This window comes from Corynebacterium sp. CCUG 61414, assembly GCF_024453945.1.
In the GTDB taxonomy this organism is placed as follows: Bacteria; Actinomycetota; Actinomycetes; order Mycobacteriales; family Mycobacteriaceae; genus Corynebacterium; species Corynebacterium pseudogenitalium.
Map to the genome: position 1 here is coordinate 1 of NZ_JAGPYU010000014.1, position 56,101 is coordinate 56,101.

The window sequence follows — 56,101 nt, forward strand, 5'->3', positions numbered from 1 at the left end:
CCCAACCCCTGAAAAAGCACACATTTTGTCACTTAAGTCGACACGCCGAGAAAAGCACACATTTTGTCGCTTAACCCTAAAACCCCCGGGAACCATAGACATTTAACTATGGTCCGGATCCGGGGGACTACATTGGCTAGCCTATAGCAATGACGTTTCCTACACAACTGCCTTCGACAAATGCAGCCTTGCTTTGGGGTTCTCTCCCGCCCGCTCGTTTAGCCAGTTTTCTTAGCGAATCGCCGAACGGCAACATAGACGAAGCCCTCGAGCTCTACATATGGAACATCAAGCTATCTACTGCATTTCTAGCGGATATTGCCATTTTGGAAGTTGCACTACGGGAATCGATCAATAAAGCGGCAGCTGCAAAATGGGGCAGCCACTGGTACCTCGATATCCCGTTGGATGAACGGTCAGAGCAGAATCTTGCGGTGGCTTGGTCGCAACTTTCCAGGAGGGTACGTGAGCGTCCAAACGATGGTGATGTTCCCGGGCGTCTTTTCGCTAACTGTACATTTGGTTTTTGGACGAACCTCTTTGACAAAGGAGGACATACAGGCAAGTCTCCCAGACGGGTCCGCGTCAATTACGAGCACAACTGGGAAGCCGCCCTACGTCATGCTTTCCCTGAAGGAAGAAACGTAGCAAGACAGCAACATGCTGGTTTCACCAGAGATTGGGTGCACGGGATTTGCAAGCGAGTCAATAGCATTCGAAACCGTGTAGCCCACCATGAACCGCTCATCAGAGGTTTCCCGATGCCTGGACAGCCTCACCGTATGACCTGCACGGAGGCACACGAGGAGACCCTGAAGCTTGCCAGGATGCTTGACCCGAAGTTGGCCGCCTGGCTAGCAGAAAACAGCGATGTTCCCAGGCTAATCGCTGCACGCCCCTGCACCACGTAATAGCACCGCGAACCCCCGTTCGAACACCGCCCGCGCAATGTCGGGGCTGCATGCTTCAATAAATCAACAAGTGATAGTTGATGCGAAAGGTGCAGGTCATGGCCATTTCGATGCCGCAGGACTTCGAGCATGCGCTTACGTTGATGTACAACGGCGAAAGCGTTGTGATCGATGGCGCGCCCGGCACCGGCAAATCCACGCTGCTGCGCACGTTCATGGAAGCGAATGACGCGCTACCGGATAACCTGCGCAAACGGGTGCTGCCCGTCGCGCTGCTGGAACCCGCGGCGAGCGGCATCAGCGGGCTGACGATCGACTCTGCATTCAACTTCGATCCCTTCATGACGCTCGGCGATGTCCTGCCGGGCGGTTCCTGGGACATCAACGATGCCAAGCTGCTGCTCAGCTTGGCTGAGACATTAATTATCGACGACGCCCACAACCTCAACACCGAGCTCCTGTTGATGATGAGCGTCGCCCTGCAGCGCGTGCGAAAGAACAACGAACCGTTTGGGGGCGTGCAACTCATCGCTGCGGGAGAATTGGCTGGGCCCGACTCACCGCTGGAGATGATGCTGGAGGAGGCAAGGCAGGATCCCGAGCGTTACGTGTTCCTCTCCTTTGACGGTGTCAGTTTTAATGTGAGCTACCACGTGGTTCGCGTTCACGCGGTGGTTGTGGAGCGTGGCCAGGTCGTTGCGGACTTTGGCACGTGGCTCAACCCGATGTCTGACTTGGGGCAGTTCGGCCTCGACAACGAGGTTCCTCCGGGTGGGGTTGCTATCGCGCCGCAGCTCGAGGACTTTTGGCCGCTGCTGCTACGGCAGGCTGCAGGTGGCATTGTCGTCGGCGATCGCCTGGAGATGGCCCAGGACGCCGGCCGCTACCAGGCACGAGGCCTCGACATGGAACTCGGCGACGGTATCGACGCCGAGGCACTCGACATCATCATTGAGGGCAGCGACGTCATCGAACGCGCGCACTCCATGGCGCTCGATTTCCTCTCGGGGGACGTCGAGATCCCCTACGTGCGGCCGGTACCCGACGCATCCGATACACAAGAAGGCACACTCTTCCAGCCGTTTTGGGCGCCCGCCGCTCCTCTCAAGCTCGATCAAACTCGCGCGACCGACTCCGATAACGCATGGGCAGCCTTCTCCGGCTCCGGCGTGGAAGTCAGCGACCAACGCATGCTCCAGCAGACTGCCCTGCGGCTTTCTTCCTGGGGGATGTCTCGCGGCGTTTGGACGAAGCGGGCCGAAGAGGAGGTGCGCAAACGCGCCATCATGACAGGGCTGACGCAGGTGTCCCTCCCGGAGGGCAAAGAGCAAAACATCGACATTGCTGCGCTGCTCTCCCCAGGCATGAGGGTGGTGTTTACGGGCTGCCGCGAAGCCATCAGCTTCTACGACGGCGAAGAGCAGCTCATCTCCGCCTGCGATTCGTGCGGGCTCATCTTCGAAGACAGCGTCTCTGCAACCACGTGCGATGTCCTCGTAGCGTGGGACCCGGCATCCATGTCGCGCAAGGCAAGAACCGCCCGGGAGCTGGGCATCCCGATCGTCTCGTTCGCCGATTTTGAGGACTGGTATAGGTACTACACGGGTTCGCCCTACGAGACCTTCCTCGCCGACATCCTCGAGGAAGGCCACCAGGTGGCGTTCCGTGGGTCGATCGTCATCAACGGGATCCACATCACCGACGGTGCACGCATGGCGCTCCTGTGCGACGAGCTCGGCCTCGTGTACAGCCCGGAAATCCCCATCTCACTTTGCGACGCCCTCATCACTGACGACCTGACCGCCAGCCAGTACGGCATACCACTCATCCCAGTGGATGCATTCGGCGCGTGGGTGAACAGGGAGTTCGCATCCAAGGGCCAGTTCTTCACCGAAGACTTCTTCATCCCCGTCGAAATCTCCGGTCTGTATGGCCCGGACGAGCTGCTTTCCAAGATCGACGAGAGCAAAGCTTGACCCTGACGTAACGTCAGACTGCACAATGGCTGCCATGACCAACAACGAAGCGCTGTACACAGTCGGCGAAGTAGCCAACGCATTCGGGATCACGGTGCGCACCCTGCACCACTGGGAGCAGGCCGGCCTCGTCGAACCTGTGTATCGCAGCTGGTCAAACTACAGGCTGTACACGCCAGATGACCTGGAGCGCATCCAGCACATCCTGGTCTACCGGACCACTGGCATGAAACTGTCTGAAATCAAAGAAGTACTCTCCCACCCCACCTCGAACCGGGAGCACCTGCGCAGGCAACACGAACGCCTGCTTGAGGAGCGTTCGCGGATCGATGGGATGGTGGTGGCCGTCGAAAAGTTATTGGAGCAAGCAATGAATAACCACAAACCAACCCTTGAAGAAGTCGGCGAGATCCTCGGCGACCCGAACTACACCGAACACCAAGCCGAGGCGCAAGAGGCCTACGGCGACACGCCCGGCTGGGCGCAGTACCAGGGTCGCACCGGCAACTGGGGCGCGAGCGACTGGGAGGACAGCAAGCAGCGTTTCGACGCCATCGATACCAAACTCGCCGACGCTGTTCGCCGCGACGTGCCCACCGACAGCGCGGAAGCCGCCGAACTCGTCGAGGAACACCGGAAGGTGATCGGGCAGTTCTTCGACGTCACCCCGGAGATGCAGTTCCAGATCTCGCGCGGCTACATCGCCGATGAACGCTTCAAGCGCTACTACGAAGAACGCCAACCCGGCCTGGCGCAGTGGCTCGCCGACGCCATCGCGCACGCCACCGGCCACAGCACAGAGAGCAAGTCCTAGCCGGGCCTAGCGCAGCAGGCGTTTCCCCAGCCGCAGCGCAAGCGCCATCGCGTCCGCGACCGGCTTGCCGCCACCAGCGCCGACCCCGCCGAGCGGCACGTAACGCTGCGCCGCCACGGTACGCGCCTCGGTGTACTTCAGCAGGCCTTCGTCGCCATGGCGTCGCCCCACGCCTGACTGTTTCCACCCGCCCATCGGCGCGTCCATCGATGCCCACGCGGCCGCGTACCCCTCATTAATGTTCACGGTCCCGGCGTGCACGTGCGCCGCGACCACGCGCGCCTCGTCCTCCGCGCCCCAAATCGAGGCGTTGAGCCCGTAGTCGGTGTCATTCATCTTCTCGACGCCCACCTCCGGCCCATCCACCACCTCCACGTAGACGACCGGCCCGAACACTTCCTTGCGGTACAGATCGGCGTCCTCCGGGACGTCCACGAGGATGGTCGGTGCGTAGAACGTATCCCCGAGCTGGGGTAACGCCTCCCCACCAGCCAGGACGGTGGCGCCTTTGTCCACGGCGTCGTGGACAAAGGCGTCGACACGCGAGCGGTGCTCCGCCGAAATCAGCGAGCCAACATCGTCACCCCACCCGTGCCCAATGCGCAGGCGTTTCGTCAGCGCCACAAACTGTTCAAGGAACACTTCTGCCACGGCGCGGTCCACGTAGATCCGCTCCACGGAAATGCACAGCTGACCGGTATTGCTGAAGCACGCGTCAGCGGCGCCACGTGCCGCCGTCTCGGGGTCCGCGCTGGCTAAAACCAGCAGTGGGTTCTTCCCGCCCAGCTCAGCGGAAAACCCAATCAGACGCTCCCCGGCCTGCGCGGCAAGCTTCCTGCCGGTGGCGGTGGACCCTGTGAACATGAGGAAATCGCACCGCTTCACGATCTCCTGCCCCACCGTCCGCCCGCTTCCCTCCACAACCTGGAACAGGTCGGCTGGCAGCCCAGCCTGCACCAGCAGCTGGTGGGCGCGCTGCGCGGTGCGCGGGGTTTGCGTATCCGGCTTCAGCACCACCGCGTTGCCCGCGATCAGTGCCGCCACCGCATCCGACACCGCCAACGAGAGCGGGTAGTTCCACGGCGCAATCACCCCCACCACACCCTTCGGCGCCCGGTGCACCTCGGTCCGTGTCGCCACCGGCATAGCGCCCCGCACTCGGGCTGGCGTCAGCAGCGCCTTCGCGCGGTACGAGTAGTGGCGGGCGGTAATCGCAACATCCATGACCTCGTCGAACGCGTTGTGTTTCGCCTTACCTGTCTCCTGCTGGATCAGGTCCACCAATTCGTCGCGGTGGGCAAGGATCAGGTCGTGGTAGCGCAGGAAGATGCGGCTGCGCTGGCGAAGAGGTGTCGTCGCCCAGGCGCGCTGTGCCGCGCGTGCAGTGTCGAAAGCGTGCTGTACTGACATGCAGCCCAGGTTAGCGTCGCCGTGCCGCCATGCGGCTGAACTTTTCCACCCGGCGCGAATCCCCATAGATCTGCACCTGCTCGCCAGCCTCCAAAGCCATGTGCCCGAGGACGGGCTGCCAGCGGTCCTCCCGGCGCACGGCAATCACCTTCACGCCGTGGCTCTGCCACAACGCCTGCTCGTCGAGCGGGCCCGCCACGTGCGTCGGCACCACCGTGTGCACAATCGCCGTGCCCGAGGACAACTCCACATAGTCGAGGTTCGCGCCACGCACCAGGTGCGCCACACGCCGCCCCATCGCCTCCTCCGGGTGCACCGCATGCGGCACACCAATCTGGTCCAGGATGCGCCCGTGTGCATTGCCGGAAGACTTCGCCCACAAATTCTCGACGCCCACATCCACCAACAACGAACACGTCAAAATCGACGCCTCCACGTGCGCCCCGCCGATCGCCACGACGACGCCGTCGAACTCCGAAATGCCCAACTCTTCAATCGTGGCCACGTCCGTGCAGTCCGCCTGCACCACCTTCGACAGCAGCCCGTTGTTGCGTTTCACGGCGGACTCTTCCAGATCGATGCCGACGACGGTGGCGTCGTCAAACATGAGCTCCCGGCCCACCGCCGAGCCAAACCTCCCGAGCCCAAGCACCGCGTACGTGGGCGTTGCAAACTTAACCAATGATCGGCCTTTCATAAGGAAGCAAAATTTTCGACGCCGGCTCCGCAAACGCGAACGCCGTCGCCACAGTAATCGGACCCAACCTGCCAACAATCATCATAAAAATAATGACCAACAACGAAGGCGCATCCAGATGAGGCGTAATACCCGTGGACAACCCCACCGTGCCAAACGCCGACAGCACCTCAAACAACACCTCCGACAGGTGAAACGGCGTCAGTGCCAACAACGCGAACGTCGCCGCCACCACCAGCGCGCCGCTGAGCATCACCACCGTGATCGCCTGGTGCACCACCTCCACCGGGACACCTTTGCCCAGCATGACCGGCTGCGTGCGACCCCGCACCACCGCCGACACCGCCGACACCAACACCAACACCGTCGTGATCTTCACGCCACCCGCCGTGCCAGCCGGGCCCGCCCCCACAAACATGAACAGGTCCATCGCAAACAGCGTCGGCTCGTGCATCCCGCCAATATCGACAGAGTTGAACCCGCTCGTGCGGGTCTGCACCGCCTGAAACAGCCCCGCCAACACCGCATCCGACGCCGGCAACCCACCCAGCGTGCGCGGGTTGTTCAACTCCATGGCGAGGATGGTGGCCGTCGAAAAGCAAAGAAGGAAGAGCGTACCGGCAACCACCATGCGCGTATTCAACGTCCAGCGGTGCAGGTGAAACACGTCCCGCCGAAACTGAAACAGCACCGGAAACCCCAAACCACCAATAATGATCGCCGCCATGATAGGCACGCAGACCCACCAATCCCCCACGAAGCCGGTCATGTTGTCCGAATAAAGCGCGAACCCCGCATTGTTAAACGCCGACACCGCATGAAACACCCCATGCCCCAACGCGCGCGGCAATGGGTAGCCCAACGCCACGAACCGCGCCGTCAACGCCAGCGCGACCAGCGCCTCCACCACGATGCTCACCAGCAGGACCCGCCTCAACAGCGGCGCGATCCCGCCCACCGCCGTACGACGCTCCACCGCCGAAATCACATTCGCACTCAAATTCGCTTTGCGGACCACCGCCTGACCCAGAATCGTCGCGAAGCTCATCACCCCGAACCCGCCAACCTGGATCAACACGGCAATGACCACCTTGCCGAACGTAGTCCAATACGTCGCCGTATCCACAATGGCTAGGCCGGTTACACACAGCGCGGACGTCGCCGTAAACAACGCCGGCAACAGCGGCAACCCACCCGGATTCACAGTGGAAGCCGGAAGCATCAGCAACACGGTGCCCACGAACAGGGCTACCAGGAAGCCGAACAAGATCACCGCCGCGCTATTGAGCTGGCGGTGCCGAATGTCAGCAGGCACCAGCGGAACATTACGCCAGCGGGGTGCGGGTGGCAAGGGTTTTCTTGTCCCTGAGTGGCTGTGGAGTGGGCGCCAGTGCCAAATCTGACATCGTTTGTTGTCTAGCACATTTTTTGCCAGCAACTTTGAAGCAATAGACCTTATTCGATTGCGTCTTTTGGCACTCGAACCGACCTGCCTGACACCAAATTCCCTCGCGCAGAACAGGCGACCTGGGCTTTGCGAACCCACGACGCCAAAATGCAGGAATGTGGTGCACACCGTCCCACGAGAGAACTAACGCTCGGCCAGCTCGGCCTCGATCCACGCCTTGCGGGCCTGGCGCTGCTCCTTCCAATGTGCAAGCGCCTGGACGGCCTCAATGCGCTGCTTCTTGAACACCAGCATGGACAGCGGGAACGCCACGATGAGGGCCAGCAGGGCCGACATGATCAGCGGGACGGGCGCCCCAACCGCGACGGCTAGCAGCTGGATCACCACGGTGAGGACGATGAAGAGGAGGAGCCGGTACAACCCGTAGATGGCGGCGGCTTTGTTTGCGCGACGCTTCGCGCTCGGGTCAACTTCGGGTGCTTCACTCATGGGGGCCATGGGGACTTAGCCTAACGCAAAGGTGGACCAGTATGTTAGAGGGCATGGGAAGGCTTCTACTCATCGCTCTGATCATTCTGGCTGTGTACTTGATGTGGCGCGCGTTCGGCCCGGGGTCGAATGCACGGTATGGAGGGTACGGGGTGCAGCAGCAGGAACAGCCACCGGTTATTAAGGGGCCGGATGATGATGAGGAGTTCCTGTGGGAGATCGAGAAGAATAGGTTTAAAGAACGCCGGGCCCGCGAGGAGGCGGAGCGCCGGCGTCGTGAAGAGGAGGAGCGTCGGAGGAAGCGCGGCGAAGACTAGCTGCGCGTTGCTTCCTCGGCGAGGACCTCGGGCAGCTTCTCTGCCCAGGCCAGGGAGTCGCGGACGCCCTGCTCGATGGTGAGTTCTGGGGACCAGCCGAGTACCTCGCGCGCCTTGTCGATGCGCGGTGCGCAACCGGCGACGTCGCCCTCGCGTGGTGGTGCGGTGGTGACCTCCATGTCGGAGCCGCTGGCGGACTTGAACGCCTCCGCGAGCTCGAAGACGGTGGTGCCGGTGCCGGTGCCTAGGTTGATGACCTCGTATGGGGCGAGGTCGGCCTTGAGGGCAGCGACGTGGGCGCGGGCCAGGTCCCAAACGTGGACGTAGTCGCGCAGGCCGGAGCCGTCGCGGGTTGGCCAGTCGACGCCGGTGACCGTGAACGCCTCACCCCTCTGGTGGGCGGTGATCATCTTGCCCAGCGCGTGGGACGGCAGCGGGTTCTGCAGGCCGGTGCGCAGCTGTGGGTCGGCGCCGATCGGGTTGAAGTAGCGCAGGGCCACAGCCTGGATCTGGCCGGCGGCAGCGGCGTCAGCCATGACGCGCTCCAGCATCCACTTCGACGCGGCGTACGGGCTGGTTGGCGCCACAACGGAGGACTCGTTGACGGTGAAGTCCTCGTCCGCCTGGTACATTGCGGCGGTCGAGCTGAGCATGACGCGCTTGACGCCGCGGTCGCGAAGGACCTGCAGCATCTTGGTTGCGCGGCCGACGTTGACGTCGTAGTACTCGAGCGGCTGCGCGACGGACTCCGGCACGATGATCTTGGCCGCGCAGTGGATGACGGCTTCGATGTCGGGGTGGTCGTCGAAAATTTTGTTGAGCAGCTCGGTGTCGGCGATGTCGCCCTCGTAGTGGTCGAAGCGCTCTGCGAAGACGCGCAGGCCAGTGGAGTAGTCATCCAAGATGACCGGGGTGATGCCTGCGTCGGAGCAGCACGATGCAATTGTGGAGCCGATGTAGCCGGCCCCTCCTGTAATCAGTGTTTTCATTAGTTCAATCCTGCGTACGAGTGAAGTCCAGCAATGACAGTATTTACATAGGTCATGTTAAAGATGGTCATGGCCAAGGCAAAAACGTTGATCCACGCGGCCTTCGAGTTCTTCCAGCCGGCGGTGGCGCGCGCGTGGAGGTAGGCGGCGTACAGAATCCACGTGATCATGGACACGGTTTCCTTCGCGTCCCAGCCCCACGGGCGACCCCAGGCGACCTCAGCCCAGATCGCGCCAAACACAATGCCGATTCCGAACAGCGGCAGCGTAATAATCGCCGTCTTGTAGGTGATCTGGTCGAGCGTCTTCGCGCTCGGCAGTGGCTTCGCAATCGCGCCGAAAAACCCATGCTCCTCGCCGCGCGGCTGCCACATGCGCAGCAAGTACAGCAGCGCAAAGATGCCCGACACAATACCTATCGACGCCCCCACCGACACCGACGAAACGTGCACCGGCAGCCAGTAGGACTGCAGCGCCGGCACCACCGGCGCCACGTGCATGTGGAACACCGTGGAGTTCAAGAACATCGCGATCGCCATCGGGGCGAGCAGCCACGGCCAGATGGTGTGCCAGTTCTTGCGCTGCACCACGATCGCGGCTGCGACCATCACGACGGCCGTCATGGCCAGGATGTACTCGTACAGGTTGCCGAGCGGGAAGCGCTTCGCCGCCAGCCCGCGCGTAATGAAGGACGCCACGTGCAGCACGATGCCGAACCAGATCAGCGCCTGCGTCATGTTCGCCCACTTGCGAGCGCCGGCGACGCGGCGGTCGTACTCTGCCTGGTCGAAGGAGTCGGAGGGGGCGTCGATAAGCTCGGAGCCGCCCCCGGCCCCCACGGCGACTTTTTGATCCATGCGGGCGCGCTCGCGGCGCATGTCGAGCACGCCGAACATGCGCCCGTAGTAGATACAGGACATGATCAGCGCAGCCAGGTACAGGATGAACGCGGTGCGGAACGTGAGGTCTGAAAGGTCCGCCATCGTGGAATCGACAAGCATGGGGAACAATCTACCGCGTCATCGCAGGTTAGCCAAGGTCATCAACCTCGAAGGAGGGGTTCTCCTCCTCCGAAACGCCCAGGATTTCCTCCACGATTTCGTCGAACTCGGCGCCCCACCCGGCGCGGTCCGTGCGCGCCAGGCCGGCGAGCTCCACGTGAGTGCCGGTGGCCGTCGGGGTCAGGCGGATCCACAGGCGGCGGCGCTTGATGGTCAGCGAGCCGGCCAGCGCGGCCAGCATGAGCACCGAGGTGGCCAGCATCCAGCCCTGGGTCGGGTCGTGGGAGATTTGGTAGTTGGCGTACTCGGCTGCGCCATCGAAGCGCACGCGGATGCCGCCCTCAAGGGTGGTTTCCTCCCCCGGCACCAGGTTGACGCGCTCCACCTTCTGCAGGCGCCCCTCGGCGATCAGGTTCTGGTCCAGCACGAAGATGTTCTGCGGGCGGCCGGTGTCCAGGCCGGCGTCGCCGACGTAGATGTCTACTGCCATCGCCGGGTCCTGCATCGCAGGGAAGCCGGACTGCAGCATGTCGCCGTTCACGCCGGTCCACTGGGCGGTGGGCGCGAAGTTGCCCTCGATGGCGATCTGGTGCTCGCGGCGCTCGGTGAGGTCCGGGTACATGCCGGCCGGCGGGTCGAAGCGCATCACGCCGGCGGACAGGAAGTTCTGCACGTCCGTGGGCCTAAACTGCACCATCTGGGTGCGCGACTCCCCGTTCGGCCAGGTGATGGTCACCTGGGGGGCAAAGCCGTGCCCCTGCAGGTAGACGCGGTTGCCGTCCACGCGCAGCGGGTGGTTGACCTGCAGCGTGAAGTCCTGCCACTGCTCGCGCGGGGCGGCCACGTCCGGGGTGTAGGCCACGTCCGACCAGAACCCGTTCGCCTGTCCAGTGTTGAGGTACTCGGCGCGGAAGTTCTTCGACTCGATGCAGAACGGGTGCAGGCCAGTGCCGTCGAAAAGCGGGCCGGCGCGGAAGACGTCGAAGTTCGCAGGCGACGTATTACAGAACTGGCGCGGCTGCTCCACAGGCACCGCGTACTGCGACTCGGACTCGGTCACCATGATGACCTGGCCCTCGTAGAAGACCATGCGGCCCGCCGCGAACGCCACAATCATGCCCACCAGCCCGATGTGGAACAGCAGGTTCATCAGCTCGCGGGAGTAGCCGCGCTCCGCCGAGATGGAGAACACCCCGGCGCGGTCCTCCTCCGGCTGGTAGGAAGCCACGTGCCACTTGCGCAGCACTGCGCGCGCCTTCGCCTCCAGCTCTTCCTTCGGCGTATCGACGTCCCCTTCCGCATGCAGCGGCATCCTGGACAGGTACTTCGGTGCCCGGGTCGGCGTGGCCCGGTACGCGCGCCAGTGGTCAATCGAGCGCGGGATGATGCACCCGACCAGCGACACCATCAGCAGCGTGACGATGGCGACGAACCAGGTGGAATCGAAGACGTCGAAAAGCTGCAGCTTGTCGTAGATGGGCCCCATGGTTGGGTTGGCGCGCAGGTAGTCGTCTACCAGCGTCGCGGAGACCGTGCGCTGTGGCAACAGCGCGCCCGGTATGGAGGCGAGCGAAAGTAAGAACAGGAGCAGCAGCGCGGTGCGCATACTGGTCAGCCAGTGCCACGACCTGCGTAGCCACGTCCATGCAGTGCTCATTTAAATCACCGTTGCTCCATATCCGAAGACGAGCTGGCGCGTCCAGCCGATAAACACGTTCCAGGCCCCGGTCAGCAGCAGCAGGCCGACGATGACCATCGCTACCCCGCCGATCACCTGGATGGTGCGCGAGTGCTTTCGCAGCACCTCGATGCTACGCACCGCTTTCGCCGAGCCAAGCGCCACCAGCAAGAACGGCAGCCCCAGCCCGAGGCAGTACGCGATGACCAGCAGCACGCCGCGCGCCGCGGTCATGCCCGCCGTCCCCACAGAAACGGACACGATGGCGGCGAGCGTCGGCCCCAAACACGGGGTCCACCCGAGCGCGAACACCCCGCCGAGCAGCGGCGCGCCCAGCAGCGTGGTCCACTTCTTCGGTCGCAGCCGCGTGTCGTTTTGCAGCGCGGGCACCCAACCGGCGAACACCAGGCCCATCACAATCGTGACCACCCCACCCGCGCGCATGAGGGTCTCCGCGTTGAGCGCCACCGCGCTCACCGCGCCGAAGACGGTCACGGTGGCCAGCAGGAACACCACGGTGAACCCGAGGATGAACAGGCCCGCCGCGCCGGCGACGGCCCAGCGGCGCCGCGTCACAGATACCCCGTGCTCATCCACGTTGAGCTCCCCGCCCACGATGCCCGTCAGGTACGACATGTAGCCCGGCACCAGCGGCACCACGCACGGCGAGGCGAAGGACGCCAACCCGGCCAGCGCAGCCGCCAGCATTCCCAGCAGCAGCGGGCCTTGGGAAACCAGCTCCGATAACGCCTCCCCCACTTAGGCCTCCGCCTCCTGGTGCAGCGTATTCGCCAGGTCGATGATCTCCTGGGCGGTGACCTCCCGCAGGAACACCGCCGCCGGGCGGTGCTGGGTGTCCAGCACGATCGTCGTTGGGATCACGGAGCTGGGCACGCCGCCCAAGAACGCGGCGGTCTTAAACGGCGGGTCGTAAATGGATGGGTAGGTCACCCCGTTGTCCTTCATGAAGTCGCGCGCGATGTCCGCGTTGTGGTCCCGCACGTTAATACCGAGGACGGTGCCGAAGCCCTCGATGGACTCCTGCACCTCCTGGAGGTCGTCGACCTCCGCACGGCACGGCGCGCACCACTGGCCCCACGCGTTGAGCACCACGACCTCGCCGTCGAAGTCGCTGAGCGAAATCTCGCTGCCCGGCTCCATCAGGGACTCGCCGGAAAAGTCCGGCAGCGGCTTACGCTCCTCCTGCGGGTAGAACAGCTCCACCTGCCCGCCCGGCGAGTGGAACGCGAAGGACCCGCCGTTGTCGCTGGCGCTCGAGCACCCGCTCAGCAGCACGGCTGCGGCAACGAATGGGACAAGGCTGCGGCGCACGGTCATAGGGTCCTTCCAGGTTAGATCGCGGATGCGGGGGTTGAGTATGACCAGTCAACAACAACGTCATCATCGAACACAAGTGACGTCACACTGGCCAGCTCGCAGCGACGGCTCGCGTGCGCGAAGGGCTTGCCCTGCACGTAGCGCTGCACCGTCACGATCGGCAGCTGGTGGCTCACCAGCACGGCCTCGTGGCCCTCGGCGCGCTGGCGGGCGTCCTCAATCGCGACGTCCATGCGGGCGAAGATGTCCTCGTAGGACTCGCCCCAGCTCGGCTCCCAGGGCTTGAGCATGTGGCGCCACCGGATCGGGTTCCACAGCTGGGAGCGCCACCCCTTGGTGCGCAGCCCCTCAAAGGTGTTGCCGGCCTCCAGGATCTCCTCCCGGGTATCAATCTCCAGGCCAGTGACCTCCGCAATCGGCTGCGCGGTCTCCTGCGCGCGCAGCAGCGGGCTGGCCGCCAGGTAGGTAACATCGCGGCCCTCGAAAAACTTCGAGGTCGCAGCGGCCATCGAGTAGCCGCGGGAGCTCAAGTGGTAGCCCGGCAGGCGCCCGTAGAGGATCTTCTTCGGGTTGAACACTTCACCGTGGCGCACCAGGTGGACAACAGTTCGCGTCATTTACTGGCCCTCCGGGGTCGCGGCGGCCGCGGCCTTCGCAGCCGGGACGAGCGCGGCCTCGATGGTGGCGAAGTCGTCGTCAGTCAGCGCCGTGGAGACGAACCAGGTCTCGAACGGGCTCGGGGACGCGTGCACGCCGTGGTCCAGCAGCGCGTGGAAGAACGGCGCGTAGCGGAACGTCTCCGCCGCCTTCATGTCGTCGAAGTTGTGGCCCTCGCCCTCCGCGAAGCGCACCGACAGCATCGTCGACGCGCGCTGGATGTGGTGCGCCACGCCCTCACGCGTCAGCGCCGAGCTGACCAGATCTTCCAGCCTGTCCGCGTTGCGGTGCAGCACCGGGTAAATATCCTCGCTGGCCAGGCGCAACGACGCCATGCCCGCAGCCATCGCCACCGGGTTTCCGGACAGGGTTCCTGCCTGGTACACCGGCCCGTTCGGCGCAAGCTTCTCCATTACTTCTCGACGCCCACCAAAGGCCGCCGCCGGCAACCCACCAGAGATGACCTTGCCGAAGGTCGTCAGGTCACCCGCAACACCGTCGACCCCGTACCAGCCGGAGTAGGAGGTGCGGAAGCCCGTCATCACCTCATCCAGGATGAGCAGGGCACCATTGGCGTGGCAGACCTCCTTCAGCTTCGCGTTGAAGTTGTCCTGCGGCGCCACCGTGCCCATATTGCCGGCGGCCGCCTCCGCGATCACGGCGGCAATCTGGCCCTCGTTTTCCGCGAACGCGCGCTTCACAGCCTCAATGTCGTTGTACGGCACCACGATCGTGTCCGCCGCCTGCGCGCCGGTGACCCCCGGGGAATCCGGCAACGAGAACGTCGCGATCCCAGAGCCTGCCGACGCCAACAGGGCGTCCACATGGCCGTGGTAGCAGCCATCAAACTTAATAATCTTCGGGCGCTGCGTATACCCGCGCGCCAGGCGCACCGCCGACATCGTCGCCTCAGTACCCGAGTTGACCATGCGCACCTCCTCCACGGACGTACGCTGCGTAATCATCTCCGCGATCTCCACCTCGGCCTCCGTCGGCGCGCCGAAGCTCAACCCGTTCACCAACGCCTTCTCGACGGCCTCCAGGATCGCCGGGTGCGCATTCCCGTGGATCATCGGACCCCACGAATCCACCAGGTCGACGTAGGAGTTGCCGTCGACATCTACAAGCGTGCTGCCGAACGCCTTCTCAATAAAGCGCGTCTGCCCACCCACCGAGCCAAACGCGCGCACCGGCGAGTTCACCCCGCCCGGCGTGACCCGCTGAGCGCGCGCAAACAACTCAGCAGAACGAGCAGTATTTTCTGAAGTCAGGTTCGTCTTCGTCATAGTTGCCTATCCTAGGCGATATGAAGATTGCATTTTTAGGCCTCGGCCGTATGGGTACCGAATTAGCACTCAAGCTTGTCAGTGACCACGACCTTGTGGTCTGGAACCGCACCGCAGCGAAAACCGCCCCGCTCGTCGAGCGCGGCGCCACCGCCGCCGACACCCCTGCAGACGCCGTGAAAGGCTCCGACCTCGTAATCACCTCCCTGTTCGGCCCCGACACCGTCCGCGACATCGTCATCGAACCCGGCCTCATCCCCGACGGCGTCACCTGGGCCGACGCCACCACCATCTCCCCCGCCGACGCCGACTCCTTCGCCGCCGCCGTCCCCACCCTCGTCCACACCCCCGTAGTCGGCTCGCTCATCCCGGCGCGCGCCGGCAAGCTCGGCGTCTACGTCGGCGGCGCCACCGAGCAGCGCCGCAAGGAAGTCGCTGACGTCGTCGCGCCGTGGGCCGCCGCGAACCCGGAGCGCCTCAAGGTCGTCGACACTGCCGCCCAGGCCGCGACAGGCAAGCTCATCGCCAACCTCGCGTTGGCCGTCACCATGCAGGGGTTCAAGGAGGCACTGCATATCGGCAACGCCCAAGGACTTGACGACGCCACCATCGTCGACATGCTCGGCTCCACTGGCCTCGAGTTCATCGTGAACATGAAGTCCCCATTCCTGCTCGGGGAGCGCGACACCAACCCCGGCGACTTCTCCACCGACGCCATCGAGAAGGACGCGCGTTTGATGCTCGCCACCGCCGAAGCTGCCGGCAAGGAGCTGCCGGCCGTGGCAGCCGCGGTTGCCTCCCTGCAGGAGCAGCAGAAGAAGGGCCACGGGGACGAGGACTTCTCCTCAGTGGTGGTGTACCGCTAATGTTCTGGGGAGCGAGTGCCAAAGGACGCAATTCTTGTTCGGGGAGGACGAAAAAGCCCAGGTCGTGAAAAGGGGGTTGCGTCCTTTGGCACTGGCACGGTTGAGAGGGCACCAAATTCCTGGATTTTCGCGCGGCGATTTGGAAAAGCCCAGGTCGAGCAAACTGCGTGAGGGAATTTGGTGCGCGCACCCGCCTACGCTTTCTTCGCCTGCCTCCTAAACGCGCCGAACATGATCACCACGATCAGGCCGATGGCGATCCAGTTGGCCACCTTCGCGTACTGCTCCAGCACGTACACCACGGGCTCCCCGATCCACCATCCGAGGGCGAAGTACCCAAGTGACCACAGGGTTTTCGAGATGAAGTCCAGCACCATGAACTTCCACAGCGGCATGCCGGTCATGCCCATCAGGACGAAGACGACGAAGGCGATGGGAAGTGGGATCGGTACGTAGGCGAGGAAGATTCCCAGCCAGCCGAGTTTGAGGGCCCACTTTTCCACGCGTTCGATGTTGCGGGCGCTGCGCTTGGAGTTCTGCGCCTGCACGTCAAGGATTCCGCGCCCCCACAGTTTGCCGGCCCACCAATAGATCCAGTCGAACTTGATGGCCATCAGCGTGCCGATGAGCAGGTAGCCCAGCCAGTGCTGCACCTCGCCGACGGCGGCGAGCGCGCCCGTCGACGCCGCTCCAATCCGGGAACCGGTAATGGCCAGCATGATGGGCGGGTGCAGCCCAAGCAGCCAGGCGCGAAGTGGGATCATCGCAAGGCCGAAGAGGCCTACGAAGCCGAACCAGCCAAGGCACCAGTAGTCGGCCTTGGTTGGTTTGCTGTTCCAGGGCATGCCTGGTTGTTCCCACCATTCTGGTTCGGGTGTGGTCTGCTCCTCACTTTGCATAAGCAGAGAGTGTACCTAGCTAGAACATATTTAAGATTCCCGGGTTGGTGGCCACCACGATTCCGATGAGTGCCAGCAGCCCGAGTACCACACCGGCGATGATGCCGCCGGTGGAGGAGCCTTCCTTGTCGGCGCCGGTCAGTGCGTCGCAGTTGGCTTTGACGGGTTGGTATTCGGCTTCGGCGCGTTCGGTGGCTGCGCGGGCCTCGGCTGCGGCTGCCTTGGCGGTCGCAGCGGCAGCAGCCGCATCCTCCTGCGTCTGCTTCGCAGCCTTCAGCGCTTCCTCGGCGGCGGCCTGTCGGGCAGGCTGCGCCTCCTTGGCGGCGGAAAGCTCCTGCTCACGCTTTGCCACGAGCTCCTCCGCGGCCTGCAGCGCGCGTGCGGCTTCCAGGGTCCGCTCCGCCTTGTCGACGTCCTCTTCGCGCTCCTCGAGCGTTTGACGCTTGGTGGCGTCGCCAAACTCGATGGCGTGCTTGAGGCCGTCGTAGTAGGTGTTGAAGCGCTCGGTGTACTCGTCGACGGTGAACAGTGGAGTGCCCTGCTTCATCCAATGGGTGGCGAAGGTCTGCGCGTGGGCAATACGCCACGGGTACCCCTGGTACCGGAAGGCTTTGGTGTTCACAGCGAAGCCGGTGGCGCGCATGTCCGGGTTGACGATCGCCATGTAGTGGCCAGCGCCCGCCTCGAATGGTTTCTCGCCCTTCTCGAGTGCCTCGAAGTACGCGACGCGCTCCTCGTGGAACCAGCCCTTGAACGGGTTGTCGTAGTTCCAGGACAGGTTGTCCCAGCCGTTCTTCGAGTGCCCGCGCGGCAGCTGGTGCGACCAGTTCACGTTTACCTGGGCCTGCGCCATCAGGAAGTCGGAGACGGGCAGGGCGGGCTGGCCGTCGCTTTCGCGGAGCTCGTTGGCCTCGGGCAGCCAGCCAATGGCTGCCTTCATGTTGTCCAGGTGGGTGGCGTCGTCGGCCTCACCGATGTGGGTGTCGTCCGCGATGCGGTAGCCCGTCTGCCCAGCCACCGGGTCTTCTTCTTTGAAGCGGAAGTCGGTGTTCAGTTCGGCGACGGCGTCGGTTGCGCCCATGGCTTCGAAGAAGCCGAGGGAGCCGCGGTCGAACTGCTGTTGCGCCTCGGCCTTGCTGGCTTCGAGGGCGGCGGCTGCTTCGGCGGCCCGCGCCTTCGCGTCCTCGAGCGCCTGCTGTGCAGATTCCGCCGTCACGCCGGCGGGCACTGCGGACTGTTTCGCGGTGCGGTCGGTGGTGGCGTCGTCAAGAAGGCGTTGGGCGGCGGCGACCATGCCCTTTGCTGCCTTGAGTTCTTCCTGGGCGGCGGCGACGTCGCGCTGCGCCGCATCGAGCGTCTGCTGTGTGGCGCGCTCGCGGTCCTGCGCATCGCGCTGCTTCGCGGTGGCGTCCTTGACCGCGTCGACAAGCGCCACGCAGCGAGCCTCCGTGAGCTGGGCGGTGTCCTCCGCCATGGCCTGCGGGGCCACCAACATGGCCGCTGAGCAGGTGGTAACGAGCATGAGTCCGAGCTGCTTCTTCATACCGGCAGATTAGCAGGAAACTTTCGTAATTTTCCCAAATAAAAGCCAGAATTGTTCTAAGGTTTTGCCCATGAAAACAGCACTGACCCGCACGCAGCGCCTCGATAGGCTGCCGGTTACCCCGAAACACAAGAAGCTCCTCGTCGGATCGGGGGTGGGGTGGGCGCTCGACGCGATGGACGTCGGGCTGGTTTCCTTCGTCATCGCGGCGCTGGCCATGCACTGGGATCTGGAGAAAACCACCACGAGCTGGATCGCGTCCGTGGGGTTCATCGGGATGGCGGTCGGCGCCTCCCTCGGTGGGCTGCTCGCGGACAAGCTGGGGCGCCGCCAGGTCTTCGCCCTCACTCTGCTGGTCTACGGCGTGGCAACGGGCGCCTCGGCGCTTGCCGGGTCGGTTGCTGTCCTGCTCGTGTTCCGTTTCCTCACCGGCCTTGGCCTCGGCGCGGAGTTGCCCGTCGCGTCCACGCTGGTCAGCGAGTTCGCGCCGCTGAAGGTGCGCGGGCGGATGGTGGTCTGGCTCGAGGCGTTTTGGGCGGCGGGCTGGATTCTGGCGGCGGTCATCGGCACGTTCGTCGTCGCCGAGGGCGAAAACGGCTGGCGTTGGGGGCTTGCGCTCGGCGCCGTGCCTGCGCTCTACGCACTGTACGTGCGCATGCAGCTGCCGGAATCGGTCCGCTTCCTGGAGTCGCGCGGCCGCGACGAGGAAGCAGAGGCAGTGGTCCGCAGCTTCGAGGAGCAAGTCCCACCCGAACTACTTATCGACGCCCCCATCGCCACCACCGCCGATCCCGAAGCAAGTTCCGGCCATCACATCTGGGGCCCCGAACTGCGCGCCCGCACCGCCGCCTTCTGGACCGTCTGGTTCTGCGTCTCCCTCGCCTACTACGGCGCGTTCACCTGGATCCCTTCCCTGCTTGTGGACCAAGGCTTCAGCCTCGTGCGCTCCTTCAGCTTCACGCTGATCATCACGCTGGCCCAGCTGCCCGGATACGCCCTGGCAGGCTGGCTCATCGAGGTCTGGGGGCGCCGCACCACCCTCGCCGTCTTCCTGGCCGGGTCGGCGGTGTCGGCTGGGCTCTACGGGTTCGCCACCGCGCCCTGGCAGATCATCGCCGCAGGCTGCCTGCTCTCCCTGTTCAACCTGGGCGCGTGGGGTGCCCTCTACGCCATCGGTCCTGAGCTCTACCCCACCCAGATCCGCGCGACCGGCACGGGCGCCGCTGCGGCCTTCGGGCGCGTCGGTTCGATCCTGGCGCCGCTGATCGTCCCGCCAGTCCTGGCCTTCGGCGGCCACGCCAGCGTGTTCGTGGTCTTCGCGGTGGCGTTCACCGTGGCAGCCGCGGCTGCGTTCGTCCTGCCGGAGCAGAAGGGCAAAGTGCTCGTCTAGAGGAGATCCTGCGCCGCCTGACGCGCGTTGCCGATCACGGCCGGGACCCCAACCCCGGCAACCCAGGCGCCGGTCACACCAACGCCGTCGATACCGGCGAGGGCGTCCTGGACCTTGGCCACGGTGGCCAGGTGGGTGGCGTCGTAACGCGGAAGGCCACCGAGCCAGCGCTGCACGAAAATCTCCTCGACGCCGGCGGCGCGGCCGTCGAAGCCGGTGATGGTTTGTAAGTCGTCGAGCGCCCAGTCCACGAGGTCATCCTCGCTGGCAGTCAGGGCGATGTTATCGCCGTAGCGGCCGAAGCTGGCGCGTACAAGGGCGCCGCCGCGCTCGGCGAGGTGCGGCCACTTACGCGACGAAAGCGTGAACGCCTTGGCGTGCACGTCCTTCGCATCGGTGCTGACCAGCACGCCGGAGTTCTCCGGCAGGCCCTCGTCGGTGGCGAAGCGCAGGCCCACCACGGCGGAGTTCGCCAACTCGACGGAGCGAAGCGCTTCGGAGGCCTCGGGGGCGATGTCGCGAAGCAGCAGCGCGGTCGTCGGCGCCGGGGTGGCCAACAGCACGCGGTCGTAGACGGTGTCCTCGCCACCCTTGAGGCGGAACCCCTCGCCCTCGCGGCTGATGGACGGGATGAACGCGTCAACGTAGATGTTTGCGCCGGACTGCTCCGCGAGTGCCTCGTAGAGTTCCTGGTAGCCCTCGCGGAAGGACGCGAAAATGGGTGCCGGTTTCGAAGGCTTCGAGGCATCAGAAGACCCAGCCGCGGCAACGGCCTTCTTCCGGGCCGCCTCCAAGTTGGCGACCGCCGTGGAAAGGTGCACGGGGCCGTCGGCGGCCAGGCGGTCGAACTCGGCGGCGAGCTGCGGCACGGTGGCGCGAACGCCCAGGTCGTCGGCGGTGCAGGAGTACACCCCGCCAAGCAGGGAGGAGACGATGTTGTCCACGACGTCGTCGCCGTAGCGCTCGCGGACCAGGGCGCCGACGCTCATGTCGCCACCGATGGTCCACTCGAAGCCTTCGCGCTGCGCCTCGGTGTCGATGCGCCGCGCGGTCTCCTCACTGACCAGGTGCGCGACCGGCTCGGAGGTGGAAGGGATGCCCATCGTGCCACCAGCCGGCATGGCGCGGGTCTCACCGTCGACGTAGAGCAGGGAGCGCATCCCCGACGGGGAGACCAGCGAGTCCTGCAGACCCAGCTCCTCGACGAGCTGCTTCGCTTCCGGGCGGCGCGCGATGAAGGCTTCGGCCCCCATATCGGTGGGGCCGCCGTCGAACGCAACGGTGTACAGCTTGCCGCCGATGCGGTCGTTGCCCTCGTAGACGTCGACGGTGTGGCCGGAGTTGCGCAGCTCAAACGCTGCGGTCAGCCCGGCAAGCCCTGCACCGACAATGGCGATATTCAATGGGGATCTCCTTCGTTATGCTTCGTGGATCATTGCGACAGCGTCGGTGATGGCGCCTGCATCGGTGGTCGGCAAGACGCCGTGCCCGAGGTTGAAGATGTGGCCGGTGGCGGTGCCTGCGTCGATAGCTCGGGCGGCCTCCGCCTTGATGCGGCGCACTTCCTCCTGCACCACGGCGGGGCCAGCGAAGAGCATCGCCGGGTCGAGGTTGCCCTGCAGCACGCGCGGGGACGCGAAGCGCTTCGCGGCGACGTCGAGCGGCACGCGCCAGTCGACGCCCATCACCTCGGAACCCGCCTCCGACATCGCGCCGAGCAGCTCACCCGTGGCCACACCGAAGTGGATGCGCGGGATCACACCCTCGACCTCCTTCAGGATCTCGGCGGAGTACGGCAGGACGTGCTCGCGGTAGTCGGCCTCGGTGAGGAAGCCTGCCCAGGAGTCGAAGAGCTGCATGGCGTCGATGCCGGCGTCGACCTGCGTGCGCAGGAACGCGCTGATGGTCGGCACGAGGCGGCGCATCAGGGCGTGCCACGTGTCCGGGTCGCCGTGCATCATGGCCTTCGTCTTCTCGTGGTTCTTGCTCGGCCCGCCCTCGATGAGGTAGCTGGCCAGCGTAAACGGCGCGCCGACAAAGCCGATCAGGGCCTGGGTGTCGGTGAGCTCGTCGAGAATCATCTCGATGCCCTTGGCCACTTCCTCAACGTTGTGGTCCAGCACCGGCAAATTATCGACGTCCTCTTTCGTCGTAATCGCCTTCTCCATCACTGGGCCGCGGCCCGGCACGATCTCCACGCCGATACCCGCCGCTTTCAGCGGCACGACGATATCGGAAAAGAGAATCGCCGCATCCATGTCGTGGCGGCGCACCGGCTGCATCGTGATCTCGGCGAGGAGCTCCGGTATGAAGCAGGAGTCCAGCATGGAGATGCCTTCACGGACTTTGCGGTATTCCGGCAGCGAGCGCCCGGCCTGGCGCATGAACCACACCGGGGTGCGTGAGGGCGTGCGGCCGTTGGCGGCCTCAATGAACGGGGCAGAAGAAAGGTCGCGTCTGGTCATAGTCTCCCACCCTACCGCCGTTGCGGTTTAGGTGGGAAAATGATTTGCCCGCGAGGAGTGCGCCTCAATCACGAGCGAGCTGCCGAGCATGAGCAGCGTGGCCCCCACCGGGGGCAGCACGCCGATCGCGGCAAGCACGATCGCGGTGGAGTTGTACGCCCAGGCGAAGATCATGTTGTAGTCGATGATGTGGCACACGCGGCGCGCGTGCGCGATGAGCTGCGGGACGGCGGAGACGTCGTCGCGGATCAGCACGGCGTTGCAGGCGCGGGCGATGGTGGAGGACTGGGCGTCGATAATGTCGTCGGTGGCGTAGAGCAGGCCGACGTCCGCCACCTTGATAGTGGGAAGCGCGGTGGCGTCGCCGATCATGGCAACCGTGGCGCCCTTCGTGTGGATGGCGCGAACCGCCCCCGGCTTGTCCGGCGCGGTAATGCCGGCGAGCACGTTGGACATACCCAAAAAGTCGGCAAAGCGGCGGGCCACCGGGTAGGTATCGCGGGTGAGCATCACCGTCTCTACGCCCATCTGTTCCAGGCGGTTGATGGCCTCGTGGGCGTCGTCCTTCGCGGGGTCGTAGAGGGTGATCACGCCGCGGTCCTTGCCGCGCCAGCGCACCACTACAGGGGTGCCTCCGGCGGTCGCGGCCATCGCGAGGCGGCCGTGCAGCTGGGACAGGTTCGTGGGGCGCCACAGGCAGGCGTCGAAGGACTCGGTGCGGTCCTCGTCCTCGTCGCCGTAGGTCAAGGTGAGGCGGCCGCGGAACTCGCCGCCGGGCGTGATTTCCTCGTTGCTCATCTCGATCCACGACGGCACATCGGCGCTCTTCGTGCGCCCATCGCGCGCCTCACGCGCCGCCTTCACCATCGCGCGTGCCGACGGGTGGTTGGACTCCACCGACAGCGCACCCGCCACGCGCATCACCATCTCCGGGCTTTCGCCGCGCTCGGCGGTGACGGTCTCCACCGTCATCTGCGGCTTGACAAGGGTGCCCACGCGGTTGAACACGGCCGTGTCCGTCGACTCCAACGCGCGGAAGGTTTCGCCGTCGCGGATCAGGATGCCGTTTCGCACCGCCGACTCAATGCCGAGGCGGATCGCCAGCGAAGGCGAAATCGCCAGCGCCACCGGCGCCACCACCACCAAGATGGCCAACGCCGTGGAAAAGCCAGCATTGTAGTTGCCGGTCAGCAGCACCCACAGCCCAAAATCTAAGATAGCCAGCGCATAGGCCGCCGGGATGAGCAGGCCCGCCGCGCGCGTGGACATCAACGTGGCCTCGTTCTGGTGACGCAGCACCGCGTCCACCCAGCGCTCCACCGCGCCCAGGCGGGTGGTGTGTCCGACGCGCTCCACGCGCATCTTGATCTTGCCGCTGCGCAGCACCGACCCGGCGCGCACCGTTGAGCCGACTTTCACCTCGGAAGGCTCGCGGGCGTCGATAATCTGCGGGTTCAACACGCCAGAGCCGCCGACCACCTCGCCGTCGGCAGGGATGATCTCGCCCGCGTGGACGTAGACGTCATCCCCCTTGTTCAGCTCGACTGCCGGGAAGTCTTCCTCCGTCACGTTGCCCGCCCGCGAACGACGCACCACCTTGTACACCGCGTCCGGATCAGGGTTGCGGGCCTGCAAATCCTCCATGAGGCGGGGGCGAGCGCGCATGGTGAAGTAGCGTCCCACCAGCAACAACGTGGTCACGGCGCAGGAGACCTCGAAGAAGATCTCAACGTCGTGGCCCATCTGGTGCGGCACCCAGCCACTACTGGTAGTCCAGCCGATCTGCCCGGCGGACGTCAGCACCACCGCGACCAGCGACCACAGCCAAGCGGCCAAAATCGCGATCGAGCTCGCGCCGTCCAGCGCGGAAATCCCGCGGCGCACGCCACCGAGCATCGCGCGGTGGAACGGGAACGCGCACCACAGTGCGACCGGGGTGGACAACGCCAACGAACACCACTGCCAGCCCGGAAACTGGAACTGCGGCACGTACGCCATCAGGACGACCGGGATGCTCAGCACAATAGCGATCCACATGCGAAGCGGCGTGACCAAGTCGCGGGCGGTAAACAGCACGTCCTGGCCACGCATCATGCCGCGGCGCCGTCGGGCAGTGCGCACGAACCCGCTCGCGCGCGCCGTGCGCAGGGAGCGCTGCTCGTGTTCCTTCATCCGGCGCATCCGGCCGGACATGCCGCGCGTGCCGCGCCGCGGCAGCGTGTGATCCACCACCGAATGCCCCTGGGCGCGGCGGCGCAGCGTCGAATCCGTCAGCTGCACCTCCACCCCGAAGCGCTGCATCACCTCGGCGATCGTGTGCGGTGCCGTGGTGTCCGGCGCGGTCACCCACGCCATCTTCGTCGGGTACACCAGGCGCGCCTGCACGCCCGGCAGCTCCTCGAGGGCTTCCTCGATGTCGCGCAGCTGCGCGCCGTCCTCCAGGCCCTCGAGCTCGAACGCGTAGGAAGCGTGGGGGCGCAACGGGTTGCCGTTGCTGTCCTCGGAGTGGCGCGAGTCCGGGTCGAACCCGGCGTCCTTGGCCGCCAGGCGGGCGTCGTCAATTGAGCGCGTCACATTATCAGCCATGCGCCGTTACTCCACTTCTTCCCTACTGCTGCTACTGCTCAGCCGGACGCAGATAGTCCTGCGATTCCTTCCGGGAAGCATAGAACAGCCCCAATGCTCCCGCCACACCGACCACGATCTGCACCGCACCGTCGACGGCGAACAGCGCAACCGGCACTTTAGTCGCAGCGGGCGTCATCAAGAAGAGCGTGAGCACGCGCACCGCGAAGAAGACCGAGAAGACCTGCAGCACCCGCGTGGCGTTGAGCATCCACTTTCCGCGGCGCTGCACTGAGCGCAGCGCCAGGCAAAACACCACGATGATGCCCAGCTGCAGCAACGCCAGCAGCACAACCGTGGCGTACATGCTCGCCTGCATCATGTTCTCCGGCAGCGCCTCCGACTGGTTCTTCGCGGCCTGCTTCGCCGCCTCGCGCAGCGCAGCCGGGTCGAGCACCGTCACCACCACGGCGAGGATCTGGTGCAGGAGCTCACCGAGGATCATCACTGCCCACGCGCCGAGGAGATAGCGCACCGCCTCGGGCTGTTGCTGCGTCGGCTCGTCCTTCCGGTGTCTCGGTGGCAGGGCCGGGGCCTGCGCCGCGGGAGGTGTGTTAGCCATGAAGCTCCTTCAGCGCACGCGCGCCCTCGATTGCGTAGTACGTCAAAATCTGGTCCGCGCCAGCACGCTTGATAGAGGTCAGCGACTCCATCATGGTCGCCTCGAAATCGATCCAACCGTTTTGACCAGCGGCCACCATCATCGCGTACTCGCCCGAAACCTGGTACGCCGCCACCGGCACCGGCGACATGTCCGCCACGCGGCTGAGCACATCCAGGTACGGCAGCGCAGGCTTGACCATGACGAAGTCCGCGCCTTCCTCAATATCGAGCTCGGTCTCGAGCAGGGACTCGCGCACGTTCGCCGGGTCCTGCTGGTACGTGCGGCGGTCGCCCTTCAGGGAGGAGCCGACCGCGTCGCGGAACGGCCCGAAGAACTTCGACGCGTACTTCGCCGAGTACGCCATGATGGCCACGTCCTGGTAGCCCTCGGCGTCGAGCCCCTCGCGGATCACGCCGATCTGCCCGTCCATCATCCCCGACGGGCTCACGATGTGCGCGCCCGCGGCGGCCTGCGCCAGCGCCATATCGCGGTAGAGATCCAAGGTGGCATCGTTATCCACCACCTGGTTGCCATACTTATCGACGCCCACTACGCCACAGTGCCCGTGGTCCGTGAACTCATCCAGGCAGGTGTCTGCCATAATCAGCAGATCCTCGCCGAACTCCTCGCGCAGTGCGCGCACGTTCCGGTTCAGGATGCCCTCCGGGTCCCACGCGACGGAACCCGTGGCGTCCTTATCCTCATCGAGCGGCACGCCGAAGAGGTCCACACAGCGGATCCCCTCCTCGAGTGCCTCGTGGCAGATCGCCTTCAGGGTGTCCGTGGTGTGCTGGTACACGCCCGGCATGGAGGCAATCTCTCGGCGTTCGGTGATGCCATCAGCCACGAACAACGGCAAAATAAAATCGGCCGGAGCCAGTCGCGTCTCCGCGGTGAGCTGCCGAATCGCAGGATTCTGGCGGAGGCGACGTGGACGGCGTGGAAGATGATATGTAGTCATGTGCTACATCATAACGCCGGTTTCCGACGCGCCCTCCGCTTCTTCCGCGGCGGCGGCAGCTCCCCAGCTGCCCGCAGGGCGGCGACGTGCTCGGCTAGCGCGTCCACCAGCGACGGCACGTCCGCAACCTCTGGTACGACGTCGACACGCAGCCCCTGCTCGCGCGCAGCCTCAGCGGCCATCGGGCCGATGCACGCGATGATCGTGCGCTGGTGCGGCTTACCCGCGATGCCAACCAGGTTGCGCACCGTCGAGCCGGACGTGAAGCAGACTGCGTCAAACCCGCCGGTCTTGATCATGTCGCGCACCTCAGGAGCTGGCGGGGCCGCGCGCACCGTGCGGTAGGCCACGACGTCCTCGACGTCCCAGCCCTTCTCAATCAGGCCATCCACCAGCACGTTCGTACCGATGTCCGCCCGTGGCAGCAGCACCCGCGAGACCGGGTCGATGTCCTCGACGTACTCGGGGAACACCTCCACCAGGCCAGCGGCGTTCTGTTTCGTGCGGTGCGGCAGCAGCTCCGGGCTCATCCCTAGCGCGCGCAGCGCCTCCGCCGTCTTGCGGCCGACCGCCGCCAGGTGCACACCCGCGAACGCGCGGGCGTCCAAGCCAAGCTGCTCGAACTTCTTCCACACCGCGTGCACCGCGTTCGTCGAGGTGAACACCACCCACTGGTAGCGGCCCTCGACGATGCCCTTAATCGCGCGGTCCATCTGCGCCGGGTTGCGCGGCGGCTCCAGAGAAATCGTCGGCACCGACTGCGGGATCGCCCCGTACGACGCCAGGCGGCTGCTCATCGCCTCCGCCTGCTCCTTCGCACGCGGCACCAGCACACGCCACCCGTACAAAGGACGGTTTTCCCACCACGAAAACTTCGATCGATCATCATTCACAGTACCGAGCGTCACCACCAAAGAACCAGGCAGATCCGCCGTCACCGAGTCCATGGTTGCCAGGGTCTCCAGGGTCGCATCGACCGTGCGCTGCAGCCGCGTCGTTCCGTTGGCCGTGACGCTGCACGCCAGCTCACCCGGGAACCCGCGCTGCATCAACTGCGACGCCATCTCCGGCAGCTGCTCGCGCACCGCCTGCAACACCAACGGCTGTGGCGCCTGCGACAACTGGTCCCAGTCCACCGGCCCGTTCGCCAGATCTGCTTCCGTATACGTTGAACCAAGCGCGATACCCGCAAAGGACGGCACCGTCGACGGCAGCGACATCCCCGGCACAATCTGGAACTCCAGGCCGGCGGCCGCCACCGCGGCGATCTCCTCCCGCACCGCATCGCGCGTCAGCGGGTTCCCGCTGACCAGACGGATCACATCCCCGTCACCGTCATCCCCCTTGCGGATCACCTCGGCCGCCGCCTGCAGCGCCGAGCGCAACCGCGCAACAATATCGTCCGCGCCAAGCGGCACCTCTTCAACCTCAGCCGCGGTCGGGTCCGCGGGCCTCGGCGGGCGGCGCCGCGCCCCCGAGGCCTTCGCCTCCGCACACATCGCCTCGTACTGCGCCTCAGCAGCGTCGATCTTCTCCTGCGGCACCGCGCACGCTGCGGCAAGAACATTTCGGACACCCTCAAGAACATCCGGTTCCACCAACGCGATAGAATTGCGTTCCATCACCTGGCGAGCGCGAATCGTCAGCAAATCGGGATTGCCAGGTCCGGCACCGACGAAGATCACCTTCCCCGGCTGGGGCGTGATTGAGGGCAGTGTCATCAAAATGGTCTTTTCTGGTCTTGTATAAGGCGTAAAGAAGTGTCCCGGCGTACAGCGAGTCCCAAAGGGACCCCTATACACCGAGACGATTGGACGTATGGTAGTTACACCTTAATTTGCATACGCCGTGTTTCAAAACCTGTTTCAAAACCAGTCTGAAAACTTACTGCATAATTTCTGCCGCCCCGCGCCCAATCAGCGCCTGCGCAAGCTGTGTTCCCAGCTCACGGGCGTCCTTACCAGAAGCCTCCTCAATCAGCTGCTTGGAGCCATCCAGGGCGAATACCCCCGCCCGCAAGGTAATGGTGCCGTCAGCGATGGTCGCGTGCGCCGCAACCGGGGCCGTGCAGCCTGCCTCCAAAGTCGCCAGCACCTGACGCTCCGCCGCCGCGCACGCAAAAGAATCCGCGTCCAACAGCTTGTCCAGGCCCTCACGCAGCGCGGTGTCGTCGACGCGGCACTCCACCGCCAGCGCACCCTGCGCCGGGGCGGGCATGAACACCTCAGCATCGAAGACTTGGGTGGCGCGGTCCGCGAACCCGCCACGGACCAAGCCTGCGTACGCCAGGACAATCGCGTCCATCTCGCCGCTTTCCACCCGGCCCATGCGCGTCTCAATGTTGCCTCGCAGCGGGAGGATCTCCAGGTCAGGGCGCAGCGCGCGCAGCTGGGAAACACGGCGCGGCGCCGAGGTGCCCACCTTCGCGCCCTTCGGCAGCGTGTCCAGCGTCAGGCCGTCGCGGGCGATGAGTGCCTCGCGGTGGTCTTCGCGCTCCGGAACGATCAGGTAGGTGCGGGGCTCTGGGGCCGTCGGCAAGTCCTTGAAGGAGTGCACGGCGACGTCCACCTCGCCGTCGAAGAGGGCGTCGCGAAGCGCAGACGTGAACACGCCGACGCCGATGCGTTCCACCGGCGCGTGGGAAACATCCCCGGCAGTTTTCACAATGTGCAGCTCAGACGGGTAACCGTGCGCGATCAGGGCATCACGCATGTGACCCGCCTGCGTCGTGGCCAAGTGCGAACCCCGCGTACCAATTCTCAGCATGTAAATTACGACTCCTTCAACTTCAATTCGTCGGGGCTTGGCAACCGGTCCATCGTGGCAGCGGCAGACACCGGACGCACCCCAAACAGCTCCGCAACAGCGGTCTCCAGATTAACCAAATCTGAACGCGCCGCCAGCTCCTTCATCTTCACCGTCGGCGTATGCAGCAACTTATCAACCACACGCTTCACCGAACGAGCAACCTGCTCAAAATCCTGCTCATCCATGTCCGGCAGGCGCTTGCGCAACCGCGCCAGCTCCTCCTGCGAAATCTCCGACCCAACCCGGCGCAGCTGCGCCACCGCCGGCCCCACATCACGCATCCGCTGCTCGGAGCTAAACGCCTGCACCTCCTCGGCCACGATCGCCTCCGCGGCCTGCAGCGCCTTCGAGTCCTCCGAGTCCGCGTTGTGCAGCTGCTCGTGCAGGTACTCGATGTTGATCAAGTGCACGCCTTCGTGTTCCAGCACCGAATTGTCAATATCGCGCGGCAGCGACAAATCAATCAGCATCGTCGGCCCCGAGATGTCCTCGCCCGAAATGGTGAACCCATCCGACGCCGTCGCCGACACCGTAATATCCACACGCCCCAACGCCCCCGCGCGCGCATTAAAGTCCACGACCTCCGCAGCCACCCCGGCCTCCCGGGCATGCTCCGCCAACCGCTCCGCGCGCGAGCGAGTGCGGTTCGCAATAATCAACTTATCGACGCCCCTCTTGCCCAAATGCGTCGCCGCCAGCGAGCTCATCGCACCAGCCCCCAACACCAGCGCAGTCTGGCCCTCCAGCGTGTCTACCCCCATCGTCTCCATCGCCGTATCCAGCGCGAAGGTCACCATCGAGCCGCCCGCATCATCAATCGACGTCTCCGTGTGCACACGCTTGCCCGTATGCAACGCCGACTGCGCCAACGAATGCAACGCCGGGCCCACCGTGCCCTGCTCCGCCGCGTGCGTATACGCGGTACGCACCTGCCCGATGATCTGCTGCTCCCCCACCACCATGGAGTCCAGGCCGGACGCGACCGTCAACAAGTGCTCCGCAGCCGCGTCCGAATACCGCACGTACAGGTAGCCGCGCAGCTCCGCCTCACTCACCCCGGAGACCTCCGCCAGCACCGCCAACACATCCTGCACACCCGCATGGAACGCGTTAGCAACCGTGTACACCTCCAGCCGGTTACACGTCGAAATGATCATCGCCTCAGACAACGACGGGCGCTCCACCAGCGCCGACGCCGCCGAATGCTGCACCGCATCATCCATACTCAAGCGTTCCAACAACGCAACGGGCGCCGAGCGGTGCGACATCCCTACAACGAGAACACTCACTCAATCCCTCCAGTCAGCCGTGAATCAAACCAAAGGATAGCGCGTCACTCTGACAGCGCCTCGGCCAGGTCCGCGTTATCCACTTCCCAACACGCGAACTCGTCCCCATCAATCACCACAACCGGGACACGATCCCCGAACTCGGCGTTGAGCGACGGAGAGGCGTCGACATCTACAAGCGTGAGCTGCGCACCGCACTGCTCGACCACCGGGGCGATCTGCGCAGCCACCCGCTCGCACGACCCGCAGGTCGCGCGCACCATCAGTTCAACCTGTTTCATCTCTCCGCCAATCTTGTTTACGATACAAGCTATCACGTCTGCCACACGGTGAAAGGCTCGCTGGCAATGTCCGACCACAAAGAACTCCTGGCCCAATGGTCACTCACCCAAGGCAACCTTCGCCGCTTCCTCGAAGAAGTTGCCCTCCCACCTCTCGACGCCGAATCCCAGCGCACCGCTGGTAACGCCGCCGCAGCCGCCGCCATCGAAGAAACCTTCGGCATCAGCATCGAAGAATTCGCCACCGGCGTCGACTCCGTCGGCGGCGCCTTCAAAACCGCCGGCCGGGAGAAAATCACCCAGCCCGACCCCGACGTCCCCCAAGACACCGAGGCGGCCGCGTTCTTCGACATCGACAACACCCTCATCCAGGGCTCCTCGCTCATCCTGCTAGCCAAAGGTCTGGCCAAGCAGCGCTTCATCACACTCCGCGAGCTCCTGCCCGCGCTGACCAAGCAAATCCGCTACCGCGTCTCCGGCGCCGAAAGCGCCAAAGACATCGCCAAAGGCCGCGAGCAGGCCCTCCAAGTAGTCAAGGGCAAGAACGTTTCGCAGCTCAAAGAGCTCTGCGCCGAAATCGTCGACCGCCAAATGCTCGACAAGACCTACCAATCAACTATCGACGCCGCGTCCCGCCACATCGCCCAAGGCCAACAAGTCTGGCTGGTCTCCGCCACCCCGGTCCAAATCGGCCAGGCGCTCGCGGAACGCCTCGGCTTCACCGGTGCCCTCGGCACCGTCGCCGAAGAGGAAGACGGCAAGTTCACCGGCCGCCTCGTCGGCGACATCCTCCACGGCCCCGGCAAGCAACACGCCGTCGCCGCACTGGCTGCCATCCAGAAGCTCGACCTGGCAAAGTGCACCGCCTACTCCGACAGCATCAACGACCTGCCGATGCTGTCCATGGTCGGCAACCCCGTCGCCATCAACCCTGACCGTGCGCTGCGCCGCTACGCGACCGGCCAAGGCTGGACCATCGAGGACTACCGCTCCCTACGCCGGTACATGCTCCCGGCCCTCGGCGCTCTGGCGGGCGGCGCGCTCGCTGCCGGTGTCGCGGCTGGCGTGGTGGCGCTGCGTCGACGGTAGTTTTTTGGTGCGGGCATCACCGCTCAAGCCACTCAGAACGCAGCAACCCGTGGCGGGAACACGCCGCTGACCACGCCATCGGCGAAATCTTCACCACCATCCGCCGCTGGCACAGCGGGCAAATACGTGGCGCGTCGTAGGGGCGGGCCGGGTCGAGGGGCCAGGCGATGTCGCCGGAAAGGATGGCGTCGGCAAGATCGGTGTTGTCCGGAATGCGCATCAGAGTGACTTGATCGTGTCGTAAAGGATGCCGTGGCCGGAGTTCACCTTCTGGCCGACGGGTGTAATGCCCAGGTTGATGCGCGGCCGGGAGCTCCCGTCGAGGACGCGGTCCACGGCGTCGCGGTCCTTCTCTATCGGACGGCCAAACGTGGTCAGGTAATTACCGCCGATGATGGCGTTCGCGCCGCCCATCAGGCCGGCTTCGGTGCCGTCGTCGCCAAGGGCGAGCTCGGTGCCACCGGCGAAGCGCAACTGGGTTGTGGGCATAGCCAAGCGGAACGCGGCGACGGCCCGAAGCGCCTCCCCCTGCGGGACGAGTGGCCGGTCGGCGAACGGGGTGCCGGGACGTGGGTCGAGGAAGTTCATAGGCACCTCGTGAGGCTGGATCTCGGCAAGCTGCGTGGCGAATTCGGCACGCTGCTCGATCGTCTCCCCCAGACCAATGATCCCGCCACAGCAGGTCTCCATCCCCTCAGCGAGCACGTGCTCGAGAGTGTCTTTGCGCTCCTGCCAGGTGTGGGTGGTGACCACGTTCGGGAAGAAGGATTCGGCGGTTTCGAAGTTGTGGTTATAGCGGGACACGCCCATCTGCGCGAGTTGGCGCGCCTGTTCACGGGTCAGAATGCCAAGCGAGGCAGAAATAGAGATGTCCACCTCCTCCCGAATGGCAGTCACCGCCGCCGCGACCTGGTCCAGCAGGTCCTGCGTCGGGCCTTTCACGGCGGCGACAATACAAAACTCGGAGGCGCCCATTTTCTCGGACTGCTTCGCGGCCTCCACGAGCTCGTCGATATTCAGGGTGACGGCACGGACCGGGGACTCGAACAGTCCGGACTGGGAGCAGAAGTGGCAGTCCTCGGGGCAGCCGCCGGTCTTTAAGGAGATGATGCCCTCCAGGGAGACGTCGACGCCACAGTGCTTGATGCGAACCTGATGGGCAAGGTCGAGCAGTTCCGGCAGGCGCTCGTCCTCGATGGTGAGGATCTGCACGAGCTCTTCCTTGTTCAGGCCTTCGCCGCGCTCAAGGGCTTTTTCGCGTGCGATATCGAGGATGTCGGTCATGGTAATGCGCTCCGTTCAGTGCGGGGACGTGTTGTAAGTACGCATCAGTGTAGACCGCAATTGAACACCGTTCAGGTGTTTCGTGCCCCAACCTCCACCCACATCAAAAAGTTCCCGCGATCACAGAAATCCGAGGAACTTTTCGCAATTTCGGGGTACTCCACCCGCCCGAACACCCGCCTGACCTGCAAAGTGTAGTAACAGGAATGTAGTAATCCTCGAAAAGGGGGCCAAAACGGGGATTACTACAATCCTGTTACTACCATTTGGGTTTTAGCCACGCCCACAACCGCATTTCCCCAGGCTAATTCGCTCGCTCACCGGTATGGAGCGCGAGCCACACGCATGAAAAAACGCCCGCTCCAACCATGTGGTGCGGGCGCTGCAAAAGCTTACTTGCCAAGCTTACGACGCTGAACACGCGTGCGGCGAAGCATCTTGCGGTGCTTCTTCTTGGACATACGCTTGCGGCGCTTCTTAATCACTGAACCCATAAGGTTTCCTCGTTTCTTCGTAGTACGTTCTTGACGTGCCAGCATTCACTCGTGGTGTACGCAATGGGTGTAAGCATACAACCAAGGTGTTTGGCACTCAAAAAGGTTCGGGCAAGGTGAGTGCTATTTATCCGACGTCGTACACGGAGGATTCAAGGTACTCACTGACCGCCGTTTCGTTGACACGGAAGGAGCGGCCGACGCGTACTGCCGGCAGCTCACCCGAGTGCAACAAGCGGTAGACCGTCATCTTGGAGACACGCATAATTTCGGCGACTTCAGCGACGGTTAAGAACTTGCCTTTATCTTCATTTGCCATTAATTCATAAACCCTTCAGCACGGTCGCGCTGCAGGCTTCCCCTCCTGCAGGACGAAACACGCACGTGCTTCAAACAACCTTATCGTGAACACTGGGCCTAATGCGACTCATGTGCCGATAATTTTTCAAAGTGCCTGGAGAAACACCCCGTATCTGGTGTGAAAGCGGTGACTGCTGTGGCTCAAAAGGCTCAGTATTCCTCGGAGCGCGTCGCGCAGGCGTCGGTGGCGCGGTAGATCGCTGCGCGTAGGCCGGACTCCTCGAGTTCACGGATCGCGGCAACAGTGGTGCCGCCCGGTGAGGAGACGGCAGCGCGCAGGCCAACCGGGTCGGGGTGCTGGTCCAGGAGCGCTCCGGCGCCGGCGCAGGTTTGGGTGGCCAATTCCGTGGCGAGGTCCCGGGGCAGTCCGAGGGCAACGCCGGCGTCGATAAGTGCTTCGGTGAGCAGGAAGTAGTAGGCGGGCCCCGAGCCCGAGAGCGCGGTGACGGCGTGCATTGCCTTTTCTGGGACGGCGACGACGCGGCCCGCCGACGTCAAGAGCTTTTCGACGGCCCCCCGCTGCTCGTCTTCCACGTAGCGGCCGGCGGAGACGGCGAGCACACCCTTGCCCACGAGCATCGGGGTGTTGGGCATCACGCGCATGATCGGAGTGCCCGCGGATGAGATGGCTTCTTCCATGTCGGCGATGTCGACGCCGGCTGCCATCGAGACGAGCACGGTGGGCACCGAGTTGCTCGCGACAGTCTCCGCGATCTCCCCGATCACGTCAATGATCTGGTTGGGTTTGACGCACAGAAAGACAACGTCGGCGTCGGCGGCGGCCTCGACGTTATCCGTCGTGGCCTGGATGGCGTAGCGCTCGGCGAGCGCCGCCACGCGCTCTTCGGAGCGGCAGGTGGCAATGATGTGGTGCGGTTCGACCTGGGAGGCGATCAGCCCCTGCAGCAGGGCCTCGCCGATATTGCCAACGCCAATGATTGCGATTTTTTCCATGCCCCACACACTAGCGCCACGGGGGCACTGTGGTGGAAAACGCCCTTAGAGCAGGGCCGGACCGAACGCCATGACCAGGGCAGCGACGCCCGCGAGCGTCATGGTCAGACCATCGCGGCCAGTGTGCATCGCGCGCACTCCGAAGACGACGCCCGCAACAGCGGCGGCGGCCAGGATGGCTGCGAGTGCGGTTGCCAGGTTCGCCCAGATCCAGCTGAACAGCATGAACCCGAGCACGCCCAGGACCACGCCGATGAACACGAAGAGCACCAGCATGATGGGGTTGACGGCACCGTCGTCATCGATTTCGGCGACCTCGGCGGCTTCAGCCTTTTCGACGTCCACATCCTCAGCATGCTCATCGTCGAAGAGGTCGAGCGCGTTTTCCTCGGCGGGCTTCTCAGCCGCCTCAGGCTTGGTGCGCTGCACTGGCTCGTTGGTGTCCTCCACGACGCGGATCTGCGTCGTTTCGTCCTCGGAAGGGCTGTCCTGCGCGGCCTTCGCGACGGGCGGGTCAACCGGCTTCTCAGCCGGAGCCGCAGGCTTTGCAACAGGCTTTGCAGCTGCGGGCTCTGCCTTTTCAGCAGCAGGCTTCGCTGGTGTTGGTTCGGCTGGTGCGTCGAGTGGCACGCTGGAGTGCTTCGCTTCGGCCGGGCGGGCGTCGACAGCCTTGAAAGAGCCGGTCAGCTCCGCGACCGAGACGCCGCCTTCCTCCAAGCTGCGGCGTCGGCGGGGACGCTTACCCACGTCCGGGTTGGTTTTCTGGGCCCGGGCGAGGAGCTCCGCAACCGTCAGCTGCTTGTCCTCAGACATCAGTCGTTGTCTCCTTCGTCATCTCCTAAGTCATGCCCTTGGTCGATCCAACGGAGGATCACGCCTTCTCGTAGCGCCCATGGACAGATCTCTAACTTATCAAGCTTAAGCGCTCGCATGGCAGCCTCTGCAACTAGGGCACCCGCAACGATCTGGTGGGAGCGGTCGGCGCTGATGCCTTCGAGCTCCGCGCGGTCGGCTGCGGTCATGCGGGAGATGAATGCGATGAGCTGGCGCAGGCCCGGCGCGGTGAGGGTTCGCTTCACGAAAGGCCCAGCTGAGGAGGGTGCAGCGCCGGTTAGCCGGGCGAGGGAGCGGAACGTCTTCGAGGTGCCGACGGCCAGCCCCGCCTCCCCCAGCGCGTGGAACTCGCGGGCGGGCCCGGCGAGTTCGGCGTCGATGTAGTCGCGCAGCAGGTTGATCTTTTTGCGCTCGGGCGGGTCGGATTCGAACCACTCGTGGGTGAGCCGCCCGGCGCCCAGGTCGAGGGACACGGCCAGGTCGGGGCTTTCTTCGGTGCCGGTGGACATCTCCAGGGAGCCGCCGCCGATGTCCAGGTTGGTGATGCGCCCGGCGGACCACCCGTACCAGCGGCGCACCGCGAGGAACGTCAGCCGCGCCTCCTCCTCGCCGGAGAGGACTTCGAGGCGCACGCCGGTTTTCTTCTCAACCTTCTTCAGCACATCCTCGGAGTTCGTCGCCGAGCGCACGGCGGACGTCGCAAAGGCGAGGAACTCCTCGCACTTCAGCTTGCTGCTTAGGCCTGCGGCTTCCCCCACGGCGTCGACAAGCTTGTCGACGCCCCGAGGCTCAATATTGCCCTCGTCGTCGAGGAGTTCGACGAGCCGGAGCGGCTGCTTCCAGTCACTCATCGGGGTGGGGCGGCCACCGCTGCGGGCATCTACCCCCACGAGATGCACCGTATTACTGCCTACGTCTAATACACCTAATCGCACACCCTCAGCGTAGTGCGTCTACGGTGTGTTGGTGTGAATCAACCAGTTTTTCTCGGATTCCCCGCCGAATCCCCCGCCGGCCGCTCGATCCTCGCGGGACGCGAAGTGCCCACCGACTTCCCCCGCGAATGGTTCGTGTTCATGCACCCGGAGGACCCGCTGCACTACTTCAGCATCGACCTGACGTGGGTGGAATCCACCTGGTCGTGCCGGTTTGGCACGCCGCAGTGCCACGGGATTGATGAGGACTTCTCCGTTGTCGGCTGCTGCATCCACGGCGCGTACCTCTCCGACGAAACGGACCGCGACGACCTCTATAATGCGGTCGCCGAGATGCCCGCGAAGTACTGGCAGCTGCGCCCCCGCGACGTCGATTCCTACATCGCAGCCGCCGACCCCACCATCCTCGAGCCCTGGCTGGAGTGGGACGACACCGAAGAAGAGGACGACGGCCCACACATCAAGACGCGCGTGGTGGATGGCGCCTGCATCTTCGCCAACCGCAACGGCGCCGAGACCGGCCCGGGCTGCTCCCTGCACCAGTGGGCGATGGCGGAGGGCCGCAACATCATCGGCTCCAAGCCGGAAGTGTGCTGGCAGGTCCCGTTTTCCCGGGAGGACTCGTGGGAGGAACGCGCCGACGGCCAGGAGATCCTGCGCACCACCATCGGCGAGTACGACCGGCGCCAGTGGGGCGGCGGCGGCGAAGACTTCGACTGGTGGTGCACCGACGCGCCCGCCTGCCACACCGGCGGTACACCCGTGTGGCAGTCGATGAAGCAGGAGCTACAGCAGCTCATCGGCGAGAAACCCTACGAGGTCCTCGCCGCGCACTGCGCCGCCCGCGCGAAACTCCCCCGTGAGGCGAAGACCACGCACCCGGCCAGCGATCAGGCCTCGAACTTGTAGCCCAGGCCGCGCACCGTCACCAGCTGCTTCGGCTTCGACGGCTCCTCCTCAATCTTCGAACGCAGCCGTTTCACGTGTACATCCAGGGTCTTGGTGTCGCCGGCGTAGTCAGCGCCCCAGATCATGTCGATGAGCTGGGAACGCGTAAGCACCCGACCGGCGTTGCGCATCAGGTACTCCAGGAGGTCGAACTCCTTGAGCGGCATGCGGACTGGTTGGCCGTCGACAAGCACACTGTGGCGCTCGACGTCCATGGTGACGCGGCCGCCGATGAGTACGTCGCGGCTCGGCTCTGCCTCCTCCGCCGCCGACTCCCCGCCGCGGCGCAGCACCGCCCGGATGCGCGCAATGAGCTCGCGAGTCGAGTACGGCTTGGTCACGTAGTCATCCGCGCCGAGCTCGAGGCCCACCACCTTATCGATCTCCGAATCGCGCGCCGTGACCATAATGATCGGCACCGACGAACTCGCGCGCAGCTTCCGGCACACATCCGTGCCGCTCATGCCCGGCAGCATCAGGTCCAACAGGACAAGATCGACCTCGTTGGCCTCGAACGCCTCGAGCGCCGCGGGGCCGTCGGCCGCCCACACCGTGGAAAAGCCCTCCTTTTCCAGCAGATACGACAGCGGATCCGCCAGGGACTCTTCATCTTCAACGATCAGGATCTTCGTAGACACGGTTAGGGAAACCCTCCTGCAAAAGCTACATCGGCAACTCGAGCGTGAAAGTCGACCCGGTCCCCGGGCGCGACCACACTCTGATAGTACCCCCGTGGTTTTGCGCCACGTGCTTCACGATGGCCAAACCCAAGCCAGTCCCCCCAGTCGAGCGAGACCTCGCCTTATCGACGCGGTAAAAACGCTCAAACACGCGCTTCTGATCCTCCAGCGCAATTCCGATCCCCCGGTCAGTGACGCGCACAAGCGCCACCTTCTGCTTCCCGGACATACGCACCTGCTGCGTAATACTCACCGGCTGGCCGTCCGGCGAGTAGTTAATGGCGTTCGACACCAGGTTGCTCACCGCGGACGTCAGCAGCGACTGGTCCCCCATCACCGTAATCCCGGTGGGTTCCCCACGGATCAGGTCGATGTTGCGGCCCTCGGCGGTGACGTGGTTGCGGGTGATGGCGTCGTCAATCACCTCGTCGAGGCTCACCGGCGACATCTCAGGCAACGCCTCCGCACCCTGTAGCTTCGACAGCGAAATCAGGTCCGTGATCATGTCGCCCATCCGGTGGGCCTCCTTCAGCACCTTCGTGCCGAAGTAGTCCACCATCTCCGGGTCATCCGGGTCCTGCAGCAGCGCCTCCGCGAGCAGCGCCATCCCACCCACCGGCGTCTTCAGCTCGTGCGAGACGTTCGCCACGAAGTCGCGGCGCGCATGCTCCATCCGCACGTTCTCCGACTCGTCCGTGCTGTACGCAATCACGTAGGAGTTCTCCGTCAGCGTCAGCGGTTTGACCACCACGCGTACGTTCCGAATGCGGGACCCCGTCGCGCGAATCGGCAGGTCAAGGTCAAGGACGTGCGTCTCCTGATCCTCAAAGACCTGCTGGGCGGTGTCCCACACCTCCGGCTGCACCGTGCGGTCATACACCAGCGACATATCGTGCGCCCTCGCGTTCGAGAGCAGCACCTTGCCCTCCTGGTTCATCACCGCAATCCCCGTCGGCGAGCCCTGCACCGCCAACTGCAGCACCTCACTAATCGTGGCCGCCCTGCGGGAATCCGAACCGCCATCAACCCGGTTGCGTAAACGCCAACGCAGCGCCCGCCGCACCAACGGTGCAGCAAGCGCTGCGAGAACTACGCCCCCTAAAAACGCCAGTAGCGGGGACAATGTGGCTACTTACTTCTGGCCCTGGTTAGCAACCGCAGCAGCACCTGCCGCAGCCGCCTCCGGATCAAGGTACGTCCCGCCTGGGTTGAGCACCTTGCCCTTGCTGTCAATCTCGTAGACCAGCGGCATGCCGGTCGGGATGTTCAGGGCAGCGATGTCATCGTCGGAGATGTTGTCCAGGTACTTCACCAGCGCGCGCAGCGAGTTACCGTGCGCAGCCAGCATGACCGTCTTGCCGTCGAGAACCTCAGGCAGGATGACGTCGATGTAGTACGGCAGGAAGCGCTCCACAACGTCCTTCAGGCACTCCGTGCGTGGCACCTCTGGGAGGAACGCGTAACGCACGTCGTCGGTCTGGGAGTACTCGTTGTCGGCGTCGATTTCTGGTGGCGGAGTGTCGTAGGAACGGCGCCAGCTCATGAACTGGTCCTCGCCGTACTTTTCACGGATCTCTGCCTTGTTCAGGCCCTGCAGTTTGCCGTAGTGACGCTCGTTGAGGCGCCAGTTACGCACAACTGGGATCCAGTGACGGTCCGCAGCGTTCAGCGCGATGTTCGCGGTGCGGATCGCACGACGCAGCAGCGACGTGAACACGATGTCCGGCAGCACGCCCTTTTCTGCCATCAACTTACCGGCGTTGACGGCTTCCTGCTCACCCTGCTCAGTCAGATTGACATCGACCCAGCCGGTGAACTGGTTGGACTTGTTCCATTCACTTTGTCCGTGACGGACAAGAATCAACTTTCCATTCGTCATGGCACCAATCATGCCACGAATCGTATGATTTTTCTTTAAGGTTGGGTCTCATGATCCACACCAACGCCGTCGCCGCCGCGCTCTCCGTCGCACTTCTCGCACCTGGGGCGCCATTTCGCGTCCTCCCCGAGCAGCCGCCGACCACAATGCGAGTGGGCAATCACACAATTTCCATCCCCGAACACGCCAGCGCCGCGTCCTGCTCCCAAGGCTTCAGCGGCACCATCAACGGCCAGCTCGTCATGCTCACCGCCGGCCACTGCTTCGACCTCTCCGAGGGTGTCGACAACGAGCCCACCGACGTCATGCGCACCCACCGCGTCGAAGTGCCTATCGACGCCAGCTACCGCCCCATCGGCACCCCAACCAACCTCAAACCCTCCACCGACTACGCCGACGTCTACCTCCCCTCACAGTTCTTCTGGGACACCGTCAACACCCCGGATTGGGGCGTCGTCACCGCCGCCCCCGACACCCCAGCCACCCGCATGTCCTTTTCCCGCGACGCCAACGGCCACGCCCACGGCGCACCCCGCGAACTGCGCTACATCCAGGACACTCGCAACCTGCCCTACAACTACTTCGACACTTCCAACTTCGGCCAGCCCATCTGCAAAGACGGCGCCACCACCGGCCGCACCTGCGGCCACCAACTCGCGCGTTCCCGCAACAGCATCTACTCCTGGGGCCTGCGCTACGAACACGGCGACTCCGGCGGCATCAACTACGACCCCCGCGACGGCGCCGTCCTCGGCGTCAGCTCCATGGGCATAGGGCCCCTCGGCAAAGCCCAGCGCGCCGACCGCATCATCGAAGACGCCTTCAACGTCCCCGACGGCAAAGTCAACGAAGCCTTCATGCTCCCCGATTCCACCGCGCCCCACGGCAACTTCACCCCGCTCAACCAGGAGCAAGGGGCGTTAATGGGCCAGATCATGCAGGACAACCCCGAACTGAAACCTCGCAAGACCGGCAAACAGGGCTTCGACGAAGCCGTCACCGCCGCCCACCGCGACGCCAACGTTGGCGCCCAGCGCGCCGGGCAAGTTCGCACCGTTGAGCAGGCACAACGCCTCGCCGCCGACGTCTCAGGTGCCATCGACCACCACGCGCAGCAGCTCGGCAAGTGGGGCGCCGCCGCGGCGGTGGAGGCGCTTGTGACGGCTTCACTCAATTGATGGGTAAACGCATCATCCCTTGGCAAAGTCCGTCCGACAACCTTTTGGTTTTACAGCCTCACAGCCAGGGGACCGGCACACCCCAAGCCGCTAACTGGGGGCCAGCCGCGTACACAGCACCACCAAGCGCGACCAAGACCGCTAGAGCTATCCGCAAGGCCAAAATAGGCGACCCTTTGGCAAACGTGGAGGCATAATTCGCTAGGGCCACGTCTGCTTGAGTGTACGGCTGGGACGGGCAAATAGGTTCACCAATTGCAGGCTGGACTGGAGACTTCCGCAGCTCACGACACTTCGCTGCTTTTTCTTCTGATGTCACTCCCCAGACAATCGCCTCAAGCATCTCTCCAGACACCTCACGATGCTTGAATACATACCCCATCGTATCGGCGAAATCGAACACGTTGTCTGTTTTGCTTGACTCCGCTACGTTGCTTACTGCTTGGGGCTCCGTGACTTCGGCACAAGCGCTATGAGTAGCCCCAGATGCCACCACAGCCACTGTGACCATTCCGGATACAAGAAATCTAAATTTCATCATCTTCACTTTCCGCACGACGAACCCCCGCAAGAACTGCCTGGGAGCTTCGAGTGCTCATGGACGCCAAGGGATTTGCGGTTAAATTTAGCTGTAACCCCGCCCCGCCAAGCTCGGTGCTTCTGAGCCTGAGTCAAGCCTTGATTTTGTACCGTTTTTTGTATCCACCCCAATTCAGAGTCGATTTTTGCAGCGGATCCAGACCCAATGCACTGCGGCCGCCCAGAGCTATCATTCTGGATTTCAGTAGTCGAAGCAACCCCAACTATCTCATTCCCGGCAAAAACCGCTGCACCAGAGTCACCGTGACACAAATTGGCGTCGCCGGTTGGGTCCAAACGCACTTGGTCAGAGTAAACGTCTCCCTTGGTGGTATGAACCAGGTAATCAACTACGCCCACACGAAAGTCTGCTGCCGACGAAAAATTATTGCGCTGCCCAACCTGCCCCGAATAGCCAATTACTCGAACGCCGTCACCCACTCGTGGCGGCCTCGCACTCAACTCAAATTTTCTAGCATTAATTCCAGTTCCCACACGTATGAGCGCAAGATCGTGCTCTGGGTTGGGAGCCATTTGAATTAACTCAATCCCGGCAAATTCACCATCAGACTGCTGGATAAATCCAATTGAATTCAAGTCATCGTCAACACAGTGCCGAGCCGTCAGCCAGTAATAATCTCCAATATAGTTGGCTGTACATGTTCGCTTCGAAACTAATCCGTCAGAGAAATATAAGGCGCCGATCCTATTGTCATATGTAGGAGTTTTATTGGTAGTGAACCAGTCCAACCCCTCATCGTACGGTTCATTTCCATCAGACTCATCCTCCCAATGTTGTTCCTCAGCACCTTCATATAACTCATTGGCCTGCTCTCCAGCCTCTTGAGCCTGCACAACACTCACCGGCGTCCCTACGACGCCAAAAGCGAAGGCAAGCAGAAGACCCTCAATCAAAACTCGATACCGCACGGTAACTCCTTAACGAAAGATTAACGGACCGATCCTTTTCGGCTTTACAGTAGCACCGCGCCACTAGGATTTACACCTTATTGGCCCTACATACTCCGAATACATTTCACCCGACCCCGCGGCAATTTTGAATGACCACCAGCACCACACGCTTCCAATACCTCGACCGGAACGGTTCTAACGCGTCTTGGCCGACGGCGCGAACCGGGCTGGGCACCAAATTCCTTCGCACAGAAAAACGACCAGGGGAAACGATGCGTCGTCGCCCCCAAAAGAAGGAATCTGGTGCATAGATTGGGGAGCCAGTGACAAAGGACGCAATCCTGGCCCGCTGATTCCGGCAAACACCCAGGTCGCGAAAAATGGGTTGCGTCCTTTGGCACTCGGGCCGGCTAGGGCGACACCACATTCCCGCACGCGAACCCAGTGACCTGGGAAAACGTGACGGTACCCTCCCGAAAAGCAGGAATCTGGTGCAGCTCCACCAAACCCCCAGTTAGCTCCCGATGGCTTTCCGGTCGCAGAGGCCGCGGTCGAAGTGGTCGAGGGTGTCCTGGTAGATGCCCGTGAGGTCGTGGGCGCTTTCGCGCCAGCTGAACTTGCTGGCCTGGGCGACGGCGGCTTGGCCCATGGCGATGCGGGTGTCGTCGTCGCGGAGGAGGGTGCCGATAGCGTTGGCCCAGTCGGCGGGGTCGTGGCTGGGGACGAGGGTGCCGGTTTGGCCGTCGGCGACGACGATCGGCAGGCCGCCGACGGCCGCGGCGACCACGGGGGTGCCGGTGGCTTGGGCTTCGACGGCGACGAGGCCAAAGGACTCGTTGTAGCTGGGGACGGCGACGATGTCGGCGGCTTGGTAGACGTTCACGAGTTCCTGGGGCGGCCGCGGCCCGAGGAAGCGCACGATGTGGCCCACGCCCTCCTCCTCGGCGAGTCGCTGATACGTATCGACGCTCACCCCGCCGCCGGAGGCGCCGCCGCAGATGAGGACGCGCAGGGGGTAGTCGACGCCGTCGCGAACGAGTTGGCCGATGGCCCGGATGAGCACCTGCGGACCTTTGAATTCTTGGAGGCGGCCGACGAAGGCGACCACTTTGGCGTGGACGGGGATGCCGAGGTGGCGGCGTGACATTTCGGTGTTGCGGTTGGTGCCGGGGGTGTAGAGCTCGGTGTCGGCGCCGGGGGTGACCACGGCAATTTTGGCGGGGTCGACGTCGTAGTGGCGGGACAGTTCGGTGATTTCGTCTTCGGTGTTGACCACGAGGCGGTCGGCGTTGTCCACGAGTTGTTGTTCGCAGATGCGGCGGGCTTCGCTTTCGGAGCTTTCGGCGCCAGACGCGTAGGCGTTTTTGACGGCGGCCCAGGTGTGGCCGGTGTAGATGAGGGGGACGTCGCTCAGTTCGGCAAGCAGCCAGCCGACCTGGCCGGAGAGCCAGTAGTGGGCGTGGATGATGTCGTAGTGGGCGTCGTAAATTCGGCAGAACTGTACGATGCCGCCGGCGAACGTGGCGAGCTGCGTGGGCAGTTCCTCTTTGGGCAGGCCTTCGTAGGGGCCGGCGACGATGTGGATGACCCGGAAGCCGGGCTCGACCTCGGCGATTTGTGGCTGGCTGGGGCGCGTGGCGCGGGTGAACACGTCGACTTCGATGCCCTGGCGCGCGAGCTGCTGGGCGATATTGAGGATGTACACGTTCATCCCCCCGGCATCCCCGATGCCGGGCTGCTCGAGGGGCGAGGTGTGCATTGAAATCATGGCGACGCGCATGCCCGCCAGCGTATTACATCACCGCGTGGCGGTGCCACGACCCAAAGTCCGCTGCGACGGTCGCGGCGAGCTGCTGGTAGGCGCGCAGGGTGTCGGGTGCGAGGCGGTCCATATCGACGACGGCACCTTCGGCGAGGTGGCGGTCGTATGGGATGGCGTGGACGGCGCGGGTACGGGCGGCGAAGTGCTCGGTAAGGCGCTCCATGTCGATGGTGGGTTTGCCCGGCGCGCCCGCGCTAATGACGACGACCGCATTGGAGGCGAGCTGGTCGTAGCCGTGGAGGCTGAGCCAGTCGAGGGTAGCTGCGGCGGACTGGGCGCCGTCGAGGGCTGGCGAGGTGACCAGGACGAGCGCGTTGGCCAGGTCGAGGACGCCGGCCATGGCGGAGTGCATGAGGCCGGTGCCGCAGTCGGTGAGGATGACGTTGTAGTGGTGTTGCAGGATGTCGATGGCCTTGCGGTAATCAAGTTCGGAGAAGGCTTCGCTGACGGCCGGGTCGCGTTCGGAGCCGATGACTTCGAGGCGGGAGCTGGCCTGGTTGGTAAATGCCCGGACCTGCGGGTACCGCGAGGTGTCCTGCGCGAGCAGGAGGTCACGGATGGTGGCGGGTGAGTTGGCGGTGGCGCGTTGCGCGAGCGTGCCGAGGTCCGGGTTGGCGTCGATAGCGATGACGCGGTCGCCACGGGTTTCGGCGAAGACGCCGCCGAGAGCAATGGTTGTTGTTGTCTTGCCGACGCCCCCTTTCAGCGACATGACGGCAATCCGGTAGTCGCCGCGCAGGGGTGCACGGATGGCGTCGATGAGTTCGTCGCGTTCGGCTTGGGCGCGGGAGCGCCCCGGGTTGATGCGGCCGCGGCTGGCGCTGTGGACAAGTTTGCGCCAGCCCTGTTTCGGCGGTGCTTTCACGGGATCGACCAGGTTGCTTTGGTCGAGGCCGGTTGGCGGTGTGAGGTCAGTGGTGGCGTCGAAAAATGTGGTCAATGGAATCCCCCCTTGTGTTTCCCCAATGGCTCACGAGCGTACCTGATGTGGAAAACTAGCAAAACCTACCAAACCGTAGGTTATACTTTCCCTCACCTACTTTCGACTAGCTAACAAAAGGAGTGTTTATGGGCGCCTACGAAACCAAAGCCTGGCTTACGCACTACCCCGAATGGACCGACCCGCACCCGATCGTCGGCAGCGACACCCTCGTCAGCCTGTTCAATACCGCCGCGACCACCCACCCGGACCGCATCGCCACCTGGTTTATGGGCAAAACACTCACCTACCAAGCCCTCAACGAGCAGGTCAACCGCCTCGCCGCCACCCTGCAGCGCCTCGGCGTCGCACCCGGCGACCGCGTTGTCATCGCGCTGCCGAACTGCCCGCAGCACGTCATCGCCATCACCGCGATCCTGCGCATCGGTGCCGTCGCCATCGAGCACAACCCGCTCTACACCGCCTACGAGCTAGAGAAACAGTTCCTGGACCACGGCGCGCGCGTGGCCATCGTGTTCGACCGGGAGGCCGAGACCTTCCACACACTGCAGGAGACGACGGCGCTCGAGACCGTCATCGCCGTCAACCTTATCGACGCCATGCCTCGCCACCTGCAGCTCGCACTCAAGATCCCGCTCGGGTCGGTGCGCAGCCAGCGCGAGGAACTGCACAAGCCCGCACCAAAGGCGATCTCGTGGGAATCCCTCGTGGCGAAGCCCGCCACACCAACGAACCTGCCGACCATCGCACAGTCCGACACCGCGTTCATCCTGTACACCTCCGGCACCACCGGCACCCCCAAGGGCGTGCCGCTCACCCACGCGAACGTGCTCTCCGTCCTGGTCGCCGGCGCACAGTGGGTGAAGGATTGGGGCGCCGTCAACGAGAAGGTGCTCGCCATCCTGCCGATGTTCCACATCTACGGCCTGGCCCTGAACTACGGGTTCCCGCTGACCGTCGCCGGCCAGATGGTGCTCGTGCCGGCGCCGAAGCCGAAGCTCTACCAACAGGCCATCGTGAAGACGCGCCCGACCCTCCTGCCTGGAGTGCCGCTGCTGTACGAGCGGATTGCGGAGTGGGCCGTCGAAAAGCATGTGGACCTCTCCTCCTTCCACAGCGCGATCTCCGGCGCTGCAACCCTGCCGCAAAGCACCATTGAGCTGTGGGAACGCGTGACCGGCGGGCAGCTCATCGAGGGCTACGGGCTCACCGAGACCTCCCCGATTCTGTGCGGCAACCCGCTCGACGGCAACCGACGCCCCGGCTACATCGGCGTGCCGTTCCCGAACACCGACATCCGCATCGCCAACCCGGACAACCCCAGCGAGACCATGCCCGACGGCGAGCCCGGCGAGCTGCTCGCGCGCGGCCCGCAAGTATTCTCCGGCTACCTCAACAACCACGAGGCCACCGAGAAGTCCTTCCACGACGGCTGGTTCCGCACCGGCGACATGGCCGTCATGGAGCCCGACGGCTTCATCCGTCTGGTGGCGCGCATCAAGGAAATCATCATTACGGGCGGCTTTAACGTCTACCCGGACGAGGTCGAGGAGGCCGTGCGCTCGCACCCGGACGTCGAGGACGCCGCCGTCGTCGGCCGCCCGCGCGAGGACGGCTCCGAGGACGTCGTTGCGTGCGTCACACTTCGCGACGGCGCCCCGCTCGATCCGGAAGGCCTGAAGGAGCACGCTCGCCAGCGTCTGACCCGCTACAAAGTGCCGCGCACCTTCTACCATTTCGAGGACTTGAACCGGGACCAGACCGGCAAGGTCCGACGCCGCGCGGTCCAGCAGGAACTGGTCGCCATGCTGCAGTCCACACAATAGGTTACGGTAGCGTAGGGTAGGGCCATGACCTTGGACGCAAACACCACAAAGCCATGGCTGCAGTACTACCCCGAGTGGACCGCGCACTCGCTCGAGTACGGGTTCACTACACTGCCAGGCATCTACGACGACAACCTGGAACGCAACGCAGACAAACCGGCAACCAGGTTCTTCGGCCGCTCCATGACCTACGGCGAGCTGGACAAGGAAGTCCGTCGCGCCGCCGCCGGGCTCAAGGCCTTCGGCGTGCGCAAGGGCGACCGCGTGGCCATCCTGCTGCCGAACTGCCCGCAGCACGTCATCGCGTTCTTCGCGGTGCAGAAGCTTGGAGGCGTCGTCGTCGAGCACAACCCGCTCTACACCGCGAACGAGCTTCGCCCGCAGTTTAAAAACCACGGCGCCCGCGTGGCCATCGCCTGGGACAAGGCGGCCGACACCCTCGAGGCGCTGCGCGCCAGCACCGACCTGGAGACGGTCATCTCCGTCGACATGACCAAGGCGATGCCGAAGCTGCAGCAGCTCGCGCTGCGCATCCCGATCGCGAAGATCCGCAAGGCGCGTGAGCAGCTCACCGTGCAAAGCTCAAACACTGTGCTCAAGACGGTGCCGTGGGAGACGCTGCTCGGCTCCGCGATCGGCGGCGAGGGCAACGACCTCGCCACCGAGGCGGACATCACCCCCGACGACCCAGCACTCATCCTCTACACCTCCGGCACCACCGGCGATCCCAAGGGCGCGGTGCTCTCCCACAAGAACCTGCACGCCAACGCGTGGCAGGGCGTCGCCTGGGTCAAGGACCTGCAGTCCGAGTCGCAGCAGCGCATGCTGGCCACCCTGCCGTTCTTCCACGCCTACGGCCTCACCTTCTCGCTCACGCTCACGGTGCTCATCGGCTCCGAGGTTGACCTGCTGCCGGCGCCAAAAATGGACCTCGTCATGGGCTCCATCAAGAAGTTCAAGCCCACCTTCATCCCCGGCGTACCCACCGTGTTCGAGCGAATTATCGACGCCGCCAACAACGAAGGCCTCAACATCGACGGCGTCAACACCGGGTTTTCAGGCGCGGCCTCCCTGCCCGTCGAGACGATCGAGGCGTGGGAGCGCGTCACCCACGGCCACCTCGTCGAAGGCTACGGCCTCACCGAGACCTCCCCGATCCTGATCGGCAACCCGGGCACCGCGGACCGCCGCGCGGGCTACATCGGCATCCCCTTCCCCGACACCGAGATCCGCATCGTCAACCCCGACAACCTGGACGAGGACATGCCCTACGGCGAGCCCGGCGAAATCCTCGCCCGCGGCCCGCAGGTCTTCTCCGGCTACCTCAACAACCCTGAAGCCACCGAGCAGGCCTTCCACGACGGCTGGTTCTGCACCGGCGACCTCGGCGTCATGGAGGAGGACGGCTTCATCAAGCTCGTTTCCCGCCTCAAGGAGCTCATCATCACCGGCGGGTTCAACGTCTACCCCGCCGAGGTGGAAACGGTCATGCGCACCCACCCCGATGTTGTCGACGTCGCCGTCGTCGGCCGCCCGCGCGAGGACGGCTCCGAGGACGTCGTTGCCTGCGTGACACTTCGCGACGGCGCCCCACTCGACCCGGACGGCCTGAAGGACTTCGCGCGCAAGAACCTCACCCGCTACAAAGTGCCGCGCACCTTCTACCACTTCGAGGAACTGCCGAAGGACCAGCTGGGCAAGCTGTCGCGCCGCAAGGTGCAGGAAGAGCTCCTGTCCCGGCTGTAGGTGATTAGATCGACATCCCGACCCACACCGGCTCCGGCACCAGCCGAACGCCGAAGGCGCGCTCCACACCGGCTTGCACGTCGCGGGCCAGGGCCACGATGTCGTCGGCCTTGGCGTTGCCCCGGTTCGTCAGCGCCAGGGTGTGCTTGGTGGACAGGCGGGCCGGGGCGTGCTCGCCGGGGTAGCCGCGCGGGAACCCGGCGCGCTCGATGAGCCAGGCGGCGGAGAGCTTCACACGCCCGTCCTCCTGTGGGTAGCGCGGCATCCCCTCAATACCGATCACATCTGCGACCGAGGCGTCCACCACCGGGTTGGTGAAGAAGGAACCGGCGGACCAGGTGTCGTGGTCAGCTGAGTCGAGCACCATGCCCTTCGCCCGGCGCGTCTCCAGGACGGAAGCGCGTGCCTCCGCGAGCGTGACCCGCTTGCCGCCGAGGTGGCGCAGCGGCGCCGACAGGTCCGACTTGGTCAGCTTCAGCTCGATCTCTAGGACCACGGCGCGGTGGGTGAACTTCAGGTTGGAGTAGCGGTACGCCAGCTCCAACGACTCCGGGGTAACCCACTCGTCCACGCCGGTCTCTCGGTTCCACAGGCGGACGCGGTGCAGCACGTCAGCGATCTCGGCGCCGTAGGCCCCCACGTTCTGTACCGGCGTGGCACCCGCGGAGCCCGGGATGCCGGACAGGGCCTCAATGCCCGCCAGGCCGTGCTCCACGGCGTAGGCAACCACGTCGTCCCACACGGTGCCGGCGCCGACGCGGAGGGTGGTGGCGTCGATAAGTTCGATGCCGGCGTTGCGCACGAGCACAGCAGTGACTGCCTGCGGGCCGTCGGCGACCACCAAGTTGGAGCCGCCGCCCACGACGAGCAGCGGCGCGCCTGCGGCGTCGAGACGCGCGACCGTCGCAGCGAGGTCCTCGGCGGTGTCGCAGCGGATCACATCAGCGGGAGTGCCGCCGACGCGCAGAGTTGTCATTGAGGCAAAAGATGTATCAGACACCCCATCAACGGTAGTCTGTTCACTATGACTGCACGTAGTGAAATCACCGTAACCATCAACCATCCTGCCCAGAAGGTGCGCGACGCCTTCGCAAGCAAGGATTACTGGGCGTTCATCGCGGAGAAGCTCTCCCCCGAACCGGGCGAGCTCCACGAGTTCGACGGCTCCACCGCCGTCCTCTTCGAGATCCTGCCGAAGTCCATCCTGCCTGAGGCAGCGCAGGCCATGATTTCGCAGGACCTGAAGCTGAAGCGCACCGTCAACACCGGCACCGACCCGATCACTTTCACCGGCGATGTCAAGGGCACCCCGGTCGACTTCGGCGGCGAGATCACGCTGACCGACAACGGCGACACCACCTCCCTGGCCTACGACAACGAGGCCAAGGTAGACATCCCGTTCATGGGCGCTGCGCTGGAGCCGAAGGTTGCTGAGGCGCTCGAGGAGATCGTCGAGAACGAGGCGAAGCTCACCGAGGAATGGATCACCAACAATCTCTAAGCATCACCACAATCTACGCTCGCAGGCGGGCCACGGGCAGCCCTACGGGGTGATCACCCGGGGCACGACCGGCATCAACCGACTGCGGCGCTGCGATCGATGGACCCGCCACAACGCGCGGGTCATTTCGCTTTTGCGCGAAGGAACCCCACTAGCACTCGACGTCGGCTACGGCGCCTCCCACACCACCACCTGCGAGTGGGCAGGCTGGCTGCGGCGCATCAACCCCAACGTCGAGGTCGTGGGCCTGGAGATCAACCCCGAGCGGGTACTCCCGCCGCGCGACGGCGTCCGCTTCGAGCTCGGCGGCTTCGAGCTCGCCGGCTACCAGCCGCAGCTTGTGCGCGCGTTCAACGTGCTGCGCCAATACGACGTCGTGGAAGTCCCCGACGTGTGGAGCACCGTCACCTCCAAGCTCGCCCCCGGAGGTCTCTTCATCGAGGGCACCTGTGACGAGCTCGGCCGCCGCAGCACCTGGGTGCTTCTCGACGCCACCGGCCCCCAAACGCTCACCCTGTCCTGGGACCCATTCGACATTTCGACGCCCAGCGACCTCGCCGAACGCCTACCGAAGGCGCTCATCCACCGCAACGTCCCGGGCGAGCCCATCCACGACTTTCTTCGCGACGCCGACTCCGCCTGGGAACACGCCGCCGGCTGGGAGCCGCACGGCCCCCGGGTGCGGTGGCGCCACGCCCGCGAGGCCCTTGCCCGCGACTGGCCGATCCCCCCGGTGCGCCGTCGGCTCAGCGACAACACCGTCACCGTCGACTGGGCGGCTGTGGCGCCCACAGGTGAGTCGCTACACTAGTGCGCATGAAAACCGTCTGGAAAGTCCTGATCGGCATCCTCGCCGCCATCCTGGTCCTGTTCATCGCCGCCGAGGCCGGCTCACGCGCCTACATCGGCAGCCAGATGCGCGATCAAGCCCCGGAGGGCACCGAGGTTTCCTTCGGCGCTTCCCCCCTGACGCTGGGCATGCTGCGCGGCACCATCCCGCACGTCACGGTGACCACGCCATCCACGCTGGTGGTCAACGGCGATGAGACCACCGGCCAGCCAGCCTCCACTGTGGAGATGGACTCCATCAAGGTTGACGCCAGCGGCAAGTCCGTCGCGGACACCCTGACCGCCACCACTGAGGTTCCGAGCGAGTTCGTGCGTGCGATGCTGAACACGCAGCTGCAGCAGAACATCGGCAGCGATTTCCTCTCCGCGCTCATCAACGTGTCCGAGGTGACCACCTCCCCCGAGGACGGCACATTCACCGTCGAGTTCAGCGGTGGCGCCGCTGCGGTTTCGCTTCGTCCCGAAATTGACAACGCCGGAGGGTTCTCCGTCCAGGCCGTCGACACCTCGCTGTTCGGCAACACGCTGCCGGATGAGATCTCCTCCGCGATTACCGAGGCACTCACCAACGGCGTGGCCGAGTACACCGACCAGACGATGCGCATCACCGGCTTCGACGTCGTCCCCGGCGGCCTCCGCGTTACCATGCAGGGCCACAACGTGGACTTCGCCGAACTTCAGGCCTACCAGCAGTAGGCCTGCTTACCAGCCGTAATTCCCCCGCAAAATGTTGTTGATCTGCGGCCGCACATCGAAGTAGTACACACCGATAGCGACCGCGCCAATCCACGCCACGAACGGCAACGACAGCATGCAGGCAAACGCGGAACCGGCCAGAATGGCCACCCACGTGCCCTTCGACTGACGCCCCGCCGCCTCAAACGCGTCCGGGCGCGTCGACGCCGCCATCACCGCCGCCACAATGCCCGCGATGGCCAGCACCCAAAACAGCAGCGCGTTCGCCATCACGGGCAGCGACATGATCAGCTGCTCAGCAGTGAGGGACATTACTTCTTGCCGCCCAGGTCAGCGACGCGCTCCTGCACACGCGCAACCACGGACTCGATGCGCTGCTTCGCGTCATCAGCGTCGATGTTGCCGAACGCGTCGCGGATCTCCTCAGCGACCAGCTTGAACGCATCCTTAGCCTCGCCGGCCTCGGCGGAGTCGCCGATGTTGCGCACGATGGACTCGGCGTCGCTCGCAAAGGAGGACACTGCGTCCTTCAGCTCCTTGTCGTCGCCCGCACCGTCAAACGTGCTACGAGCGTTGTCCACAGCCTGCTTCAGCTGCTCAGTCACATCGCCGCCCAGCTTGCCGACGGCCTCTCCGACCGACTGCCCAGCAACCAGCAACGCATCCGCAATATCGCGCAGACCAGAATTGTTCTCAGACATCATCATTCTCCTTTTAGAAAAACAGCAACTGTGACACAGCGTATATAACAAGTCCGGCCAATGCACCCACGATCGTGCCGTTCACGCGGATGTACTGCAGGTCCTTGCCCACCATCAGCTCGATCTTGTCGGCGGCTTCCTGCCCATCCCACTTCTGAATCGTCTCCGAAATAATGCCGACGATCTGCCCCGCGCCGTTCTCCGCAGCGAAGTGCGTCCACTTCTGCAGGTTACGCTCGGCCGCCTCACGCGTCGCCGGCTCGTTGACTAGCTTCTCGCCCCACTCGTGCACCGTCAGGGCTATCTTTCGACGCACCAAACTCTCCGGATCCGACGCCGACTCAATAATCGCCGCCGACACCTGCCCCCACAGCCCAGCGGCCGCGTTCTGCACCGCATTCGACGCCATCACATCCGCCTTCAGCTCCTCCACGCGCGTAATCATGGCGCCGTCGAACTGCAGGTCCTGCGCGAATTGGTTGATTTGGCGTCGAATAGCTCGGCGAGCCTCGTGGTCCTTGTCCTTATCGACGTCCGCCATGAACGCCACAAGCTCGTTATAGACTTTCGCACCGACCAGGTCCTTGGCGAATTTCGGCGCCCAAGCGGGCATGCGCTCGTCGATGGTGCGGACGATGGCGTCCTCCATGCCGGCGAGGCGCTCGTTGCCCCAGGCGACGATGTCGTCGACCACCGGCTCGATCTTGCCGTCCGCGATGAACCCCTCCAGCGCGCGTCCGATCGGCGGGCCCCAGATCGGCTCAGCGAACCGGTCAATGACCTGCGAGTTGAGGAACTCCTCAGCCTCCGCAGGGTCGACCGCCTCAACGGCCTTGACCGTAAACTTGCCGACCTCCTCCGACACCCGCTTCGCGTTCTTCTCAAGCGACAACCACCTTCCGGCACGCTCCGGGATGCCCGCCGCCATCACCTTCTCGGTGATGGTCTCCGCGTTGAGGAAGTTCTCACTCACGAAGTCACTCAGCGCGTCAGCCACCTGGTCCTTCTTGTTCGGCACCAGCGCCGTGTGCGGAATAGGCAGCCCCATCGGGTGCTTAAAGATCGCCGCGACCGCGAACCAGTCCGCCAGCCCGCCGACCATCCCGGCCTCCGCCGCCGCGCGCACGTACCCCACCCACAACGGCGCGGTACCCTGCGACTGCCACCACGAACACGTCAGGAAGATCACGGCCATCAGCCCAAGCAGGGCCGTCACCCCGATCTTGTACTTCCGCAGTGTCCTGCGGCGCTGTTCGTCCGCCTCGGTGAGCTCCATTAACGCGTGTGTAGCCATGCACTTGATTAAAGCAAAAATCTCCCCGCCACCATATTGAGCGTGGTGACGGGGAGACCTGGAGGTAGCCGCTAGTTGACGCGACCGGTTTGCTCGCGGTACTGACGGTAGGCCGCGCGACCCTTCACGATGAGGAACGCGCCGAGTGCTAACGTCACAACCGCCTCTACGAGGCCGTACAGGATGAGCTGGCTGCTGACCTCAGCAGACGCACCATACCCGTACGTGCCAACAGTTGCGCCCCAGATGGCAAGCCCCATACCGAACAGTGACGCCAAGATCAGGCCCATCGCTACCCACGTGGAGTAGCGCAGCAGCGAAGAGTGCGGCGCGGAGTACGACACCGGGTCGTAGCCTTCGACGTACAGGTCCTGAATCTTGCCCTCGTACTCAGGGAACGATTCACTGCGGATATCAGCTACAGCATGTTGGGACGCCATCGTTGTTTCCTTCCTCGTTTTATTCTCTGTTTAGTCGTCGCCGCCGCGGGCGGCCGCGCGGACACGCTCGGCGTTGATCGCGCCGACCGCGTCCAGCGGAATGCCTGCAGGGCAGACGTCTGCGCACTCGCCGTACAGGGAGCAAGGACCGAAGTTGGTTTCCAACTCGTCGATCATCTTGCGTGCACGACGGCTGCGCTCCAGCTTGCCCAGTGGCAGCAGCTTCAAGTGCTTCAGCTTAGCACCAGTGAACAGGTGCGCGGCGCCATTCGGGCACGCAGCCACACAAGCGCCACAGCCGATGCAGGCTGCGTAGTCGAGCGCAAGCTCGGAGTCGTGGTGGTTGACGGACAGGGTGTCTGCGTCTGGGGCGGTACCCGGGAAGACGGAGATGTAGCCACCCTGCTGCATCACGCGGTCGAGCGCGGAGCGGTCAACCACGAGGTCCTTGATTACCGGGAACACAGCGGAGCGGAACGGCTCAATCTTGAGAGTGTCGCCGTCGTTGTAGTTCACCAGGCGCTGCAGACATGCAGGGACGTTCTGGTCCGCACCGTGCGGGCGACCGTTGATGGTCAGGCCACAGGTACCGCAGATGCCTTCGCGGCAGTCAGAAGCGTAGGTGAAAGGCTCCTTGCCTTCCTCAACAAATCGGTTGTTGACGTGGTCGAGCAGCTCCAGGATGGACATCTGCTCAACTGCGTCCGGCACCTCGACGGTCTCGAAGTGGCCTTCAGTATCGGGTCCGGCCTGACGCCAGATCTCAAGTGTCAGTTTCATTACTTGTAGTTCCTCGTCATCAGTGGGATCGAATCGAAGTACAGTGGCTCGGCGTGACGCACGAACTGGTCGTTGCCCACGGTCTCCCATGCGGAAACGAAGCACCAGTTCTCGTCGTCACGGCGGGCCTCGCCGTCTTCGGTGAGGTGGTCCATGCGGTAGTGAGCACCACAGGACTCGTCGCGGTCAAGTGCGTCGATGCACATCAGCTCGCCGAGGTTGATGTAGTCAACCAGGCGAAGCGCAGCCTCGAGGACCTGGTTCATCTCATCAGCGCGGCCTGGGATGTGGAGGTTCGCCCAGAAGTCATCTCGCAGTGCGCGGATCTTGTCGATGCCCTCACGCAGGCTGTCCGCGGTACGTGCCACGCCACAGTGCAGGTAGAGGATCTCGCCCAGCTTGACGTGGTAGTACTCCGGACCGTGCGGGTCGGAGCCCTTGATGTTCATCAGGCTGTCAATGCGCTTCTGCGCACGCTGTACAGCCTCAACGGATGCAGGTGCATCCTCTGCGTACACCGGCTCGTTCAGGTGATCCGCCAGGTAGTTCGGCACCGTGAACGGAATGGTGAACCAGCCGTCGACCGATGCGGACAGCAGCGAGTTCGCGCCCAGGCGGTTCGCACCGTGGTAGGTCCAGGAGCACTCACCGGCTGCGAAGAGGCCGTCGATAGACGTC

General features: G+C 64.3%; 56 protein-coding genes (1 of these 56 cut by a window edge). 14 read left to right on the plus strand and 42 right to left on the minus strand.

The window, feature by feature from the left end:
- Nucleotides 1-149 precede the first annotated feature (149 nt).
- The 3 genes from KBX14_RS09065 (at nt 150) to KBX14_RS09075 (ending at nt 3,701) form a co-directional block, all read left to right on the plus strand.
- Complete coding sequence (locus tag KBX14_RS09065) at nt 150-911, plus strand: Abi family protein (protein ID WP_083290803.1); 762 nt, start codon at nt 150-152, stop codon at nt 909-911.
- 98 nt (nt 912-1,009) lie between these two features.
- Nucleotides 1,010-2,887 (plus strand): hypothetical protein, encoded by a 1,878-nt coding sequence (locus tag KBX14_RS09070; RefSeq protein ID WP_256042379.1) that lies wholly within the window; start codon nt 1,010-1,012, stop codon nt 2,885-2,887.
- A gap of 34 nt (nt 2,888-2,921) precedes the next feature.
- Nucleotides 2,922-3,701: a MerR family transcriptional regulator gene (locus KBX14_RS09075; RefSeq protein ID WP_071572878.1), complete on the plus strand. Its 780-nt coding sequence runs from the start codon at nt 2,922-2,924 to the stop codon at nt 3,699-3,701.
- 6 nt (nt 3,702-3,707) lie between these two features.
- On the opposite strand, the gene KBX14_RS09080 is transcribed toward KBX14_RS09075, so the two are convergent.
- The 4 genes from KBX14_RS09080 to KBX14_RS09095 all read right to left on the minus strand — a co-directional run bounded on the left by KBX14_RS09080 (nt 3,708) and on the right by KBX14_RS09095 (nt 7,714).
- Nucleotides 3,708-5,111: a succinic semialdehyde dehydrogenase gene (locus KBX14_RS09080; RefSeq protein WP_071572849.1), complete on the minus strand. Its 1,404-nt coding sequence runs from the start codon at nt 5,109-5,111 to the stop codon at nt 3,708-3,710.
- Nucleotides 5,112-5,121: 10 nt separating this feature from the next.
- Nucleotides 5,122-5,793 carry a TrkA family potassium uptake protein gene (locus KBX14_RS09085; protein WP_177224255.1) on the minus strand — a complete coding sequence of 224 codons (672 nt, stop codon included), beginning with the start codon at nt 5,791-5,793 and terminating at the stop codon, nt 5,122-5,124.
- Nucleotides 5,786-7,123, minus strand: a complete 1,338-nt coding sequence (locus KBX14_RS09090) for a TrkH family potassium uptake protein (RefSeq protein WP_256006078.1) — start codon at nt 7,121-7,123, stop codon at nt 5,786-5,788. The genes KBX14_RS09085 and KBX14_RS09090 overlap by 8 nt, the downstream gene beginning before the upstream one ends.
- A gap of 276 nt (nt 7,124-7,399) precedes the next feature.
- The gene (locus tag KBX14_RS09095) at nt 7,400-7,714 is read right to left on the minus strand and encodes a DUF4229 domain-containing protein (RefSeq protein ID WP_369822028.1); all 315 of its coding nucleotides are present in this window, start codon (nt 7,712-7,714) and stop codon (nt 7,400-7,402) included.
- A 44-nt stretch (nt 7,715-7,758) separates the two neighbouring features.
- Between KBX14_RS09095 and KBX14_RS09100 the strand changes: the two genes are divergently transcribed.
- Nucleotides 7,759-8,022 (plus strand): hypothetical protein, encoded by a 264-nt coding sequence (locus KBX14_RS09100; RefSeq protein WP_070477766.1) that lies wholly within the window; start codon nt 7,759-7,761, stop codon nt 8,020-8,022.
- Here the strand turns inward: KBX14_RS09100 and galE are convergent.
- From galE to hemL, 7 genes are read right to left on the minus strand one after another with little or no spacing between them, the layout of a single operon-like run.
- Nucleotides 8,019-9,011 carry a UDP-glucose 4-epimerase GalE gene (gene galE / locus KBX14_RS09105; protein WP_070477405.1) on the minus strand — a complete coding sequence of 331 codons (993 nt, stop codon included), beginning with the start codon at nt 9,009-9,011 and terminating at the stop codon, nt 8,019-8,021. The genes KBX14_RS09100 and galE overlap by 4 nt on opposite strands.
- A complete protein-coding gene (gene ccsB, locus KBX14_RS09110; RefSeq protein WP_070477403.1) occupies nt 9,011-10,012 on the minus strand; it encodes a c-type cytochrome biogenesis protein CcsB in 1,002 nt (333 codons plus the stop codon). The genes galE and ccsB overlap by 1 nt, the downstream gene beginning before the upstream one ends.
- Before the next feature lie 28 nt (nt 10,013-10,040).
- Nucleotides 10,041-11,669, minus strand: coding sequence for a cytochrome c biogenesis protein ResB (locus tag KBX14_RS09115; RefSeq protein ID WP_070477401.1), 1,629 nt, complete (start codon nt 11,667-11,669; stop codon nt 10,041-10,043).
- On the minus strand, nt 11,670-12,398 hold the full coding sequence (locus tag KBX14_RS09120) for a cytochrome c biogenesis CcdA family protein (RefSeq protein WP_177224256.1): 729 nt from the start codon (nt 12,396-12,398) through the stop codon (nt 11,670-11,672). It lies immediately after the preceding gene.
- 51 nt (nt 12,399-12,449) lie between these two features.
- A complete protein-coding gene (locus KBX14_RS09125) occupies nt 12,450-13,028 on the minus strand; it encodes a TlpA disulfide reductase family protein (RefSeq protein ID WP_071572853.1) in 579 nt (192 codons plus the stop codon).
- Between the two features lie 14 nt (nt 13,029-13,042).
- The gene (locus tag KBX14_RS09130) at nt 13,043-13,645 is read right to left on the minus strand and encodes a histidine phosphatase family protein (RefSeq protein WP_070363187.1); all 603 of its coding nucleotides are present in this window, start codon (nt 13,643-13,645) and stop codon (nt 13,043-13,045) included.
- The gene (gene hemL / locus KBX14_RS09135) at nt 13,646-14,971 is read right to left on the minus strand and encodes a glutamate-1-semialdehyde 2,1-aminomutase (RefSeq protein ID WP_256042380.1); all 1,326 of its coding nucleotides are present in this window, start codon (nt 14,969-14,971) and stop codon (nt 13,646-13,648) included.
- 20 nt (nt 14,972-14,991) lie between these two features.
- On the opposite strand from hemL, the gene KBX14_RS09140 reads away from it, so the two are divergent.
- Nucleotides 14,992-15,837, plus strand: a complete 846-nt coding sequence (locus tag KBX14_RS09140; RefSeq protein WP_070363189.1) for an NAD(P)-dependent oxidoreductase — start codon at nt 14,992-14,994, stop codon at nt 15,835-15,837.
- A gap of 194 nt (nt 15,838-16,031) precedes the next feature.
- Here KBX14_RS09140 and KBX14_RS09145 read toward each other — a convergent pair whose 3' ends face one another.
- Both KBX14_RS09145 and KBX14_RS09150 read right to left on the minus strand, forming a co-directional pair.
- Nucleotides 16,032-16,736 carry a DedA family protein gene (locus tag KBX14_RS09145; RefSeq protein ID WP_070363190.1) on the minus strand — a complete coding sequence of 235 codons (705 nt, stop codon included), beginning with the start codon at nt 16,734-16,736 and terminating at the stop codon, nt 16,032-16,034.
- Between the two features lie 19 nt (nt 16,737-16,755).
- Nucleotides 16,756-18,279, minus strand: a complete 1,524-nt coding sequence (locus tag KBX14_RS09150) for a CAP domain-containing protein (protein ID WP_070363191.1) — start codon at nt 18,277-18,279, stop codon at nt 16,756-16,758.
- A gap of 70 nt (nt 18,280-18,349) precedes the next feature.
- On the opposite strand from KBX14_RS09150, the gene KBX14_RS09155 reads away from it, so the two are divergent.
- On the plus strand, nt 18,350-19,669 hold the full coding sequence (locus KBX14_RS09155) for an MFS transporter (protein WP_256042381.1): 1,320 nt from the start codon (nt 18,350-18,352) through the stop codon (nt 19,667-19,669).
- Here the strand turns inward: KBX14_RS09155 and KBX14_RS09160 are convergent.
- The 9 genes from KBX14_RS09160 to KBX14_RS09200 all read right to left on the minus strand — a co-directional run bounded on the left by KBX14_RS09160 (nt 19,666) and on the right by KBX14_RS09200 (nt 30,702).
- Nucleotides 19,666-21,072, minus strand: coding sequence for a protoporphyrinogen oxidase (locus KBX14_RS09160; RefSeq protein WP_256006071.1), 1,407 nt, complete (start codon nt 21,070-21,072; stop codon nt 19,666-19,668). The two genes, KBX14_RS09155 and KBX14_RS09160, sit on opposite strands and share 4 nt — an antisense overlap.
- Nucleotides 21,073-21,087: 15 nt before the next feature.
- Nucleotides 21,088-22,134 carry a uroporphyrinogen decarboxylase gene (gene hemE / locus KBX14_RS09165; RefSeq protein WP_071573902.1) on the minus strand — a complete coding sequence of 349 codons (1,047 nt, stop codon included), beginning with the start codon at nt 22,132-22,134 and terminating at the stop codon, nt 21,088-21,090.
- Nucleotides 22,135-22,161: 27 nt separating this feature from the next.
- A complete protein-coding gene (locus KBX14_RS09170; protein WP_256000729.1) occupies nt 22,162-24,720 on the minus strand; it encodes a cation-translocating P-type ATPase in 2,559 nt (852 codons plus the stop codon).
- A gap of 31 nt (nt 24,721-24,751) precedes the next feature.
- Entirely contained in the window at nt 24,752-25,321 is a 570-nt protein-coding gene (locus KBX14_RS09175; protein ID WP_256042382.1) for a hypothetical protein, read from the minus strand.
- Nucleotides 25,314-26,324 carry a porphobilinogen synthase gene (hemB, locus tag KBX14_RS09180; protein ID WP_070975694.1) on the minus strand — a complete coding sequence of 337 codons (1,011 nt, stop codon included), beginning with the start codon at nt 26,322-26,324 and terminating at the stop codon, nt 25,314-25,316. Before hemB ends, KBX14_RS09175 begins: the two co-directional genes overlap by 8 nt.
- 8 nt (nt 26,325-26,332) lie before the next feature.
- Complete coding sequence (locus KBX14_RS09185) at nt 26,333-28,045, minus strand: uroporphyrinogen-III synthase (protein ID WP_252932159.1); 1,713 nt, start codon at nt 28,043-28,045, stop codon at nt 26,333-26,335.
- 163 nt (nt 28,046-28,208) lie between these two features.
- On the minus strand, nt 28,209-29,090 hold the full coding sequence (hemC, locus tag KBX14_RS09190) for a hydroxymethylbilane synthase (protein ID WP_256042383.1): 882 nt from the start codon (nt 29,088-29,090) through the stop codon (nt 28,209-28,211).
- Nucleotides 29,091-29,095: 5 nt separating this feature from the next.
- The gene (locus tag KBX14_RS09195) at nt 29,096-30,421 is read right to left on the minus strand and encodes a glutamyl-tRNA reductase (RefSeq protein ID WP_370687093.1); all 1,326 of its coding nucleotides are present in this window, start codon (nt 30,419-30,421) and stop codon (nt 29,096-29,098) included.
- Nucleotides 30,422-30,465: 44 nt separating this feature from the next.
- Nucleotides 30,466-30,702 carry a glutaredoxin family protein gene (locus KBX14_RS09200; protein WP_070363200.1) on the minus strand — a complete coding sequence of 79 codons (237 nt, stop codon included), beginning with the start codon at nt 30,700-30,702 and terminating at the stop codon, nt 30,466-30,468.
- 66 nt (nt 30,703-30,768) lie between these two features.
- Here KBX14_RS09200 and KBX14_RS09205 point away from each other — a divergent pair, with 66 nt between their 5' ends.
- Entirely contained in the window at nt 30,769-31,791 is a 1,023-nt protein-coding gene (locus tag KBX14_RS09205; protein WP_256042384.1) for an HAD-IB family hydrolase, read from the plus strand.
- 16 nt (nt 31,792-31,807) lie between these two features.
- Here KBX14_RS09205 and KBX14_RS09210 read toward each other — a convergent pair whose 3' ends face one another.
- The 7 genes from KBX14_RS09210 to KBX14_RS09240 all read right to left on the minus strand — a co-directional run bounded on the left by KBX14_RS09210 (nt 31,808) and on the right by KBX14_RS09240 (nt 36,652).
- The gene (locus KBX14_RS09210; protein WP_070363202.1) at nt 31,808-32,011 is read right to left on the minus strand and encodes a hypothetical protein; all 204 of its coding nucleotides are present in this window, start codon (nt 32,009-32,011) and stop codon (nt 31,808-31,810) included.
- Nucleotides 32,011-33,075, minus strand: coding sequence for a biotin synthase BioB (gene bioB / locus KBX14_RS09215; protein ID WP_256042385.1), 1,065 nt, complete (start codon nt 33,073-33,075; stop codon nt 32,011-32,013). Before bioB ends, KBX14_RS09210 begins: the two co-directional genes overlap by 1 nt.
- 392 nt (nt 33,076-33,467) lie before the next feature.
- On the minus strand, nt 33,468-33,569 hold the full coding sequence (locus KBX14_RS09220) for a 30S ribosomal protein bS22 (protein ID WP_003855542.1): 102 nt from the start codon (nt 33,567-33,569) through the stop codon (nt 33,468-33,470).
- 127 nt (nt 33,570-33,696) lie between these two features.
- A complete protein-coding gene (locus tag KBX14_RS09225; RefSeq protein WP_070363204.1) occupies nt 33,697-33,888 on the minus strand; it encodes a helix-turn-helix domain-containing protein in 192 nt (63 codons plus the stop codon).
- Nucleotides 33,889-34,079: 191 nt separating this feature from the next.
- Nucleotides 34,080-34,883, minus strand: coding sequence for a pyrroline-5-carboxylate reductase (proC, locus tag KBX14_RS09230; RefSeq protein ID WP_256042386.1), 804 nt, complete (start codon nt 34,881-34,883; stop codon nt 34,080-34,082).
- Between the two features lie 45 nt (nt 34,884-34,928).
- Nucleotides 34,929-35,696 carry a hypothetical protein gene (locus KBX14_RS09235; protein WP_256042387.1) on the minus strand — a complete coding sequence of 256 codons (768 nt, stop codon included), beginning with the start codon at nt 35,694-35,696 and terminating at the stop codon, nt 34,929-34,931.
- A complete protein-coding gene (locus KBX14_RS09240) occupies nt 35,696-36,652 on the minus strand; it encodes a Ppx/GppA phosphatase family protein (RefSeq protein ID WP_071573638.1) in 957 nt (318 codons plus the stop codon). The genes KBX14_RS09235 and KBX14_RS09240 overlap by 1 nt, the downstream gene beginning before the upstream one ends.
- Nucleotides 36,653-36,685: 33 nt before the next feature.
- Between KBX14_RS09240 and KBX14_RS09245 the strand changes: the two genes are divergently transcribed.
- Nucleotides 36,686-37,561, plus strand: a complete 876-nt coding sequence (locus KBX14_RS09245) for a hypothetical protein (RefSeq protein WP_070363207.1) — start codon at nt 36,686-36,688, stop codon at nt 37,559-37,561.
- On the opposite strand, the gene KBX14_RS09250 is transcribed toward KBX14_RS09245, so the two are convergent.
- From KBX14_RS09250 to KBX14_RS09260, 3 genes are read right to left on the minus strand one after another with little or no spacing between them, the layout of a single operon-like run.
- Nucleotides 37,543-38,238, minus strand: coding sequence for a response regulator transcription factor (locus KBX14_RS09250; RefSeq protein WP_256042388.1), 696 nt, complete (start codon nt 38,236-38,238; stop codon nt 37,543-37,545). The two genes, KBX14_RS09245 and KBX14_RS09250, sit on opposite strands and share 19 nt — an antisense overlap.
- Nucleotides 38,239-38,263: 25 nt before the next feature.
- Nucleotides 38,264-39,403, minus strand: coding sequence for a cell wall metabolism sensor histidine kinase WalK (locus KBX14_RS09255; protein ID WP_083290798.1), 1,140 nt, complete (start codon nt 39,401-39,403; stop codon nt 38,264-38,266).
- A gap of 9 nt (nt 39,404-39,412) precedes the next feature.
- Nucleotides 39,413-40,159, minus strand: a complete 747-nt coding sequence (locus KBX14_RS09260) for a phosphoglyceromutase (RefSeq protein WP_070363602.1) — start codon at nt 40,157-40,159, stop codon at nt 39,413-39,415.
- A gap of 50 nt (nt 40,160-40,209) precedes the next feature.
- On the opposite strand from KBX14_RS09260, the gene KBX14_RS09265 reads away from it, so the two are divergent.
- Complete coding sequence (locus KBX14_RS09265; RefSeq protein ID WP_256042389.1) at nt 40,210-41,337, plus strand: S1 family peptidase; 1,128 nt, start codon at nt 40,210-40,212, stop codon at nt 41,335-41,337.
- A 543-nt stretch (nt 41,338-41,880) separates the two neighbouring features.
- Here the strand turns inward: KBX14_RS09265 and KBX14_RS09270 are convergent.
- From KBX14_RS09270 to KBX14_RS09280, 3 genes are all read right to left on the minus strand, one after another.
- Complete coding sequence (locus KBX14_RS09270; RefSeq protein ID WP_256042390.1) at nt 41,881-42,846, minus strand: serine protease; 966 nt, start codon at nt 42,844-42,846, stop codon at nt 41,881-41,883.
- Between the two features lie 496 nt (nt 42,847-43,342).
- The gene (gene mshA / locus KBX14_RS09275) at nt 43,343-44,608 is read right to left on the minus strand and encodes a D-inositol-3-phosphate glycosyltransferase (protein WP_256042391.1); all 1,266 of its coding nucleotides are present in this window, start codon (nt 44,606-44,608) and stop codon (nt 43,343-43,345) included.
- 13 nt (nt 44,609-44,621) lie between these two features.
- Nucleotides 44,622-45,590 (minus strand): MinD/ParA family protein, encoded by a 969-nt coding sequence (locus KBX14_RS09280; RefSeq protein WP_070363214.1) that lies wholly within the window; start codon nt 45,588-45,590, stop codon nt 44,622-44,624.
- Between the two features lie 128 nt (nt 45,591-45,718).
- On the opposite strand from KBX14_RS09280, the gene KBX14_RS09285 reads away from it, so the two are divergent.
- Both KBX14_RS09285 and KBX14_RS09290 read left to right on the plus strand, forming a co-directional pair.
- Nucleotides 45,719-47,416 carry a long-chain-fatty-acid--CoA ligase gene (locus KBX14_RS09285; protein ID WP_256042392.1) on the plus strand — a complete coding sequence of 566 codons (1,698 nt, stop codon included), beginning with the start codon at nt 45,719-45,721 and terminating at the stop codon, nt 47,414-47,416.
- A gap of 30 nt (nt 47,417-47,446) precedes the next feature.
- Entirely contained in the window at nt 47,447-49,162 is a 1,716-nt protein-coding gene (locus tag KBX14_RS09290) for a long-chain-fatty-acid--CoA ligase (protein ID WP_370687094.1), read from the plus strand.
- A gap of 4 nt (nt 49,163-49,166) precedes the next feature.
- Here the strand turns inward: KBX14_RS09290 and KBX14_RS09295 are convergent, their stop codons facing one another.
- The gene (locus KBX14_RS09295) at nt 49,167-50,225 is read right to left on the minus strand and encodes a UDP-N-acetylmuramate dehydrogenase (protein ID WP_256042394.1); all 1,059 of its coding nucleotides are present in this window, start codon (nt 50,223-50,225) and stop codon (nt 49,167-49,169) included.
- On the opposite strand from KBX14_RS09295, the gene KBX14_RS09300 reads away from it, so the two are divergent.
- Genes KBX14_RS09300 through KBX14_RS09310 form a run of 3 tightly spaced genes read left to right on the plus strand, consistent with a single transcriptional unit; the run spans nt 50,187 to nt 52,208 of the window.
- The gene (locus KBX14_RS09300; protein WP_070975192.1) at nt 50,187-50,663 is read left to right on the plus strand and encodes a DUF2505 domain-containing protein; all 477 of its coding nucleotides are present in this window, start codon (nt 50,187-50,189) and stop codon (nt 50,661-50,663) included. The genes KBX14_RS09295 and KBX14_RS09300 overlap by 39 nt on opposite strands.
- Nucleotides 50,656-51,474, plus strand: a complete 819-nt coding sequence (locus tag KBX14_RS09305; RefSeq protein ID WP_256042399.1) for a class I SAM-dependent methyltransferase — start codon at nt 50,656-50,658, stop codon at nt 51,472-51,474. Before KBX14_RS09300 ends, KBX14_RS09305 begins: the two co-directional genes overlap by 8 nt.
- Before the next feature lie 5 nt (nt 51,475-51,479).
- The gene (locus tag KBX14_RS09310) at nt 51,480-52,208 is read left to right on the plus strand and encodes a DUF2993 domain-containing protein (protein WP_256000710.1); all 729 of its coding nucleotides are present in this window, start codon (nt 51,480-51,482) and stop codon (nt 52,206-52,208) included.
- Nucleotides 52,209-52,214: 6 nt separating this feature from the next.
- Here KBX14_RS09310 and KBX14_RS09315 read toward each other — a convergent pair whose 3' ends face one another.
- The 6 genes from KBX14_RS09315 to KBX14_RS09340 all read right to left on the minus strand — a co-directional run.
- On the minus strand, nt 52,215-52,520 hold the full coding sequence (locus KBX14_RS09315) for a DUF2516 family protein (RefSeq protein ID WP_256472911.1): 306 nt from the start codon (nt 52,518-52,520) through the stop codon (nt 52,215-52,217).
- Nucleotides 52,520-52,909 (minus strand): CGLAU_01105 family protein, encoded by a 390-nt coding sequence (locus KBX14_RS09320; protein WP_145945274.1) that lies wholly within the window; start codon nt 52,907-52,909, stop codon nt 52,520-52,522. Before KBX14_RS09320 ends, KBX14_RS09315 begins: the two co-directional genes overlap by 1 nt.
- 13 nt (nt 52,910-52,922) lie before the next feature.
- Entirely contained in the window at nt 52,923-54,203 is a 1,281-nt protein-coding gene (locus KBX14_RS09325; RefSeq protein WP_070363219.1) for a DUF445 domain-containing protein, read from the minus strand.
- Nucleotides 54,204-54,274: 71 nt separating this feature from the next.
- Nucleotides 54,275-54,643 (minus strand): hypothetical protein, encoded by a 369-nt coding sequence (locus KBX14_RS09330; protein ID WP_256021612.1) that lies wholly within the window; start codon nt 54,641-54,643, stop codon nt 54,275-54,277.
- 30 nt (nt 54,644-54,673) lie between these two features.
- A complete protein-coding gene (locus KBX14_RS09335) occupies nt 54,674-55,423 on the minus strand; it encodes a succinate dehydrogenase/fumarate reductase iron-sulfur subunit (RefSeq protein WP_256042395.1) in 750 nt (249 codons plus the stop codon).
- A protein-coding gene (locus tag KBX14_RS09340; protein ID WP_256006051.1) for a fumarate reductase/succinate dehydrogenase flavoprotein subunit crosses the window boundary here: on the minus strand, nt 55,423-56,101 show its final stretch. The gene runs 1,340 nt beyond the window's last position; 679 of the gene's 2,019 nt are visible here — the last part of the coding sequence; the start codon falls outside the window, past its right edge — the gene reads right to left on this strand; its stop codon occupies nt 55,423-55,425. The genes KBX14_RS09335 and KBX14_RS09340 overlap by 1 nt, the downstream gene beginning before the upstream one ends.

Excerpts from the sequence above, each read along its gene's own strand:
- KBX14_RS09065 (WP_083290803.1), top strand. The coding sequence starts at position 150 with ATGACGTTTCCTACACAACTGCCTTCGACAAATGCAGCCTTGCTTTGG.
- KBX14_RS09070 (WP_256042379.1), top strand. The coding sequence starts at position 1,010 with ATGGCCATTTCGATGCCGCAGGACTTCGAGCATGCGCTTACGTTGATG.
- KBX14_RS09075 (WP_071572878.1), top strand. The coding sequence starts at position 2,922 with ATGACCAACAACGAAGCGCTGTACACAGTCGGCGAAGTAGCCAACGCA.
- KBX14_RS09080 (WP_071572849.1), bottom strand. The coding sequence starts at position 5,111 with ATGTCAGTACAGCACGCTTTCGACACTGCACGCGCGGCACAGCGCGCC.
- KBX14_RS09095 (WP_369822028.1), bottom strand. The coding sequence starts at position 7,714 with ATGGCCCCCATGAGTGAAGCACCCGAAGTTGACCCGAGCGCGAAGCGT.
- KBX14_RS09100 (WP_070477766.1), top strand. The coding sequence starts at position 7,759 with ATGGGAAGGCTTCTACTCATCGCTCTGATCATTCTGGCTGTGTACTTG.
- galE (WP_070477405.1), bottom strand. The coding sequence starts at position 9,011 with ATGAAAACACTGATTACAGGAGGGGCCGGCTACATCGGCTCCACAATT.
- ccsB (WP_070477403.1), bottom strand. The coding sequence starts at position 10,012 with ATGCTTGTCGATTCCACGATGGCGGACCTTTCAGACCTCACGTTCCGC.
- KBX14_RS09115 (WP_070477401.1), bottom strand. The coding sequence starts at position 11,669 with ATGAGCACTGCATGGACGTGGCTACGCAGGTCGTGGCACTGGCTGACC.
- KBX14_RS09120 (WP_177224256.1), bottom strand. The coding sequence starts at position 12,398 with ATGCTGGCGGCTGCGCTGGCCGGGTTGGCGTCCTTCGCCTCGCCGTGC.
- KBX14_RS09125 (WP_071572853.1), bottom strand. The coding sequence starts at position 13,028 with ATGACCGTGCGCCGCAGCCTTGTCCCATTCGTTGCCGCAGCCGTGCTG.
- KBX14_RS09130 (WP_070363187.1), bottom strand. The coding sequence starts at position 13,645 with ATGACGCGAACTGTTGTCCACCTGGTGCGCCACGGTGAAGTGTTCAAC.
- hemL (WP_256042380.1), bottom strand. The coding sequence starts at position 14,971 with ATGACGAAGACGAACCTGACTTCAGAAAATACTGCTCGTTCTGCTGAG.
- KBX14_RS09140 (WP_070363189.1), top strand. The coding sequence starts at position 14,992 with ATGAAGATTGCATTTTTAGGCCTCGGCCGTATGGGTACCGAATTAGCA.
- KBX14_RS09145 (WP_070363190.1), bottom strand. The coding sequence starts at position 16,736 with ATGCAAAGTGAGGAGCAGACCACACCCGAACCAGAATGGTGGGAACAA.
- KBX14_RS09150 (WP_070363191.1), bottom strand. The coding sequence starts at position 18,279 with ATGAAGAAGCAGCTCGGACTCATGCTCGTTACCACCTGCTCAGCGGCC.
- KBX14_RS09155 (WP_256042381.1), top strand. The coding sequence starts at position 18,350 with ATGAAAACAGCACTGACCCGCACGCAGCGCCTCGATAGGCTGCCGGTT.
- hemE (WP_071573902.1), bottom strand. The coding sequence starts at position 22,134 with ATGACCAGACGCGACCTTTCTTCTGCCCCGTTCATTGAGGCCGCCAAC.
- KBX14_RS09170 (WP_256000729.1), bottom strand. The coding sequence starts at position 24,720 with ATGGCTGATAATGTGACGCGCTCAATTGACGACGCCCGCCTGGCGGCC.
- KBX14_RS09175 (WP_256042382.1), bottom strand. The coding sequence starts at position 25,321 with ATGGCTAACACACCTCCCGCGGCGCAGGCCCCGGCCCTGCCACCGAGA.
- hemB (WP_070975694.1), bottom strand. The coding sequence starts at position 26,324 with ATGACTACATATCATCTTCCACGCCGTCCACGTCGCCTCCGCCAGAAT.
- KBX14_RS09185 (WP_252932159.1), bottom strand. The coding sequence starts at position 28,045 with ATGACACTGCCCTCAATCACGCCCCAGCCGGGGAAGGTGATCTTCGTC.
- hemC (WP_256042383.1), bottom strand. The coding sequence starts at position 29,090 with ATGCTGAGAATTGGTACGCGGGGTTCGCACTTGGCCACGACGCAGGCG.
- KBX14_RS09200 (WP_070363200.1), bottom strand. The coding sequence starts at position 30,702 with ATGAAACAGGTTGAACTGATGGTGCGCGCGACCTGCGGGTCGTGCGAG.
- KBX14_RS09205 (WP_256042384.1), top strand. The coding sequence starts at position 30,769 with ATGTCCGACCACAAAGAACTCCTGGCCCAATGGTCACTCACCCAAGGC.
- KBX14_RS09210 (WP_070363202.1), bottom strand. The coding sequence starts at position 32,011 with ATGCGCATTCCGGACAACACCGATCTTGCCGACGCCATCCTTTCCGGC.
- bioB (WP_256042385.1), bottom strand. The coding sequence starts at position 33,075 with ATGACCGACATCCTCGATATCGCACGCGAAAAAGCCCTTGAGCGCGGC.
- KBX14_RS09220 (WP_003855542.1), bottom strand. The coding sequence starts at position 33,569 with ATGGGTTCAGTGATTAAGAAGCGCCGCAAGCGTATGTCCAAGAAGAAG.
- KBX14_RS09225 (WP_070363204.1), bottom strand. The coding sequence starts at position 33,888 with ATGGCAAATGAAGATAAAGGCAAGTTCTTAACCGTCGCTGAAGTCGCC.
- proC (WP_256042386.1), bottom strand. The coding sequence starts at position 34,883 with ATGGAAAAAATCGCAATCATTGGCGTTGGCAATATCGGCGAGGCCCTG.
- KBX14_RS09235 (WP_256042387.1), bottom strand. The coding sequence starts at position 35,696 with ATGTCTGAGGACAAGCAGCTGACGGTTGCGGAGCTCCTCGCCCGGGCC.
- KBX14_RS09260 (WP_070363602.1), bottom strand. The coding sequence starts at position 40,159 with ATGACGAATGGAAAGTTGATTCTTGTCCGTCACGGACAAAGTGAATGG.
- KBX14_RS09265 (WP_256042389.1), top strand. The coding sequence starts at position 40,210 with ATGATCCACACCAACGCCGTCGCCGCCGCGCTCTCCGTCGCACTTCTC.
- mshA (WP_256042391.1), bottom strand. The coding sequence starts at position 44,608 with ATGCGCGTCGCCATGATTTCAATGCACACCTCGCCCCTCGAGCAGCCC.
- KBX14_RS09285 (WP_256042392.1), top strand. The coding sequence starts at position 45,719 with ATGGGCGCCTACGAAACCAAAGCCTGGCTTACGCACTACCCCGAATGG.
- KBX14_RS09300 (WP_070975192.1), top strand. The coding sequence starts at position 50,187 with ATGACTGCACGTAGTGAAATCACCGTAACCATCAACCATCCTGCCCAG.
- KBX14_RS09295 (WP_256042394.1), bottom strand. The coding sequence starts at position 50,225 with ATGGTTGATGGTTACGGTGATTTCACTACGTGCAGTCATAGTGAACAG.
- KBX14_RS09310 (WP_256000710.1), top strand. The coding sequence starts at position 51,480 with ATGAAAACCGTCTGGAAAGTCCTGATCGGCATCCTCGCCGCCATCCTG.
- KBX14_RS09315 (WP_256472911.1), bottom strand. The coding sequence starts at position 52,520 with ATGTCCCTCACTGCTGAGCAGCTGATCATGTCGCTGCCCGTGATGGCG.
- KBX14_RS09320 (WP_145945274.1), bottom strand. The coding sequence starts at position 52,909 with ATGTCTGAGAACAATTCTGGTCTGCGCGATATTGCGGATGCGTTGCTG.
- KBX14_RS09325 (WP_070363219.1), bottom strand. The coding sequence starts at position 54,203 with ATGGCTACACACGCGTTAATGGAGCTCACCGAGGCGGACGAACAGCGC.
- KBX14_RS09330 (WP_256021612.1), bottom strand. The coding sequence starts at position 54,643 with ATGGCGTCCCAACATGCTGTAGCTGATATCCGCAGTGAATCGTTCCCT.
- KBX14_RS09335 (WP_256042395.1), bottom strand. The coding sequence starts at position 55,423 with ATGAAACTGACACTTGAGATCTGGCGTCAGGCCGGACCCGATACTGAA.